Raw genomic sequence first — 57,671 nt, 5'->3', positions numbered from 1 at the left:
CGCAAACGCCGATCCACATTGCGCTGGATATCCTCGACCCAGGCCCGAAAGCAGTGAATTACAGCCTGAGTTTCCACTCGCCCGAGTGAATCCCTGCGGCGGTTTGCAATTGACGGCGGTTTTCTGACTTTGCCACCCACAACCAAACCTGTGGCGATAACGGAATAACTGTTCAGATTTTGTTCAATTCAGCCTTTATCCAGTCATCGAGAGCGGGTATCATGCCAACCCTTTTTCGAACTCTCATGATCCGGCCCCACCTCAGGGAAGTCCTATGTCGGCGGTACGCATCGGCCCATACACATTGCAGAACGGCTTGATTCTCGCCCCGATGGCGGGCGTCACCGACCAGCCCTTTCGTCAGCTGTGCAAGCGTTTGGGCGCAGGGCTTGTAGTCTCGGAAATGGTCACCAGTGACATGAGCCTGTGGAACACCCGCAAGTCGCGCATGCGCATGATCCACGAAGGCGATCCCGAGCCCCGCTCGGTGCAGATTGCCGGTGGCGACGCGCAGATGCTGGCGGATGCGGCCCGGGCCAACGTCGAATTGGGCGCGCAGATTATTGATATCAACATGGGTTGCCCGGCAAAGAAGGTCTGCAACAAGGCCGCCGGTTCCGCGTTGTTGAAGGACGAAGCACTGGTGACCGAGATCCTGCAGGCCGTTGTGGCTGCGGTTGATGTGCCGGTCACCTTGAAGATCCGCACCGGATGGGATCGCGACAACAAGAACGGCCTGACCGTGGCGAAGATCGCCGAGCAGGCCGGGATCACCGCGCTGGCAGTGCATGGCCGCACTCGCGCCGATCTGTACACCGGTGAAGCCGAGTACGACACGATTGCCGCGATCAAGCAGGCGGTGTCGATGCCGGTGTTTGCCAATGGCGATATCGATTCGCCGGAAAAGGCCCGTTACGTGCTCGACGCGACCGGTGCCGATGGCCTGTTGGTAGGCCGCGCCGCCCAAGGGCGGCCATGGATTTTTCGCGAGATCGAACACTTCCTGCGTACCGGCGAGAAATTGCCGGCACCGGAACTGATCGAAGTGGAACACATTCTGCTGGAGCATCTGGCCGCCCTTCACGCTTTCTATGGGGATGTGATGGGCGTGCGCATTGCGCGCAAGCATGTGGGCTGGTATCTCGCAACCTTGCCGGGCGCCAGGGAGTTTCGCGCCCACTTCAATCGTTTGGATGGTACGGAAACACAATGCGCCAACGTTCGGGAGTTTTTCGCCGAGCGTTACAAGAGCCTGACAGGGGACGAAGAAGGGGTGGCCGCATGACGATGATGACCGAGACTTTAGTGAGTGGAACAGCACCCGTGAGCGACAACGTGAATTTGAAACAGCACCTCAATACCCCGAGCGAAGAAGGCCAGACCCTTCGCGGGAGTGTCGAGAAGGCGCTGCACAATTATTTCGCCCACCTTGAGGGCGCGTCCGTCACGGATGTGTACAACCTGGTGCTCTCCGAAGTCGAGGCTCCCCTGCTCGAAAGCGTGATGAACTACGTCAAGGGCAACCAGACCAAGGCCAGTGAGCTGCTCGGACTTAACCGCGGCACGCTGCGCAAGAAACTCAAGCAGTACGATCTGCTGTAAGCATTCAATCAAACCAGAAAGGCGCCCGCGTAAAAAACGGTCGCCTTTTTTGCTGACTTCCTTTGCTTTTGATGGAAATTGAGATGACCGACCAGACTACCCGCCTGCCGATCCGCCGCGCCTTGATCAGCGTTTCCGACAAGACCGGGATCCTCGAATTCGCCAAGGAGCTTGAAGCTCTGGGCGTCGAGATCCTCTCCACCGGCGGAACGTTCAAGCTGCTGCGCGACAACGGTGTTGCCGCAGTGGAAGTCGCGGATTACACCGGTTTCGCCGAAATGATGGACGGTCGGGTGAAAACCCTGCACCCGAAAATCCACGGCGGCATCCTCGGTCGTCGCGGTATCGACGACGCAATCATGAGCGAGCACGGCATCAAGCCGATCGATCTGGTGGCGGTCAACCTGTACCCGTTCGAAGCCACCATCAACAAGCCAGGCTGCGACCTGCCGACCGCCATCGAGAACATCGACATCGGCGGCCCGACCATGGTCCGTTCGGCAGCGAAAAACCATAAAGACGTAGCGATCGTGGTGAATGCCAGCGATTACGCCAGCGTCCTGGAAGGGCTGAAAGCCGGTGGCCTGACGTACGCGCAGCGTTTCGACCTGATGCTCAAGGCCTTCGAACACACGGCCGCCTACGACGGCATGATCGCCAACTACATGGGCACCGTGAATCAAGCGGCTGAAACCCTGAGCACTGAAGGCCGCAGCGAATTCCCGCGCACCTTCAACAGCCAGTTCATCAAGGCCCAGGAAATGCGCTACGGCGAGAACCCGCACCAGAGCGCGGCGTTCTACGTGGAAGCCAAGCCTGCCGAAGTCGGCATCGCTACCGCGACCCAACTGCAAGGCAAAGAACTGTCGTACAACAACGTGGCCGACACCGACGCCGCGCTGGAATGCGTGAAGAGCTTCGTCAAGCCAGCCTGCGTGATCGTCAAGCACGCCAACCCGTGCGGCGTGGCGGTCAGCCCGGACGCTGAAGGCGGCATCCGTCAGGCCTATGAACTGGCTTACGCCACCGATACCGAATCGGCGTTCGGCGGCATCATCGCCTTCAACCGTGAACTGGATGCCGAGACCGCCAAAGCGATCGTCGAGCGTCAGTTCGTTGAAGTGATCATCGCCCCAAGCGTCAGTGCAGAAGCCCGCGCCATCGTTGCGGCCAAAGCCAACGTGCGCCTGCTGGCCTGCGGCGAGTGGTCGGCAGACCGCGCAGCCGCGTGGGACTACAAGCGTGTCAATGGCGGACTGCTGGTACAGAGCCGCGACATCGGCATGATCAGCGCCGATGACCTGAAAGTCGTGACCAAACGCGCGCCGACCGAACAGGAAATCCACGACCTGATCTTCGCCTGGAAAGTGGCCAAGTACGTGAAGTCCAACGCCATCGTCTACGCCAAGAACCGTCAGACCATCGGTGTCGGCGCTGGCCAGATGAGCCGCGTAAACTCGGCACGTATCGCCGCGATCAAGGCTGAGCACGCCGGTCTGCAAGTAGCGGGTTCGGTGATGGCATCGGACGCGTTCTTCCCGTTCCGCGACGGCCTCGACAACGCGGCCAAGGTCGGCATCACTGCAGTGATCCAGCCGGGCGGCTCGATGCGTGATGCTGAAGTGATTGCTGCTGCCGATGAGGCTGGCATCGCCATGGTCTTTACGGGCATGCGTCACTTCCGTCACTGATTATTGCTTGATCGTACCCACGCTCTGCGTGGGCACGCAGCCCGGGACGCTCCGCGTCCCTTGGACGCAGAGCGTCCGTAGAGGCATTCCCACGCAGAGCGTGGGAACGATCAGCCCCCACAGAATTAGCGTCATCCGAGGTTTTTGAAATGAATGTTTTGATCATTGGCAGCGGTGGCCGTGAACACGCCCTGGCCTGGAAAGTGGCTCAGGATCCGCGCGTGCAGAAGGTGTTCGTCGCACCGGGCAACGCTGGCACCGCCATCGAAGCCAAGTGCGAGAACGTCGCCATCGACGTATTGGCTCTTGAGCAACTGGCCGACTTCGCCGAGAAAAACGTTTCCCTGACCATCGTCGGCCCGGAAGTGCCGCTGGTCGCTGGCGTTGTTGATCTGTTCCGCTCCCGTGGCCTGGACTGCTTCGGTCCGACCGCCGGCGCTGCGCAGTTGGAAGGTTCGAAGGCCTTCACCAAGGACTTCCTGGCTCGCCACAAGATCCCGACCGCCGACTACCAGAACTTCACCGAGATCGAGCCGGCCTTGGCTTATCTGCGTGAAAAAGGCGCACCGATCGTGATCAAGGCCGATGGCCTGGCGGCCGGTAAAGGCGTGATCGTCGCCATGACCCTGGCCGAAGCCGAAGACGCCGTGCGCGACATGCTTGCTGGCAATGCGTTCGGCGACGCCGGTTCGCGCGTGGTAATTGAAGAATTCCTCGACGGCGAAGAAGCCTCGTTCATCGTCATGGTCGATGGCAAAAACGTCCTGCCGATGGCCACCAGCCAGGACCACAAACGTGTTGGCGACGGCGACAGCGGCCCGAACACTGGCGGCATGGGTGCCTACTCCCCTGCCCCGGTGGTCACTGCCGACGTGCACCAGCGCGTGATGGATCTGGTGATCTGGCCGACCGTGCGTGGCATGGCTGAAGAAGGCAATGTCTACACCGGTTTCCTCTACGCCGGTCTGATGATCGACAAGGCTGGTAATCCAAAGGTTATCGAGTTCAACTGCCGCTTCGGCGACCCGGAAACCCAACCGGTGATGCTGCGTCTGCAATCGAGCCTGGTGCTGTTGGTTGAAGCCGCTCTGGCGCAAGCGCTGGACAAGGTTGAAGCACAGTGGGATCCACGCCCGAGCGTCGGCATCGTGCTGGCCGCTGGCGGCTACCCGGGCGACTACGCCAAGGGCGCGGCGATCAACGGTCTGGACGCAGCGGCGAGCCTGGAAGGCAAAGTCTTCCACGCGGGTACCGCGCTGAAGGATGGTCAGGTTGTCACTGCCGGTGGTCGCGTACTCTGCGCCACTGCAATGGGCGCCAGCGTCGGTGAAGCTCAGCAGCAAGCCTACAAGCTGGCAGCAGCCATCGACTGGGAAGGCTGCTTCTACCGCAAGGACATTGGCTACCGCGCCATTGCCCGTGAACGTGGCGAAACCCAGGAATAAGCTGTCGATCGAGCCCGGCGAGGGATACCGTTCCTCGCCGGGCTGTTCCGCCGCCGCGCATCGTTATATTCTGGCATCAACCTACGAAGGGATTTCGCCGTGCGCTGGCTCAGGATTGCCATAAGCTTCACCGTCACGTTGCTGACCTTGCTCTGCATGCTCCCGGCCCAGGCCGCGCAAGGCAGTGGCTGGTCGGTATTGCTTGACGATCAGGGCAGTCTGCAACTGAGCGATATCCGCTCCGCTCGCTACACCAATCAATTCAGCCCCATCGACCTCGACCGCCTCACTGCGGCCGAGCCCGATGGCGCCCTGTGGTTGCGCTTCAAACTGGCGCCGGGCAAGCACGAACAAGTGCTACGCATCTTTGCCCCCGACCTGACACAGCTCAATCTCTACGTACTCGACGGTGACAAGCTGATCGAGCAACGCAACACCGGCACCGACCAGCCACAGGCCGAAAGGCCGTTGCCGAGCAGCGACTTCATGCTGCCGTTGCCACAGACCGACAAACCGCTCGATGTCTATCTGCGCCTGGTCTCCGATCACCAGTTGCGCCCGCACGTCACCCTACAATCGGCGGTGATGAGCGCGGCCAACCACAATCAGACGCTGATCTTCGGCTTGCTGTTCGGCTGTCTCGCCATGCTGCTGTTGCACAACCTTGTGCGCTACGCCTACTCCCGCTCGCGCAGCAGCCTGTGGCTGGCGGTCTGCGAGGGCCTGCTGGGCCTCAGTCTGTTGCTGCTGCTCAACCTCGCCGGCCCCTGGCTGCCGAACTGGCACGCGGTGCAGACCCCGGGCGCCTATCTGGCGTTGCTGCTGACCGCTCCCGCAGGATTGATGTTCGCCTATCGCTTCTTCGCTCCGCTCGGCCCGCACCCGCTGAACAAACTGTTGATTGGCGACATCCTGTTTATCGTCACCTGCAGTCTGTTGCTGCTGTTCGTCAACACCCTGCCGCTGAACATCATCACCTATGCCCTGGTGGCCCTGGCCGGCCTGAGCATGTTGTTTGTCGCCTTCTATCACTGGCAGAAGGGTTACCGCCCGGCGCGCCTGTTCGTCGCCGCAATGGTGGTGTTCAACATCGGCACCTTGATCATTCTTCCCGCGTTGCTGGGGCTGACACTGGTGTCGCCGCAGGGTCTGATCATGACCCTGATGGCATTCATCTGTATCAGCGGGCTGCTGATGAGCATCGCCCTCGGCGAGCGTCAGCGCAGCATCACCGAAAGTCGTTTCAGCGTCAGCCGCGACCTCGCCGCGAGCAATGCCGAGATCAACGCCAAAGCCGAGTTCCTCGCCAAGATCAGCCACGAAATCCGCACGCCGATGAACGGCGTGCTGGGCATGACCGAACTGCTGCTGGGCACGCCACTGTCGGTCAAGCAACGCGACTACGTGCAGACCATCCACAGCGCCGGCAACGAATTGCTGACGTTGATCAACGAGATTCTCGACATCTCCAAGCTCGAGTCCGGGCAGATCGAACTGGACGATGTGCAGTTCGACCTCAATGCCTTGATCGACGACTGCCTGAGCATCTACCGGGCCAAGGCCGAACAGCAGAACGTCGAACTGATCAGCTTTATCCAGCCGCAAGTACCGCGGGTGATCAGCGGCGACCCGACCCGCCTGCGCCAGACTCTGCTGAGCCTGCTGGAAAACGCCCTGAAGAAAACCGATGAAGGTGAAGTGCTGATCGTCGTCGCCCTCGACGAGCGCAGCAACAAACCGCGTCTGCGCATCGCCGTGCAGGACAGCGGTGAACCGATGGATCAGGAAGAGCGTGACGCACTGATGCACGCCGAACTGCACAGCAAGCACTTCCTTTCGGCCAATCGTCTGGGTGGCAACCTGGGGCTGGTGATCGCGCGACAACTGATCCGCTTGATGCATGGCGAGTTCGGCATCAAGAGCGGCGCCAATCAAGGCAGCACGTTATGGCTGACTTTGCCGCTGGACCCCGACCGCCTCGAACACCCGACCTCCGATCTCGACAGTCCGCTGCAGGGCGCGCGGGTCCTGGTGGTCGACGACAACGACACCTGCCGCAAAGTGCTGGTCCAGCAATGCAGTGCGTGGGGGCTGAATGTCAGCGCCGTACCTTCAGGCAAGGAAGCGTTGGCTCTCCTGCGGACCAAGGCGCACCTGCGTGATTACTTTGATGTGGTGTTGCTCGATCAGAACATGCCCGGCATGACCGGCATGCAGCTCGCGGCCAAGATCAAGGAAGACCCGAGTCTGAACCACGACATCCTGCTGATCATGCTCACCGGCATCAGCAATGCGCCGAGCAAGATCATCGCGCGCAACTCGGGGATCAAACGCATCCTCGCCAAACCGGTGGCCGGCTACACGCTCAAAACCACCCTGGCCGACGAGCTCAATCAGCGCAACAAAGGCCAGGTGGTGTTCCAGCCGCAAGTGGTCACCCCGGCCACGGCCGCCAAAGTGCCAAGCGACTTCCGCATCCTCGTCGCCGAAGACAACACGATTTCGACCAAAGTGATTCGCGGCATGCTCGGCAAACTCAACCTGCAACCGGACACCGCTGCCAACGGCGAAGAGGCGCTGCAAGCGATGAAGGCCCAGCGTTACGACCTGGTGTTGATGGACTGCGAAATGCCGATCCTCGATGGGTTCTCGGCGACCCAGCAACTGCGCGCGTGGGAAGTCAGCAACCAGCGCATTCGCACGCCGATCGTGGCGCTGACGGCGCACATTCTCGCCGAGCACAAGGAGCGCGCGCGTCAGGCCGGGATGGATGGGCACATGTCCAAGCCGGTCGAGTTGTCACAATTGCGCGAGCTGATCGAGCACTGGGTAGCCGAGCGTGATCAGCAGAACCGTGCCACGACGCCCACCTCCTGAGCCGACAGACCCCGTAGCGCCTGATAGACTCCCCCACGAATTCCCTCGCCAGTGAGCTTGCACCATGCTCCAAGTGTTGTTCAGCGTTTACCTGAAGATGCTGGTGCTCTACAGCCCGTTCTTCGTGCTGTCGTGCTTTATCAGCCTGACCCGCGGTTATTCGCGCAAGGAACAACGGCGGCTGGCCTGGAAAGTCGCCGTGGCCACGCTGGTCTCCAGCGTTTTACTGTATTTGTTCGGGCGGGTAATTTTCGATGTGTTCGGCATCACCGTGGATGCGTTTCGCATCGGCGCCGGCAGTGTGCTGTTCATTTCGGCACTGGGGATGGCGCAGGGCAAACCGGCGGTACAGGCCGACAATGTGCAGCAGGACGTCACCATCGTGCCGCTCACCATCCCGCTGACCGTCGGCCCGGGCACCATCGGTGCCTTGCTGGTGATGGGCGTCAGCCAGCCGCACTGGGACGACAAACTCACCGCGATCATGAGTATTGCCCTGGCCAGTTTTACCGTCGGCGTGGTGCTGTACCTGTCGAATCGTATCGAGCGGATTCTGGGCGATCAGGGCTTACAGATCGTCAGTCGTTTGATGGGATTGTTTGTTTGCGCTTTGGCGGCGCAGATCATTTTTACAGGGGTCAAAGGCTATTTGGTGCCCTGAACAAGCGCATCGAATACGTCCGTACACTTCTTGCAAAGGGCCGTGAATTTATTCTTCACGGCCCTTTTTGCTTCTACATCGGTTTTGAGTTCAAAGCGCTGCCTCAATCAGCACGTTCAGACTGACCACGGCGTTATCGCCCTGCAGCCGTGCAAAACGCTGCAACCAATCGGTAAGGGTAAACGTGCAGTGGAGCCGCTCATTGAGCCGGACTGTTATTTCCATTGGCGTGTTTTCCTCGCCGCCCTGCGGCTCGACATCCCGCACAATCAGCGTGCTTGCACTGTCCGGGTCGGCAATCACCAGATGCCCTTCAACCCGCGACATCAAAAGGCGCGCGCAGTCAGCCATGTCGAGAAACAGCAGGTTCGTGCCCGAACCATCGTCGTCCGCTGCCAGCCGCGTATCGACCACGATGCAGTCCAGACGCTGCCAGGTTTCGTCGGTGATGCGATACCCGGTTTCCCGGGAACCGAAGGCTAGAATCAGTGTGTCGATACCATCGGGCAACAATGCGCAGACATCGGTCACCTCATCGCTCAAGGACAGGGACAACACCTCGCCTTCGCGGTGCGCGTGGCAGCCCGGAATCCAGACAGGATCAGGATCGACCGGGCCTGCGCTGAAGACAAGTCCGTCAACTGCGTCGAACAGCAGCGCTGCGGTGTTTTGGCGCGTGCCAAGAAACGTCGGCCACTGTCGCGCATGGCGGGCGGTGACCTCAAACAAGCGATCCGTTGCAGGCAGGTAATACGTGTAGCGCGTGCCGGTGTGCTCGACCGGCAGAACCTGCGCGTGGAGCTGTCCCGCGAGCAATGCTTTCAAGCGCGTACGCCACTGCTCGGCCGTCTGCCCCTGCACGTGCGACCAGCGATTCTCCACGCTGATGATCCGCGCTGGCTGCTGATCGTGCAGCTCGACATTGACCCCGTCGCGGGTTTGCCCGAGCAGACCTTGTCCATGCCTCAGCACGTGAACAAATGACCATTGCGGCCAGACCTTTTCTGCCATGGGCAACTGCTCGGGACTCACGCGCTGCGGCCCTGCAGCAAACGCGACGCGCAATGCCCCGATGGCAATCGTCGGCTGGCGATAAAGCCGCCCGGTCGAACCCTCCAGCAACCATGCGGCCTGTTTGTCCGGTGTCAGTCCCAACGGCGTCAACTGCACTTCAGGACCGATGTTCGACACGACGAATTGCTCCTCGATGCACCACGCCGGCAGAAATGCATGAGCCGCCCCATTGCCCAATCCGATGAGCGGAAAAGGTTCGGCTTTGTAGACTTTTGCCAGCGCCGGCAAGGCATCCAGCCAGTCGGAGTTGAGCTGTAGCCAGCGCTGGCCGAGGCCGGCAAATTTCAGAATATTCGGTGTGGGAATGCCGCCCATCCACTGCTCATCTTTAAGGTTGGTGTCGACCTCGAAAAGGCGGCCGTCGGCCTTGGTGGCAATGTAGCTTCCGAACGTTTGGGTGACGTCGACAATATCGCGCTCGATGACCCGATTGATGAATTGCCCCACCCTCGGCTCCACCCCTTGACTGATGGTCTGCGCTTGCTTGCCGTAGAACAGCAGCGCACCGCTCTGCGGATCGGCCGGCATCAACATGACCATGTCCGCCTCACTGCCCAACCCCGCCGAAAAATAGTGGCCCGTGCGTTTGTTGACCCAGGCACGCCGGCGCAATCCTTCGAAGTAGTAGGTGCGCGCGTAAACGAACGATGCATATACCCAGGTGCTGATGGCATTGGCCATGCCCGGGGTTTCATCGTTATACGCGCCGAAGGTCGTGAAGTGATGCAAGTCGCCCTGCCCGGGGCGCGCGGTGGGTTCCTCGATAAACGACGACTTGATGCCCGTCAGGACCACGGCCGCATCGCTGAGGCGATACTCCAGTGTGGTTTCGGTTTCAGTTATCCGGGCGTCGATCAGCAAGCGTTGCAACACTCGCAAACTGCCATCGGCGTCCTGGACACAACCCATGATGTGCGACCCGCTCGCGGGGTTCATCAAGCGGTAGCGATGCACAACCGTGCCGGTGATCGTGTCGACACGCCAGACCGTCGCCCGTTGCGGATGGTAGAACCAGGCATGGCGGGCACCGGCGCCGCCCAACAGCAGCCCCTCGTTCACCGCGCTCGGCAGATTGCGTGCGTACAACAAACGATCACTGGTCGCGTCATACCAAGCGGTGGTCACCACCATGGTGGCGGCGGGCACGCGAAATTTGTACAGCGCCACAGCATTTGCGACCAATCGGCCTTCGCGGGCGTGCTGGCGCAGCATCGCCAGTATTTGCGGCAGGCGGCTTTGCTCATCAAGGGTGACCGACTGCAAGCGAAGGCAGCGCTCCCACCCATCGACCCGGAACAGGCCCTCGGCCAGTTCGATCAAGCCATCGAAAACCGACAGCACCGTGCCATCAACCATCAGTTGGACTTCATCATCATTTTCCCGATCCGCGGCGGCAAATCTGACCTGCTCCAGGCAAGCCCAGGTCGCCTGCACGATCCACTTGGCAGGGCCATTAAATCTGACCGAGACGATGCCGGGTGCAAGCCTGATCCGGTATTGCCCCTCGGGTGCGCTGATTGCGTAGGAAATCCTGTTGTGCACCAGCGCTTCCAGGGTCGGCACCACCAACTGGCGTACCTGACTGTCCAGCACCACGCTGATGTCTGTCGGTTGATAGACCGGATGCAGCTTGTACAGAATGTGCGGCAGCGACGGGTTGCTGGTGAGATAAAAGCGCCGGTTTCCGTGTTGGTCATACTCCAGCGTGTCCGCCATGCGATCCGTCACTTGCGGGTAGCGGGTTTCAGCAGGGATGTCGCCAGCGTCCCCGACCTCGCCGGGAAGGGGGTCGTAGGTGTACCCGCCCAGCCCCTTCAACTGATACTCGTAACCGTAATGGCAGATCGGCGTGCACGGCAGCACCAGCGTCTCAAGCCTATCGGTTTCGTCACGGTAAAGATGAACGACCTCGGGCAGCCCCAGTGCCTGGCGGATATCGAGGGACAGGTGAATAGCCTGCGGGTCATCGTTGTACTGCGGCAGTTCCAGTGGCCCGCCCGTCCAGGGGTAAAACTTCTGGCTGTCGAAGCGCACGTCATTGGTTTGCAGGTTCAGCCTGACGATGACCGCCTCTGCGGGAAATTGCAGCACGCCATCCTTCAAGGTGTAGGCACCGCGCCGGTAAGCATGACCGATCGCACGCAGATGATTGCCCACCGCCGTCGCCTTGTCCCTGATCTGTCCCAGGTTGCTGGCAATCGCCGTCACCCCAATGCCGACACCCAGCAGCGGCACCGAGAGAACGGCCGCTGCCGTGCCCACCGCCCCGCCAGCCGCCAAAGCAACAACATCCACCCCCAATGCTGCAACGTTGAACACCAGTGATGTGGAGAACCGCGAGCGTTGCTCGTGGTTCTCGGCCACCGACAGGTTGTGGAGATCGAAGCCGATGTTGGCGAGCGAAAATACCAATCCGCCTGCCGTGGTGGCACGCCCCAGCACACGCCCGGACAACGACGACTGACCAAGCGTCAATGCCCGTTCGCTGGCCGCCACCTGACGCACCAGATTGATCGTCTGGGCCGTGTCGCTCAATACGCCGAAACCCAACTGCGCATAGTTGAAATAGACCTGCACTTGCAGGGCTATCGACAAAACCGGCGCCCGCTCGCCATCAGCCTGATAGTCACGATGGCGCATTTCAGTGACCAACGCCTGGATCGCGAAGGCGAAACTCAGACGACTGCCGCCGTCGGCTTCGACCGCGGTACTCGGCTTGCCCGTCAATGTGACAACCAAACGTTGAAGGTGTTTTTTAAGCCTGTCGAACCGCGCATCGGCGGTGCCGACTGTCAGTGATCTGGCCGGGTTCTGCACATCCACCAGCGTCAGCGAATAACCCGCGTCCGGGTTTGCCTTGAGCGTTTCCAGCAGCGGCAGATAGTCGCGACCCAATGTGTGTTCAGCGCGCAATTGCCGGGTCGCCTGATCAAATTCCTGCGCCCAGTAACGCGCGTCCAACTGCGCGAGGCTAGCCCCCAGCCGCGCGTTTTCACTGAGTGAGCGCGTGCGTGCGACAGCTTGCCTGGCCCAGACCGAAGCCGCCTGAGGGTCGGCGATAGCTGCGGTTTGCAAAAAACTCTCGACGCGCAACCCGGACGACAATGTCCGCTCGGCGAGCGCTACGGTGTCCAGTTCGATTACATCGAACTGCGCAGTGCCGATGTCAGTCAGGCCGTACAACTTCGCCAAAGTGTTGCCGTCGTCACTTAAATAGCGTGCCAAGCCCTGCTTCATTTCTGCGCTTGCGGCAAATCCATAAATCGCAAAATTGGGATCATAAAAGCGATAGAACGTTTGCTCATCCACTTGCACTTTAGCCACCAGCAAAGCGTGATTGCCTGTGTCGAGCAGCAGGGCGCCGGGGGCGGTTTTCGCTTCCAGTGTCTGCATCACGCTGTCGAGATTTTGCCGGCCACGAGCCTGTCCGATCGCACGCCCGGAGACCTCGCCCAACTCATCCAGCGCACTGAGCAACGCCCGCGAATCAACGTCTTCCGGCCTCAGGCTGGCATTCGCCACACGTCCGATCAGTGCACGCTCGGCCAACCCGCCAGCCGCCACGGCGGCGCCCATCAACAACGCCAGCGGATAGCAACGGCGTCCCGGGTCGCCCGTGCTGCGCCTCAACAAATCCTGCGGCAGTTGCCTGACGGACACGGCGCCGGACTGGAACAACGCCTCCCGCACCTGGCCACCCCGCTTGAAAATATGCCTGTGGTATTCACGCTGTGCCGTGCGATTGATCTGTCCGATGTGCTCGCCCCACTGTTTCAGCGTCAGCGGTTCGCTCATCGCCAACGCCTTGAGTTCGCGCGCAGTGTGCGTGCCGTGGATGCTCGCGCCGGCAAGCCCCGCCTCGAAGTTCGGCGCCGCCTGCTGAATCAGGGCCTTTTCGATCGCGTGGTAACGGGCGAACAAACCACCCTCAGCGGTTCCCCGAGCGATGTCCATAACGCTCTGCCAGACCGGGGCAAAACCGGCGGCATCCAGACTGTTTGCCCCCAACATCCCGCCGAGGATGACGCGTTGCAACGGACTGAGTTGCTCAACCGCCAGCGAGCCATGGGCAACGAGGGTGAACAACTCATTGAGATTGCGGGTAGGCTCCGCGCCATGGGAAAGCGGAATCGCACGGACTGTTTGCGCGCGAATCTGCTCACGGCTGTCGAAACCGATGGAGATCGCTGAATTGAACGTCATGTCGCCGCTCAACTTCTCCTGCATCGCGCGCAGGAACGGCTCGCCCAGATCGTCCATCAGTGGCTGCAATACCGAGGTCAACATCACCGGTTGGCCTTCGATGACCGGCCAGCCCTGCTTGAAGGTTAGCGTGTGCGCTTTCAGCAGATCCGCCAGTTGGCCGACGTAGCGCGATTTCAGTTTGCCGTTCTGCCACTTCTCCCGCTCTTTGAGCAACCATTGCTCGGCCTTACCGTCGACGGTCCAGCCGGAGATCATCTCCTCCTCGGTGTGGGTGTTGTAGCCTTCGAGCAACTTCAGGCGCTCACGGATCTGCACATGTCGATCGGGTTGCAGGTGCTGCTCTATGTATTTGAGCAGCGCGGCCGCGGCGGCCCCTGGGCCCGTCAGGGTGATGGTGCCGCGGGCTTCAAGGCGAATGCCATCGCGGTAATAGGTAAAAATCGCGTCGATCAGTCTGGAGCGGAACACCTCGCCTTGCGCTTCAGGCAGTTTGCCCTGCGCCTGAGCTTCGTTGACCACATTCTCGACCACATCAAACATCCGTGCCTGATCCGTCGCGTCGATGCCGGCGAGCGCCGCACGCCGCTCCACTTCCAGCAGGCAGTCATAATTGAGGCGGATCATCTGCATGTACGCCAGGGTCATGGCACTGCCGGGATGGGCCAGCATGTGCGCATTCATTTCCGCCCAGTCCGGCAAGCCACAGGCCGTGCCCAAACGCATCGCGTCCTGCGGCACCGCGTGATCTTGCGGTGCGACAAAGATCTCGCTTAGCCGGTGTTGCTCACGGGCAAACGCCGTCAATGCCTCGAGGTGTTCGGGCGGGATTTTGTCAGTGCGGTCGAGATAACGCTGGCGGTCGCGTCCCGGCATCAAGGCTTCATTGTGGTTCAACAGCAACTGCAAAACGCCGATTCGGCCTTCTTCGCCGACGCTGAGAATATCGACACCGGCCAGCGTGTCCGCCAGTGGCGGCAAGTAATCCATGTCACTGTAACGGCCACCTTCGAGGTATTCGGCCTGCAGGCGCACGACATCGCTCGCCGCGGCAAAATTGCCGCGCATGGCCACCTCGCGCTGATAGACATCCTGCAAAAAGTGCCCGGCAAATTCGTCGCCGACATCGCGCAATTGCAGGTCCGCTCCGAGCATCGCCTGATGCGTCTGCAGGCAGCGCTGGCGAAAGGCTTCAAGCGTCGCCCGATCCTTGCCGTAGGCACGCACCATCAAGTCGATCCGCGCTTCGTCGGCTCGCCCCCGCCACTGTGCTTGCTGAAGGTGGGCGAACATCTGCTGCTTCAACACCCGCGCACGGTCCTCGATCATCTGCGACAACTGAAAAGCCTTGCTGACCTTGTCACCGCCCGACTCCAGCGCATCCACTCTGGCGCTGTCGAGGATCACCCGGTTCATTTCAAAGGCCAGCAACGCATCACTGTCGTACCAGAGGTTGAAGCGGTAACCCTGCGGCTCCAGCACCTGGCGCCAGATGTTCATGTAGTCGCGCTGATTGGCCCCGACTTCACTGCCGCCCACCCAGACAAAGTGCATGATTTTCGCCACGGGCCTGGCCACGCCATGGAGCATGGCGTGTGTGTCCTCCAGCCTGGCGACAGACTTGACCAGATCCGATCTGATCTGGCTGATGGCTTCGGAAACGGGCTGAGTCCTGCGTTGGAGCAACGACTCCAGGGCCTCCTGAAACAGCTTGATCAACAGCAGTCGCTGCGGGTCATCAGCGGCTTGTCTGGCCAGTTCATAGTGCGACAGCAACGCCTTGTATTCAGCGCTGCCGGCAAACTCGCTCAGCGCCCGCTGCAGTTGCGAGAAGTCTTTGACGGAAAGGATTTCGTACGGCTTGTTGGTTTTCATCGTGGCACTTCTTCCATAACGGCTTCGTTCGCCACGAAACTATTGAACTGGAGTACCACGCTCAAACCCGAACAAACTCAAACGATGTCCAGTGAAACAGCCAATAACACTCGGGGTTTGTGCTTGAACAATGTGGCAATGAATTGCCTGTTTTCTTACCTGCGCACAAACGCACAAGGCCGCCAATCCAGAAGATTGGCGGCCTTGTGTTCGAGCGGAATGATTCAATCCGAAGCGTTAACCGGATATCACGTCTCACGCAGTTGCTTACAACTGCGCTTGACGCTCAACACGACTTTCTCACGCCCCGGGTTTTTCACCGTACCAGCGCGGGGTGTAAACCCAGACGCCGCCGTCACCGCGCGGGAAGGTGCAGGTAGTCGAAGAACCAATCAACACCATGGTGCGCATATCCACTTGCTCGGGGGTTAAGGCGCCGAGTGTCGTGGTGCGCAGGGTCTGGCCCGGACGGCCGATGTCGCGACCCAACACCACGGGGGTTTCAGGTGCGCGATGCTGCGCGACAATCTCCAGCGCCCGGCCCAGTTGCCACGGACGCGCCCGGGAGATCGGGTTGTAGAACGCCAACGCCAGATCCGCTTCAGCGGCCAGATCCAGACGTTTTTCGATGATCGACCAAGGCTTGAGATTGTCCGACAGCGACATCACGCAGAAGTCATGGCCCAGTGGCGCCCCGGCCTGTGCGGCGGTGGCCAGCGAAGCGGAAACACCCGGGAGAATTTCCAGGTCGATGCTGTGCCACGCCGGGTCCGTCGACTCGTGCAAGGCTTCGAGCACCGCCGCCGCCATGGCGAACACGCCGGGATCACCCGAGGACACGACAATCACCGAGCGCCCTTCGGCAGCCAGCCGGAAGGCGTGACGGGCGCGCTGCATCTCTTCGCGGTTGTCGGTGCAGTGCTGCACTTGATCGTCGCGAAACGGCCCGGCCATGCGTACGTAGGTTTCGTAGCCGAGCACATCGGTGGCGCGGGCCAGTTCGGCCTTCACCGCTGGCACCATCAGTTCGGCAGCGCCGGGGCCGAGGCCGATCACGGCGAGACGGCCGCGTGGCCGGCCAATGCTGGAAACATCCAACGGCTGTTCGGCGACCGCGATTGCCATGCCGTGGCTGACCACAACTTTAGCCTCAGGCACTGCGGCACGTGCCAGAGTTTCGATGTCGCTTTGCGCCGCAACGAAGCGCAGCGGCACACCCAGCTCAAGCGCCGCTTCACGCAAAAGTGGCGAAGCCATTTGCGTCTCGCTGGCCAACAGACAGGCCAGCGACTGCACGGCGATTTTCGCCTGCTGCAACGCGCGGCGAACGGCATTCGCCAGGTCAGCTGTTTCGGCACTCACCGCCACCGCGACGCTGCGTGGATAGATCAGCAACTCACTGGCACTCGCCTCACGCGCGGCACTGCCGACATGAATCGAGCGCTGCGCCTGCGGATCTTCCGGCAATTGCGCCTGATCCAGCCACGGCGCCGCGCCTTCGATGCGCACGCTGTGACCGGCCAACAGGTCGGAGACAAAACACTTGCCCAGTTCCAGATCGCCCAGGGCATAACCGCTCGGAGGGTTGAGCAGGCACGTGCCAAAACGCAACTCGCCGCTGGTGGTGATCGCGGCTGCGACTTGCAGCCCGGCAGCGATGTCGCGCGCCATGACATTCACCCCGCCAAGGCCACCCAACAGCGGCACCACGGCGCTGCCGTCTTCGGCCACGGCGAGTACCGCAGGCTCGGCGCCCTTTTCCAGCAACAGCGGCGCCAGCGTACGGATGACGATGCCGGCCGCGCACAGGGCAATGATCGGCGTGTCCTGCTGATACAGCGCACGCAGGGTCGCGCCGAACTCCTGATAGGTGCAATCGGCGCCTTCGACGCGCCCGGTGAGGCCGTGGATCTGCGCCGCCGGATAGACCTGCTGAATGCGCCGTGCGGTGGCCAGGCTACCCTGGCCGAGAATGACGATGGCTGGCGTAGATTGAGTCATCAGCCTTGCCACCGTTCGCCCGGCACAATGATCAGCGAGAAGTACGGCGACGACATCGGCTCGACCTGATCCATCGGCACGATCTTCTGATTGGCCATGGTCGCACGCTCGACATACAGCGCGCGTTCGGCCAGACCGAGTTCTTCGAGGACCTGACGCACTTTGGGGAAATTGCGCCCCAACTTCATTATCACCGCCGCGTCGGCATCGGCCAGACGCCGCTTCAACTCTTCATGGGGCAACACGCCCGAGAGCACCGACAGGCTCTGATTGCGATACACCAGCGGCGCGCCGAGCACCGAAGCGCCACCCAGCATCGAGCACACGCCCGGCACCACTTGGGCTTCATAACGAGTGGCGAGGCGATCGTGCAGGTACATGTAGGAGCCGTAGAAGAACGGATCACCTTCACAAATCACCGCCACATCGCGACCGGCATCCAGGTGTGCGGCGAGCGTCTCGGCGGCTTCGTCGTAGAAATCGCTGATGACCTGCTCATAGGACAGCGGCGCCGGCAGCGCTTCTGTGGTCACCGGATAGACCAACGGCAACAGGTTCTGCGCCTGTTGCAGATGCGCTTCGATGATGCCGAACGCGTTGCCCTTTTTGCCCTTGGCGACGAAGTACGCCACCACCGGCGATTCGCGCAGCAGGCGCAGGGCTTTGACGGTAATCAGCTCCGGATCCCCCGGGCCGACGCCCAGGCCAAGCAAACGTCCTTTGGCCTGCATCATTCGATCTCCGTGGCGAGGGCGTTAACGGCGGCGGCGGCCATGGCGCTGCCACCGAGGCGGCCTTGCATGATCACGAACGGCACGCCACGGCTGTCGGCGGCCAGGGCGGCTTTCGACTCGGCGGCACCGACGAAGCCGACCGGGAAGCCGAGGATCAGCGCCGGTTTCGGTGCGCCGGCGTCAAGCATTTCCAGCAGATAAAACAGTGCGGTCGGCGCGTTGCCGATTACCACGACGCTGCCTTCCAGATGCGGACGCCACAGCTCCAGTGCGGCGGCGGAACGGGTGTTGCCCAGCTCGCGCGCCAGCTCCGGCACGCTCTCGTCACGCAAGGTGCAGATCACTTCGTTGTTGGCCGGCAGGCGCGCACGTGTCACACCTTCGGAGACCATCCGCGCATCGCAGAGGATCGGCGCACCGGCGGCGAGCGCATCGCGCCCGGCCTTGCCCGCACCTTCGGAGAACTGCAGACCGTCAATAGCCTCGACCATGCCGCAGGCGTGAATCACCCGCACCGCGAGTTTTTCCAGATCGGCCGGGATGCGCGCCAGATTGGCCTCGCGGCGAATGATCGCGAAGGAGTTGCGATAAATCTCCTGACCATCGCGGATGTAATCAAGCATCAAAGGGACTCCGAGAGCGGGCGGCGAGCAGGGTCGCGGCCGCTTCAATAGTAAGGTTGCGTGCGTGCAGCGCGCCGAAACCCGGCAGCGTCGCATCGCGAAAATAGAGGTCGTAATGACCGGCACTGACGGCCAGCAACGTCGCCGGGGCACAGTGGGCGGCAGCGCAAGAGCGCGTGCAGCCACTGAGGTGGACGTTGAGGGCCGAGGGCAGCAACGTCGCCAGATGGCGGGCGTCCTGCTTGGTGTCGGCCAGGCCTTTGCCGCAGCCACTGGCACCGGTGCAAGCGATCAGGCGTGAGAGGGGCTCGGTAGCGCGGGTCAACAGGTTCAGTTGCTCAAGACCTTCCAGCACCTGAGCCGCATCACTTGCTTTGACGTCCGGCACCAGCAGGCTTTGCCAAGGCGTAAAACGCAGGCTGCCATTGCCGAACTGGCGGGCCAGTTGCGCAGCCCCGCGCAGCATCGCCGGATCGAGACGGCCCAGCGCCGGCACCGCACCGATATACACCTGACCCGCAGTGTTTTGCGGATGAACACCGATGTGCAGATTGTCCGCCACGGCGGTGCGCTGCCAATCGCTGATCGGCTTGATCGGCAAACGTGCGCTCAGTTGTTGCAGAAACGCCGGCATCGGCAATTCATCGAGCAAATGACGCATGCGCGTCTGCTCGGGACGTGCCAACGCCAGGAACAACTCCAGCACCGCCACCACCAACGCATGGCCGTGCTCCAGCGCCACCGCGCCGACCGCGCGATCCGTCGGGCACCCGGCCAGGCCGAACGCCAGCCAGGTTTTACCGTCACGCGCGAACGCCGACAACCACAGGTCGTGGGGATGTTCGAGCATCGCCAGCGCTTCACCGCCATCCAGTTGCACGGCGAATTTGGCGCTCAGCTCGTGGAACCGTGGATGGCTTTGCAAAGTATCGAGGATCTGCCCGGCGAGGCCGCGCGTGTCGATCTGCATCTGCCGATCAATGCCGGCAGCGGGGCTGAGCATCAGGTTGCGCACATCGTCACCGGCCGCCGTGCGCGGGCCGAGACCGGCGGCGAGCAAGCGTTCGATCAGTGCCGCAGATTGCTCACCGATCCCGCGAATCTGCAGATTGGCACGGTTGGTCGCCTCGATCGCCGCGCCGAACTGTTCGGCGGCATCGGCCACCGCGTCGGCCTGATCGACGCTGATCGAACCGCCATTGAGCTTGATCCGGCAGATGCCGCCGTCCAGTGCCTGGACGATACGCAGTAACCCCGGGCAGGCCGAGGGGCGTAAGGCGGTGGACATCGGGCGTTCGTTCAAGGGGCTGACCGGCTGCGTGGGAAAGGCGCTTCGCGGGCGAAGGCGCGGTATTATGCCTGCTTTGTCCGCTGGCATGAAAAGACTGCCCGTCGGAACGGCGTGTTTAGAGGAATATAGATGTCACCCTGGCTGACGGTAGTGGGAATCGGTGAAGACGGCTTCAAGGGCCTGGGCAAAAACGCCCGGCGTGCCCTGCTGGGCGCCTCGCGGATCGTCGGTGGCCAGCGTCAACTGGATTTGCTGCCGGTGTGTATTCGCGGCGAACGCCAGTTGTGGCCCAGCCCGTTCTCCCTCGCACCGGTGCTGGAACAGCGTGGCGAAGCAGTTTGCGTATTGGCCAGCGGTGACCCGATGTTCTACGGCGTCGGTGCCAGCCTCGCCCGCCAGGTGCCAAGCGAAGAGATGCTGATCCTGCCCGCCCCGTCGTCCTGCGCGCTGGCCGCCGCCCGTCTCGGCTGGCCATTGCAGGAGGTGGTGACGCTGTCGCTGGTGGCCCGACCGCTGGCGGCGCTCAATGCGCAATTGTTCAGCGGCGTGCGCCTGTTGTTGCTGAGCAACGATGGCCAGAGCCCGGCAGCGGTGGCGCAATTGCTCGGCGAGCGCGGCTTCGGTTCGAGTCGCATGAGCGTGCTTGAGCATCTTGGCGGTGACGCCGAACGGCGCATCGACAGCACCGCCAATGCCTGGAATGCCGCGTCCGTGGCCGACCTCAATGTCATCGCCATCGAATGTCTGGCCGACGCACAGGCCCTGCGCCTTTCGCGTCTCGCCGGACTGCCGGATTCGGCCTTCCAGCATGACGGCCAGTTGACCAAACGCGACGTGCGCGCCATCACCCTCGCCCGCCTCGCCCCGACCCCCGGCGAATTGCTTTGGGATGTCGGCGCCGGCAGCGGTTCGATCGGTATCGAGTGGATGCGTACGCATCCGAGCTGCCGCGCCTTGGCCATCGAAGCCGATGATGGTCGCCAGCAATTGATCGAGCACAACCGCGATGCACTGGGCGTGCCCGGTTTGCAACTGATTCGTGGCAAGGCACCGCAGGCACTCGCGGGGCTGGAACGCCCGGACGCCATCTTCATCGGCGGCGGCGTCACCCGTGTAGGGGTGTTCGAAACCTGCTGGGAACACCTCAAACCCGGTGGCCGTCTGGTCGCCAACGCAGTGACGCTGCAAAGCGAAATGGCCCTGATGAACTGGCGCGAACGCTTCGGCGGCGAGCTGACGCGTATCCATGTCGCCCAGGCGCAGCCGCTCGGCGAGTTCGACACCTGGCGCCAGGCACTGCCGATCACCCTGCTCGATCTGGTCAAACCCCTCGATGCGTGACGAAACCGCGGAACAACCCGCGCCCCTGCGCAGCGGCCTGACCACCGGTAGCTGTGCCACCGCGACCAGCCTGGCCGCCGCGCGCCTGTTGCTCAGCGGACTGGCGGCCGATGCGGTGCAGATTGTTTTGCCCAAAGGCAAACAGGTGCAGATGCGTCTGGAGTTCTGCCGCTTGACCGATGATGGCGCCGAGGCCGGGACGATCAAGGATGCTGGCGACGACCCCGACGTGACTCACGGCGCGTTGCTCTATTCGCGTGTTCGGCTGCTGAGTGAACCGGGGATTCGTTTCAATGCCGGCGCCGGCGTGGGCACCGTAACGCGGCCGGGACTGGTGCTGGGTGTCGGCGAGCCGGCAATCAACCCGGTGCCACGCAAGATGATCAGTGATCACCTGACACTGCTTGCCACCGAAACCGGTTATGCCGGCGGCTTCGACGTCACGGTCAACGTCGAGGGCGGCGAAGCGCTGGCGCTGAAAACCATGAATCCACGGCTGGGCATTCTTGGCGGTTTGTCGATCCTCGGCACCAGCGGCATCGTCCGGCCATTTTCCTGCGCGGCTTACATCGCCTCGATCCATCAAGGCATCGATGTGGCGAAAACCAATGGTTATCTGCACATCGCCGCGTGCACCGGCAATGCCAGCGAAGACACCATGCGCCGGGTCTACAACCTGCCGGAAATCGCCCTGATCGAAATGGGCGACTTCGTCGGCGCGGTGCTCAAGCATCTGCGCAAAGTGCCTGTGGATAAACTCAGCCTGTGCGGCGGCTTCGGCAAGATCAGCAAACTGGCCGCCGGGCACATGGACCTGCACTCGCGGCATTCGAGCATCGACCTGCCGCAACTGGCTGACTGGGCCGCGGCGATTGGCGCCGACGAGGCATTGCAGCAAGGCATTCGTGAGGCCAATACTAGTCAGCAGGCGCTGGCCATGGCCAGTGCGGCGGGGGTTGGCCTCGGTGATGAGGTCTGCCGCCATGCCTTGAATTTCGCTCGCAGCGTGGTGCCCGCGCAGGTGCAGGTCGAGGTGTTTGCAATTGATCGTCAGGGCGGGATTGTCGGGCATGCCGGAGGTTTTGCATGAAGCGGATTTTGCTGCTCGGCGGCGTCACTGAGGCACTGGCGATTGCCCGCACGCTTGGGCCAGAACATATCTACAGCCTCGCCGGTGTTGGTCGGGTGCCGACGGATCTGACCTGTCAGGTCCGCGTCGGTGGTTACGGTGGCGCTGAGGGTCTGGCGCAATTCATTCGTGACGCAGGCATCGAGCTGTTGCTCGACGCCACGCATCCCTATGCCGCACAGATCAGCCAGAACGCCGCGACCGCCGCGCGACTGACCGACATCCCCTGCTGGGCGCTGCGCCGTCCGGCCTGGCAGCCGCAGCCCGGTGATGACTGGCGCGAAGTCAGCGACTGGGCCGAGCTGATCACTGCGCTCAAGCCGTTTCGCCGACCGCTGTTCACCCTCGGCCGCGAACCGCTGCAGCACCTCAATGAAATCCCTCAGGACCAGTTCTGGACTCTGCGCGCCCTCGACGTCTACCCGGGCAATGAACGCTGCGAAGTGATCGGCGCGCGGGGGCCGTTTCTGCTGGAGGATGAGCGCGCACTGTTCGAACGGCGGCAGATCGATGTGTTGATCAGCAAGAACAGCGGCAGCACCGCCACCGAGCCGAAGCTGGAAGTGGCGCGCGAACGTGGGGTGCCGGTGATTGTGTTGAAGCGTCCGGGGTTGCCGGGGGTTGATCGGGAGTTTCTGTTGCTTCAAGAAACACTTGCTGCGTTGGCGGAGTTCATTTCATAGGGCAAGATCCACAGCTTGCATGATAAGTAACCTATTTGTTACCTTCAGGGCTAGCCGTGATCACACTCGAAGAATATCTACAAGAAGACGAATCAAGCCCATTTGGTCGGTGGATCTCCACTTTAAGCGTGCAGGCGGCACTGAAGGTCTCAAATGCCATGGTCAGGTTGGAATTGGGCAATACTTCCAATATCAAATGGTTCGATGGCTTGGGTGAATACAAAATCAATTGGGGGCCTGGGTACCGGATCTACCTCATACAAGAGGGAAAACGTCTGATCATTTTGTTTGGTGGCGGCGACAAATCGACTCAAAAGAAAGACATCAAACAGGCGAAAGCCTTGATAGCCGAATTCCGAATTCGAAAAAAAGCTGAACAGAACCGGAGGTAATTGATGGTTCTCACTCGAAGCTACAAACATTCAATCGCAGAACGCGCCCAGCGTGATCCGGAGTTTGCTCAAGCATTACTGGATGAGGCCGCGACTCTGTTCCTGAATGGCGAGCCAGAAATGGCCAGAATAATTCTGCGCGATCTCGTCAATGCGACGGTCGGCTTCGAAGAGCTCGCAAGGGAGACCGAAAAGCCGAGTAAAAGCTTGCATCGAATGCTTTCAGCCAAAGGCAATCCGAGCATGGATAACCTGGCCAAAATATTTTCGGTAATCCGCGCTACGCTTGGTGTAGATATGCAAGTTCACGCCGTACCCGTGAATTGAGTGAGTAATTGTAGAGTTCGCTGCGACACCAAACCGCACGACGCTTTTTTACTTATCGGCCCTGATCAGGCTAAATAGCCGCGCCTGATCGCCCACCCAATGGATCTGTCCCATGAACCGACACCGGCTAGCAATTGCCTGGATCGCCTGCTTTGCAGTGCTGTTCAACATGCTCGCCATGCCGATGACCGGGGCGATGGCGCAGGCGGCCAATTCACCGGCCGAGCAATTGCTCTGGAGCAGTTTCTGCACCGGCAGCGGGACCAAGATGGTGGCGATCAACATCGGCACCACCGAGCAAAAAGCCCCGACCAACGATACACATTCGAACATGCAGCATTGCTGGTGCTGCTCAGGCTCGGCGCCATTGGTCGCGTTGCCGGGACATTCGCCGCAGTTGTATTTCGCTCGCTATGAAAGCAATCGCAGTGTGGCGCCGGCCTCCCTGCAAACACCTACTCCGCGCCAGCAATGGCCAAGTCTCAATCCCCGTGCATCCCCTCTGGTTTGATTTGTTCGCGCAATTGACCTGCGTTTCAAATCGTTCTGGAGAACTGCCATGTTGAACAAACTCATCATCGTCGCTGCGCTGCTGTTGCCGGCGTGCTTTGCCCATGCTCACGAATACAAAGCTGGGGAACTTGAGATCGCCCATCCGTGGTCGCAAGAGTTGCCGCCGAATGCACCGACGGTCGCCGCCTATTTCATCATTCACAACGCCGGCAAGACGGACGACCGCCTGCTCAGCGTCGACTCGCCCATTGCCCCCGAAGCGCAACTGCACGAACACGTGATGCAGGGCGATCTGATGAAGATGCAGCAGGTGCCGAGCGTGGAAATTCCCGCTGGCGGCAACGTGACGTTTGCGCCGATGGCCTATCACGTGATGCTGCTTAACCCGACCGATCGCAGCCTGCTCAGCGACGGCAAGCGCTTCGCGCTGACACTGCATTTCGAGAAGGCTGGTGACGTCACCGTCGAAGTCTCGGTGCAGAAGAAGCCGCCGGAAACCACGCAGGCCCACGCGCACGCCCAGTAAGCCTTCCGGCAGACTCCGCCCATGCGCCCGCTGAGCGTCAGGCCGCCAATGCAACGCCGTCAGACTCAACACCTGACTCGCGGCAGCTGGATCGCCCTGTTCGCCATGTTGATGATCTTCATCGGCCCACTGATTTCTCAGTCGATGCCGATGGATCAACACGCCTCGACATCGATGCCGATGAGCATGGACATGTCGATGGACATGCCGGGCATGGATCACGCGGGCCATGATGCAAAACCGAGCGCCGAACACTGCCCACCGCAATCCTCGCACCACGTGCTGTGGGAAAAATGTGGCTATTGCAGCCTGCTGTTCAACTGCCCGGCGCTGACTGGGGGCGGTGATTTCGTCGCCTTCAACATCCCGCCGCTGAACACCTTCACCCCGCCCTCCCCGCGCCTGGGCCACGCCCGGCAGACCTTCTTCCCCGGCGCCCGCACCCGCGCCCCGCCCATCGCAGCGTAAACACGCACCTTTGATTGCACACGGTTGAGAAGACAGCTTCAGGCTGCCGGCCGTGTCGTTTACGACTGCTTGATGGAAATTGTCATGTCCAGGTTTACTGCTGTTCCACGCTCGGGCGTTGCCCCGGCGTCCTTCGCTCTGAACGAATCGCGGGTTCGTTTCAGGCACGCTACCGCCGTCCTTTGCGGCGTCCTGCTGTCCCCGCTGGTGCTGGCCGATGATCACGCCGGTCACAACGAAGAACTCAGCCCGACAGTGATCACCGCGATCGCCCCGAGCTCACCGCTGACCATCGTCACCAACCCCAAAGACCCGCGCCAACCGGTGCCGGCCAGTGATGGCGGCGATTATCTGAAGACCATTCCGGGCTTTGCGCTGGTGCGCAATGGCGGCACCAACGGCGATCCGGTACTGCGCGGCATGTTCGGTTCGCGCCTGAACATCCTCACCAACGGCAGCATGATGCTCGGCGCCTGCCCCGGCCGAATGGACGCGCCGACTTCGTATATCTCGCCGGAAACCTACGACAAACTCACCGTGATCAAAGGCCCGCAAACGGTGCTTTACGGCCCCGGCGCGTCGGCGGGTACGGTGCTGTTCGATCGTGAGCCAGAGAGCTTCGGCGAACTCGGCACCCGCGTGAACGCAAGCATTCTGGCCGGCTCCCACGGACGTTTTGACAAGGTTGTCGACGCCGCTGCCGGCGGCCCGTTGGGCTACGTGCGCGTGATCGGCAACACCGCGCATTCCGACGATTACCGCGATGGCAACAACGACATCGTCGCCTCACGCTACGACAAGTGGAACGGCGACATCGCAGTGGGCTGGACCCCGGACGCCGATACCCTGATCGAACTCACCGCCGGCAAGGGCGACGGCGAAGCGCGCTATGCCGGACGCGGCATGGACGGCTCGCAATTCCTGCGCGAAAGCCTCGGCCTGCGTTTCGAAAAATCCAACATCACTGACGTGCTGGAGAAACTCGAAGCGCAGGTCTACTACAACTACGCCGACCACGTGATGGACAACTACACCCTGCGCACGCCGTCCGGCACCGGCATGATGTCGGGGCCAATGGCGTCCAACGTCGACCGACGCACCCTCGGCGCACGGATCAAGGCCACCTGGCGCTGGGCTGATTTTCAGCTGATCACCGGCCTCGACGCGCAGACCAACGAACACCGCCAGCGCAGCGGCATGGGCATCGATACCTACAAGGATCAGCCGTACAGCAAGGACGCCGATTTCCATAACTACGGCGTGTTCAGCGAAATGACCTGGTACGCCGCCGACCGTGATCGGCTGATCAGCGGCGCCCGCATCGACCGCGCCTCGGCCAAGGATTATCGACAGGCCACTGGCTCGGGAATGATGACTCGCCCCAACCCGACCGCCGACGATACCCGCGCCGACACCCTACCCAGCGGGTTCATCCGCTACGAGCATGACCTCGCCGCCAGTCCGACCACGCTCTATGCGGGCCTCGGTCACGCGCAACGCTTCCCGGATTACTGGGAGCTGTTTTCGCCCAAATCCGGCCCGGCAGGATCGGTCAACGCGTTCGATTCGATCAAACCGGAAAAGACCACTCAGTTCGACTTTGGCGTGAACTACAAGAGCGCCGAACTTGAAGCCTGGGCTTCGGGTTATATCGGCGTGGTGCGCGATTACATCCTCTTTGATTACACCCCGGGAATGATGGGCATGAGCACCTCGCGCGCCGAGAACATTGACGCGCGAATCATGGGCGGTGAACTCGGTGCCGCGTACAGACTCACCGACCACTGGAAAGCCGATGCGACCCTGGCCTACGCCTGGGGCAAGAACAGCAGTGACGGCAAGGCTCTGCCGCAGATGCCGCCGCTGGATGCGCGTTTCGGCCTGACCTATACCGAAGACAACTGGAGCGCCGGTGCACTGTGGAGGGTGGTTGCCGCGCAAAATCGTATCGATCAGAACAAGGGCAACGTGGTCGGCAAGGATTACGACAAGAGTTCCGGCTTCGGCGTGTTCTCACTCAACGGTGCCTACCGGATCAACAAGAACTGGAAGGTCAGCAGCGGCGTCGACAACCTGTTCGGCAAGGCTTACGCCGAACACCTGAACCTGGCGGGCAACGCCGGATTCGGCTACCCGGCCAATGACCCGCAAGCGATCAATGAACCGGGGCGCACGCTCTGGACCAAGGTCGACATGAGTTTCTAACAAGAAAAGTCAAAAGATCGCAGGCTTCGCCAGCTCCTACATGGGAGCGCATACCCCCTATCGGAGTTGCCGAAGGCTGCGATCTCTTGATCTAAAAAATTCGCCAAGCGGAGCACACGTGATGAAACAGCCCAAACCGAATTTCTACAACCTGGCCTGGCGTTGGCATTTTTACGCCGGTCTCTTCGTCGCCCCGTTCATGGTGATGCTGGCCCTGACCGGCATCATTTATCTGTTCAAACCGCAGCTCGATTCGCTGATGTACAGCAGCTTGCTCAATGTCCCCGCCGGCCATCACACCGTCCCGGCCGAGGACTTGCTGCAACGGGTGAAAAGCGCTTATCCACAAGGCCAGATCACCCAGTATCTGCCGCCGGTGAACGCCGAGCGCAGCGCACAGTTTGTGGTGAAGAACGCCGGCCACGAACTCAACGTATTCGTCGATCCATACCACGGCGATATCCTCGGCGAACAGGATGCCAAACAGAACCTGCAAGCCATCGCCCGCGCCATCCACGGTGAATTGATGATTGGCACCGTCGGTGATCGGCTCATCGAAATGGCCGCCGGGTGGGGCGTGGTGCTGGTGGTGTCGGGACTTTTTCTGTGGTGGCCACGCGGTCAGGCCGCGGGGATTTTGTGGCCACGGCTGAACAGTCGCGGCCGCGTATTGTGGCGTGATCTGCACGCGGTCACCGGGTTCTGGGGTGCAACACTGTTGCTGGTGATGTTGCTCAGTGGCATGACCTGGACCGGTTTCTGGGGCAAGCAATACGCCCAGGTGTGGAACGTCTTTCCAGCGGCGATGTGGGACAACGTGCCGACCTCCGATGTCGAGGCGCGCAGCCTTAACAGCGCCACCCGCCAGACCGTGCCATGGGCGATGGAAAACACGCCGATGCCAATGTCCGGCGACCACGCCGAACACATGAACCACGGCGCCAGCAACGCCGGCCCCGCAGCACCCGCCATCCGCCTGCAAGACGTGCAAAACATTGCTACCCAACGCAAGGTCGAGCCGGGCTACAGCATCACCCTGCCGACCACCGCCACCGGTGTGTTCACCATCGCTGTGTTCGCCGATGACCCGCGCAACGATGCGACCCTGCATGTCGATCAGTACACCGGCAAGGTCCTCGCCGATGTGCGTTTCGAACATTACGGCACTGTGGCGCGGGCCACGGAAATCGGCGTGATGCTCCACGAAGGCAAGATGTTCGGCACCTTCAACCAGATCGTCGTGCTGCTGATCTGCCTGATGATTCTGCTCAGTGCCGTCAGCGGGGTGGTGATCTGGTGGAAGCGCCGGCCACAGGGCAAATTCGGCGTACCGCCGCTGCGTCATGACTTGCCGAAATGGAAAACCGGCGTGGTAATCATGTTGGCGCTGGCGGTGGTGTTCCCGTTGGTGGGGGCTTCGCTGGTGGTCGTCTGGTTGCTGGATCGATTGCTGCTATCGCGCTTTGACCGGCAACCTGAGTCTGCCTCGACGTAAATCCGACTCAATGTGGAGTGGCCGCCGACGGCGGCACACTCCTGCCGTGTTGCCGCTGGTTCGAGCGTTACAACTCGTCCCTGACTCGCGCACCACCCTCCGTTACAGGCTGCTGGCGACGCACTCTCCAGCCGGCGCCCATTCGTCCGGTCTGACGCCAGTAATGCCCGGCGAGCAGCACCCTGAATTCACCCAGTTCCATGAGTTGTGAAACAAACTCGCCCGGACTCAGCCGGCTGACCCAGCGCCCCGCTTCGAAATCCACAGGCCGGGCCAGCAGCAAATCCCTCTCGGCCTGCGAGTAAACGGGTGTGTACCTGATCAACACGTGGTTCGGCGTTGAGTAGTAATAATCCTGAATGTCGAAACCCTGGTTCTTCAGTTCATGCGTGTGCGCATGCACCCGCGCAGGCGAAGCGAAATTTGCTCTGACATCATCAGTGTCCGGTGCGAGCGTGGTATTGCCCGACAGATGGAACTGGTGGCTGGCCACGAGTGTGTAGCCATTGGGGTAACGCGCCGCCGGATTGCGCCAACTGATCGTCGGATCACTCGACGAGCGAAATATCCGCAGGACAGGGTCCTCGGCATGGGCAGACCAGACTATTGGCTCGAGCGGGACAAATCGACTGCTGGTCGACCGCGCCAGGATCGCGCCTTCGTAGCCGGTTTCACTGTGACCGGAATCGTCCGTGCGTTGTTGCGCATAGCGGGCGGCATCGTCAGGGTGATGAAAAATCGGTCCCAGCGCCGGCACCGGGCTATCTCGCCATCGCTGCTCGTTGGAAGTATCGGCCATACGCGGTTGCCAATGCTCATCCACTTGACCCTGCCGCGACCAGTAATCGCTGGTTTCAATCACGTCGAGCCGGCCGGCCTTGGCCATCCGGTGCACGTAGTCTTTAAATCTGAATCGGCCACTGGCAATGTCACGTTCATCGATCGCTGCCTGTTCACGCGATACAAACGCATTGGGGCGCAACTCAACCTGCCCGAAAGCGTCGTAGAACACGCCGGGTTCAAACGCATGCAATTGCAGCTTCAACAATGCGTCATCGGCACAGGAGATATAGATCGGTCTGTACCCCCGCGGCGTACTGGCCTGTCGGCAGGCTTGCTGAACATCGTTGGGAAGTACAAAGACATTTCGCATATCGTCAGGCCGTGCGCCGAGCGGAGGCAGCGCTGCGCGCAGATAAATCGAATCCTGTTCAAACCCTGAAGGCAGTCTTGCCTGTTCGAATACTCGATCCACAGCCAGGCCAGAGCGTTGCACATCAACGGGCAGGCTGGCGAGGAACAAGCCATCCCGAGAGCGCAGTATGAATCCGAACGTCTGGGTGTCCCTGCTCACCGAGATTTCATGAACATACCGGGCAACAGCATCTGCTTGAACGAACACTGGGCTGCAAAGTGGTGCGCTCGCGGCTCTGGTGTAATCCATTAGAGGCTGCAGATCAGCAAAGAAAGGAACCCAGCGACTGATCTGGCGGGGCAAACCCCAGATTTCACTGCCGATGACAATTTGCAAGTAACCGGCCTTTGCCAAGGCGTCGACCCATTCACTCGGTTTCAGCTTGGCGCTACGTATGTTCTGTTTTATCGCATCGCCATCAAGGGACGCAGGAAGCGTTTTGTAATCCGTCAGAGCTGCCAAGAGATCTGCGCGCAGACGATCCCATATTCCTGGCTGATAGCGGATCAACGAACCGTCGGGTCCGAACAGGTATTCATCCCATGCCAGTCTTGGTAGCCGCTTGAAGGATGAGTACACGGTGTCGACAGACAGCATGTTCAGATAGATCTGCTTCTCAATACGAGAAAAAATGACCGACAGCTCCCTGGCCACTCTGGATCGATAACGCGCCGTGATACTGCAGCCAGCAGGAAATACCCCGGCGCCATTGCTTTCATCCGGAAAAATCTCGGTGATGTCGAAATCCTCCCGCGACACCTTGATGGGCGCAGAGGCTACGTAAAGGCCGTCGGGGCGTTTCAGAATGACGCCGCCAAAAGGTTTGTCCGTGACCAGCGGCAAGCTCGATCTGGCAAACGCTGCGGCATCGTCAGCACTCTGAAAAACCGGGCCGAGCCAGCGCCGCTGCAGATTCGCGTAGGGCTGCCACGTTGGCCTGACCATTCCTGACCGATCCCAGCACGCGCTTGTTCGCAACACCGAGAGTTCGCCGCTTTCAGCGACCGTATGGACGAAATCCGTCGGCAGCCACTCGCCGGACGCGAGCCCTCGCTTGATCGAGTCGAGTGTTGTCTGAGACGTGTCGTCATGGAACAACTTGCTTGCCTGACTCCTCGCATACTTGAGCAGAGCACCGTCCCGAGTGGCAAGATAAAACGCGGCGGGGCTTGAAGCGATTACAGGCCGACGGCGACCGTAGTACATGGCTGTTGTCAGGATGTCTGGCGAAACAAAATACTGCGCCAGCCAGTCTTCAGGGCTGCTCGAAGATGCTTCTACTTTCTGATGCGCATAAAAGCTCCCATACATGTCGAAGCCTTCCGGGTATTGATGCCACGGCGCCGACCGTCGAGAGGCGAACACCAACGCCTGCCGAAAAAGATTGCTGTCTTGACCGCTGACTGGAAACAGTTCCGTGCCGATGTATTCCTCCCGATCCTTGTGCTTGAGGATGAATCCGAACCAGGCACGGTTCTCATCGTGCAAACGCCTGTCGCCAGCAAACAGATACTGTGCCGCATCGTCCGCCGAAGAACAGACAGGACCGTACATGACGAACTCAGGCCGCTTCCATGGCAAAGGCCGAGGAGAAGATGGCCGGGGCGAAGACGACGAAGGATACGGGGGCAGCGACGGCTGAGGCTGGGACGGCGTAGGGAGTGCAGGTATGGGTGACGTCGGTTCTGCGGAGGTTGACCCGGCGGATTCTGACATGCTCCAGCCCGGTAATATTTGGCCGCGATGGCCCCACAACTCGTTGTCCGTCAGGTTGAACAGCCAGCCGGCGGCGGCCTGCTCCCTGATGAAGTCTTGCGGTCGCTTGCTGCCCTTGTCCAGACCTAGAGCCAATGGACCGGGATGCACGCGTGTTCCCAGGCGTCGCGCCAGATCCTTCGAAGCCGGGGTTGCGTAAGGTGCAAACCTGACCAGACTGTTCATGGCAGCAGAGCAATACAGAACGGTGTTATCGAGCAATACCTGCCGGACCTCTTCTACACTCAACATTTGCAGGCTTAGTAACGCCTCCTGGAGCGTCCACTGCCGGGAACTGATATTGACCGGCTCAAGCTGCGTGAGCGCGACGTGGGAGACATATCGGGCATGCACCACGTGGTCGTCTGGGAAAACCGGACGCCCTCGATTATCCCGAGGATAAAGTCGCCCCTGGTCCAGCACATCGATATCCCCTTCCAACGGCTCGGTGACCACAAAGCGTGTGTCGCTGCGCTGAAATACAAAGCCTGCGTACTGGCGGTCACGGCGAATGCCGACTTGTTCGTGGGCATACCGAACGGCGTCATCGGCGGATAAAAACGCCTGACTCAAGGGCGGCCAAGGGAAGTTCGCGAAGGGTATCCATTCCAGGCCCACCCTCCCCAAACGTGCCCAGAGCGCGCTGCCCCGCAACACCTCAAGCCGGCCCGCCAGTATCAGCATCGAGACAAATTCCCGTGGCGACAATGCTCCAGTCAGCAACCTGGATTGCACCCCGGCGTCGGTGATCGACCCGTCGGAATGCTCGACGCTCAGTGCCGCTTCTATCTCGCTGCCGCTGAAGCTGTACTTCAACATGGACGCATCGCTGGCCTGCATGTACAGCGACAAAGGTCGACCGGCCACAGCCAATTGCTGACTCCTCTTGTGACACGAAATGGCCAGAGCAATGTCCTGTGGCGTGAAGAAATTCTCGTAGAGCCACGGCTGAGCAGGAGTGAGCCGCGAAGGGTCAGGACGGGAGGCGTAGTAAAAACCTTCCAGCCTATAGCCTTCAGGCAATCGTAATTGACCGTCATCACCCGCTGCAAAGTTCTTCGCTGGATCCCATGACGCGAGCCCGAACGGGCGTGCATGGGTCGCGACATACTCATTGCCAGCAGTCTTCTTCAGCAGTAACCCCGAGTCCTGTGCACCTCTTGATTTCAGTGCAGCGAGTACCGCCCGCTCGACAGTGGAGCAAATGCGGGTCATCAAAGGTAATTCGGTCACCCTGCCCGTTGAAAAACCCTGGCCTGGTTGCCAGTCCGGCGGTACGACACCCACCGAATGCCCCCAGTCTGCACTTGAAACGAGGACTTTCAGTTCACCGACAGATGCAAGCTTATTGATGATGCTCATCACGTCACGAGTCCACGGCTCACGCCCTGGTCGTGCACCTGCCTCGTGCCAACGGTAGTAATCGAGTTCCGCTTTCGAACCACTGGGCGAATACTTGAGCAATGTTCCATCGGGGCCGGAGAGGTATGAACTACGAAAATAGGCGCGCCCATCCACATCCCCCATGAAATCGCTACTGGAGAAGAAGTTGATGAAGAGTCGCAGGTTCATTTCATCCAGTTCTGGATAGGCCTCACCTACGACATCGTGAAGAGCGGCATGGCTGTGAATGTTTGCAGCAAACCGATACCCCTTGGGCGGCTCCAACTCTCCCAGCGCATCAAAGTCGATGATGGTGCTCAAATCAAAGGTGGCGGCCTCTCCGGGTATCGGTGAAGTGGCCACGAATTTCCCATCCGGCCGCAGCAAAATCACGCTGCCATATTCCATTTCCGGCTTGGGCGGTATGCGCGTATGAACCCAATACGCAGCATCCTCCTCTGACAGAAACGGCGGACTCAGGGGAGGTAGCCTGGATTTTCGGGACTCGGTTGCGGCACGTCTGGATCGGACTGAACTATTACTCATGATAGAAACCTGCGAAGAACAATCGGGATAACGATCAAATGAGTGTGTTGCTGCACGCGCCGTGAGCCGAGATACATGTTTATCGTTTATGTATCTTCATCTTCCCGCTCAGTAGTGCGCCCCAATCTGGCGCGCCCGGACGCACCAGCGCCCGTCAGATGTCCTCTACTGGTGCGCGCCCCCACCTTACAACCGCTCTAACACGACATTTTCATGCCCGATCCCGACCGGGCACAGCCCTTGCAAAACACACCTTCAGTCGTCCGCATCTGCCAACCAGAAAAATTAAATGTTCATGGAGATCGCACAATGAAGCGTCGCAGTTTGATCAAGGCTTTCACACTAACGGCATCCATTGCCGCGATGGGCATGACCTGGACTGTCCAGGCTGCCGAGACCATCAAGGTCGGGATTCTGCATTCGTTGTCCGGCACCATGGCGATCTCCGAAACGTCGCTCAAAGACATGGCGCTGATGACCATCGACGAAATCAACGCCAAGGGCGGTGTGAACGGCAAGATGCTTGAGCCAGTGGTGGTTGACCCTGCATCCAACTGGCCGCTGTTCGCCGAAAAGGGCCGACAGTTGCTGACCCAGGACAAGGTCGCCGTGGTGTTCGGCTGCTGGACTTCGGTGTCGCGTAAATCGGTGTTGCCGGTGTTCGAAGAGCTCAACGGTCTGCTGTTCTACCCGGTGCAATACGAAGGCGAAGAAATGTCACCGAACGTCTTCTACACCGGCGCTGCGCCGAACCAGCAAGCGATCCCGGCGGTTGAATATCTGATGAGTGAAGAAGGCGGCAGCGCCAAACGCTACTTCCTGCTCGGCACCGACTATGTCTACCCGCGCACCACCAACAAGATCCTGCGTTCGTTCCTGCACTCCAAAGGCGTGGCCGACAAGGACATCGAAGAGGTCTACACGCCGTTCGGTCACAGCGACTATCAAACCATCGTCGCCAACATCAAAAAATTCTCCGCCGGTGGCAAGACTGCGGTCATCTCGACGGTCAACGGCGACTCCAACGTGCCGTTCTATAAAGAGCTGGCCAACCAGGGTCTGAAAGCCACCGACGTGCCGGTGGTAGCGTTCTCGGTCGGTGAAGAAGAACTGCGCGGCATCGATACCAAACCACTGGTGGGCAACCTCGCGGCCTGGAACTACTTCGAGTCCGTGGAGAATCCGGTGAACAAGAAGTTCGTCGATGACTGGAAGGCTTACGCGAAGAAACACAACTTGCCGGGTGCCGACAAAGCCGTGACCAACGACCCGATGGAAGCCACTTACGTCGGTATCCACATGTGGGCGCAGGCGGTCGAGAAAGCCAAATCCACTGACGTCGACAAAGTCCGCGAAGCCCTCGCCGGCCAGACCTTTGCCGCGCCGTCGGGTTACACGCTGACCATGGACAAGACCAACCACCACCTGCACAAGCCGGTGATGATCGGCGAGATCCAGAGCGACGGTCAGTTCAACGTCGTGTGGCAGACCGAAGGGCCGATTCGCGCACAACCGTGGAGCCCGTTCATTCAGGGCAACGACAAGAAGCCGGATTATGCGGTGAAGAGCAACTGAGTTATCCCGCTCAACCTGATCGTTCCCACGCTCTGCGTGGGAATGCCTCAACGGACGCTCTGCGTCCGCTTTGGGGACGCGGAGCGTCCCGGGCTGCATTCCCACGCGGAGCGTGGGAACGATCACTACGCAAGGCCACGCATATGCGCACTGCCCTCTACCGCTTGCTTCTAGCCATCGCACTATTGCTGCCGATGGTGGCCCATGCCGGCGATGCCGAAGACTTCGTCGCGGCCAATCCCGTGCAACAAGCCAAACTGCTGGAAACCTGGGCCGCGCAGCCCGATCCGGCGCGTATCGAACTGATCAACGCCCTGCAACAAGGCGAGTTGACCATCGACGGCCAACCCAAAACTCTGCGCCTGAACAATCGCCTGCGGGGTCTGATCGATACCGCCATGGCCAGCCACCAATTGCTCGCCGCCGACGCCAAAATCCGTCTGACTGCCGCGCAGCAATTGCAGAAAAGCGCGAAACCCGCGCAGCTGAAATTCCTCGACCAGCAACTCGCTGGCGAAAAAGACGAAAGCGTCCATGCCGCTCTGAGCCTGGCGCTGGCCAATCTGCAACTGGTCGATAGCGACCCGGCGGTGCGCCTCGCCGCCGTACGCCTGCTCGGCGAAACCGGCGACCCACTGGCGCGTACGCGTCTTGAAGGCTTGCTTGAACCCGGCGTCGAGAGCGATGCCGGCGTACGCACCGCCGCCGAAACCAGCCTCGCGCAAGTCAAACGCAAACTGCTGATCGGCGAGATCCTCGGCCAGGCGTTCAGCGGCATGTCGCTCGGCTCGATCCTGCTGTTGGCCGCGCTCGGTCTGGCGATCACGTTCGGCCTGCTCGGCGTGATCAACATGGCCCACGGCGAAATGCTGATGCTCGGCGCCTACTCGACGTACGTAGTGCAGTTGATGTTCCAGCGCTACGCACCGCAAGCCATCGAGTTCTACCCGCTGATCGCCCTGCCGGTGGCGTTTTTTGTCACGGCGGCAATCGGCATGGCCCTGGAGCGCACGGTAATTCGCCACCTCTACGGCCGGCCACTGGAAACCCTGCTCGCCACCTGGGGCATCAGCCTGATGCTGATTCAGCTTGTGCGTTTGTTGTTCGGCGCGCAGAACGTTGAAGTCGCCAACCCGGCATGGCTGTCGGGCGGGATTCAGGTTTTGCCGAATCTGGTTCTGCCATACAACCGCATCGTCATCATCGCCTTCGCCTTGTTCGTCGTCGTGCTGACTTGGCTGCTGCTGAACAAGACCCGCCTCGGCCTCAACGTTCGCGCCGTCACTCAGAACCGCAACATGGCCGCCTGCTGCGGCGTGCCGACCGGGCGCGTCGATATGCTCGCCTTCGGCCTCGGCTCGGGCATCGCCGGCCTCGGCGGCGTGGCGCTGAGCCAGATCGGCAACGTCGGCCCGGACCTCGGCCAGAGCTACATCATCGACTCGTTCCTGGTGGTGGTGCTCGGCGGCGTCGGCCAGTTGGCCGGTAGCTTGTTCGCGGCGTTCGGCCTGGGCATCGCCAACAAGATTCTTGAACCGCAGATCGGTGCGGTGCTTGGCAAGATCCTGATCCTCGCGCTGATCATTCTGTTTATCCAGAAACGTCCGCAAGGCCTCTTCGCACTGAAAGGACGGGTGATCGACTGATGAACCAGCCTCTGTTAGTCACGGCCACACAAAAGGCCGGACCGAAAATCACGATCGCGGTCGGCGCGGTGATCCTCGCGCTGCTGATTGCCTTGCCGCTGCTGTCGTTGTTGCCGGCGGAAAATGCCCTGTCGGTCTCGGCATACACGCTGACGCTGGTCGGCAAAATTCTCTGCTACGCCATCGTCGCGTTAGCGCTGGATCTGGTCTGGGGCTATGCCGGATTGCTGTCACTGGGCCACGGTCTGTTCTTCGCCCTCGGCGGTTATGCGATGGGCATGTACCTGATGCGTCAGGCCGCCGGTGATGGCTTGCCGGCGTTCATGACCTTCCTGTCGTGGAGCGAATTACCGTGGTACTGGACCGGAACCAGCAGTTTCCTCTGGGCGATGTGTCTGGTGGTGCTGGCGCCGGGATTGCTGGCGCTGGTGTTCGGTTTCTTCGCCTTCCGTTCGCGAATCAAAGGCGTGTATTTCTCGATCATGACCCAGGCCCTGACGTTCGCCGGCATGCTCCTGTTTTTCCGCAACGAGACCGGGTTTGGCGGCAACAACGGCTTCACCAATTTCCGCACGATTCTCGGTTTCGGCATCACCGAACCGGGCACCCGCGCGGTGCTGTTTCTGGCCACGGTGTTGCTGCTGGTGGCAAGTCTGTTCATCGGCTGGCGCCTGGCGCAGAGCAAGTTCGGCCGGGTGTTGACAGCGTTGCGCGATGCAGAAAACCGCTTGATGTTCTGCGGCTACGACCCACGCGGTTTCAAGTTGTTCGTGTGGGTGTTGAGTGCGGTGTTGTGTGGCCTGGCCGGGGCGTTGTATGTGCCGCAAGTCGGGATCATCAATCCGAGCGAAATGTCGCCGACCAACTCCATTGAGGCGGCGGTATGGGTCGCCCTTGGTGGTCGCGGCACGCTGATCGGGCCGCTGATCGGCGCCGGTGTGGTCAATGGCATGAAGAGTTGGTTCACCGTGGCGTTCCCGGAATACTGGCTGTTCTTCCTCGGCGCGCTGTTCATCGTCGTGACGCTGTACTTGCCCAAAGGCGTGATCGGTCTGCTGAAGAAACGAGGTGAACAATGAGAGTCACGGCGAGCGCTGAATTCATGTTGGAACCGGCCTTTTTCCCCGTCGAACCGAACAAGGACGAGGGCACCAGTCGCGACTCGATCGGCCTCGGCCAGCGCGTCGGCCCGGGTCTGGATACCCGCCACGGCACGATCCTCACTCTGGAAGACATCAGCGTCAGCTTCGATGGCTTTCGCGCACTGAACAATCTCAACTTGTACATCGGCGTCGGTGAGTTGCGCTGCATCATCGGCCCCAACGGCGCGGGCAAGACCACGCTGATGGACGTGATCACCGGCAAGACTCGCCCCAGTCACGGCAAGGCCTGGTTCGGTGAAACCCTCGACCTGACGCAGATGAGCGAAGTGCAAATCGCTCAGGCCGGCATCGGTCGCAAGTTTCAGAAGCCGACCGTTTTCGAAGCGCTGAGCGTGTTTGAAAACCTGGAACTGGCGCAGAAAACCGACAAGTCGGTGTGGGCCAGTCTGCGTGCGCGCCTCAGTGGCGAGCAGAAGGACCGGATCAGCGAAGTGCTGGAGACGATTCGCCTGACCACCTCGGTCAATCGTCAGGCCGGGTTGCTCTCTCATGGTCAGAAGCAGTTTCTCGAGATCGGCATGTTGCTGATGCAGGACCCGCAATTGCTCCTGCTCGATGAGCCGGTGGCGGGCATGACCGATGCAGAAACCGAGTTCACCGCTGAACTGTTCAAGTCGCTGGCGGGAAAGCATTCGCTGATGGTGGTGGAGCATGACATGGGCTTTGTCGGCTCGATTGCCGACCACGTCACCGTGTTGCATCAGGGCAGCGTGCTGGCCGAAGGGTCACTGGAGCAGGTGCAGGAAAACGAGCGCGTCATCGAGGTCTACCTCGGCCGCTGAACATTGCGAATACAAAACCTGTGGGAGCGAGCCTGCTCGCGAAAGCGGCGCATCAGGCGATGAACATGCTGAATGTCACACCGCATTCGCGAGCAGGCTCGCTCCCACAGGGTTCTGTGTGCAACAGGGAGATTTTGAACATGCTGCAAGTCGACAAGCTGCACCAGTACTACGGCGGTAGCCACATCCTCCGGGGCCTGTCTTTCGACGTGAAGGTCGGCGAAGTCACCTGCCTGCTTGGCCGTAACGGCGTGGGCAAGACCACCCTGCTCAAATGCCTGATGGGCTTGCTGCCGGCCAAGGAAGGTGCGGTGAACTGGGAAGGCAAACCGATCACCGCGTTCAAGCCGCACCAGCGTGTCCACGCCGGCATCGCCTACGTACCACAGGGCCGCGAGATCTTCGGACGCCTGACCGTGGAAGAGAATCTGTTGATGGGCCTGTCGCGGTTTCCCGGCAGTGAAGCCAAAGAAGTCCCAGGTTTCATCTACGAATTGTTCCCGGTGCTGCTACAAATGAAGCAGCGTCGCGGCGGTGACCTCTCTGGCGGTCAGCAACAGCAGTTGGCGATCGGGCGAGCATTGGCCAGCCGCCCACGTTTACTGATCCTCGACGAACCCACCGAAGGCATTCAACCCTCGGTGATCAAAGAGATCGGCGCGGTCATCAAGAAACTTGCGGCGCGCGGTGACATGGCGATTTTGCTGGTGGAGCAGTTCTACGATTTCGCCGCAGAACTGGCCGATCAGTACCTGGTGATGTCCCGGGGCGAGATCGTCCAGCAAGGTCGCGGCGAAAATATGGAGGCCGAAGGTGTACGCGGGCTGGTAACGATCTAGTACAACGAACTAATCTGTAGCTTCCTAACGATAATTACAAACCATGAATTCGACTGTTTCACCTGCCCTGTTTACCCCGAGCTGGCACGCCGAGCTGGAACTCGCTTACGCCCGTTTCGGTGACTGCACGCGTCCGGTCATGCGCCGGCACCTCGGCCCGCTGCGTGTGCAAAAGCACCTTTACGCAGAAGGCCCCGAGGTCTGCCAGCACATCATCGTCCATCCTCCGGGCGGGATTGCCGGCGGCGACCGACTGGACATCAGCGCGCGCGTCGAACAACACGCCTGGGCGCAGATCACCAGCCCAGGCGCGGCGAAGTGGTATCGCGCGGGTGGGCCGGCGTATCAAAAACTGGATTTGAAAGTGGCAGCCGGCGGGACGCTGGAATGGCTGCCGCAGGAAACCATCGTCTACAGCGCCGCGCAGGCTGAGCTGAGCACTTCGATTGATCTTGAAGGCGATGCGCGGCTGTTCTACTGGGACGTGGTCGCACTGGGTCGCCCCGCCAGTGGCGAGCGTTTTGACCGTGGGCATTTTCAGGCGCATCTGGATATTCGCCGTGATGGTCGATTGCTCTGGCACGAGCGCCAGCGCGTTGTCGGCGGTGATGGTTTGCTTGATTCGCCGATCGGGCTGGATGGCAATCCGGTGTTTGCGACGTTGTTGGTCACTGGCGAGATTGAGGCTGAATTGCTTGAGCGCTGCCGCTCGCTGGGCCACGAAGTGCGTGGGGATCTGACGCAGTTGCCGGGGCTTTTGGTGGCTCGTTGTCTGGCCAGTGAAGCGTTGCTCGCCCGCGCCTGGCTCATCGATTTATGGCGTTTGCTCAGACCCGCCCTGCTGGGTCGCGACGCGGTATCCCCCAGAATATGGAGCACCTGAAAAGCGACCCTCACCCCCCGCCCTCTCCCGGAGGGAGAGGGAGCCTGACCGAGTCGTTTGAAATGAATGTAACTGCCTGAACGAATACTGCTGACTGAACCGGCCATTGAAAACAACCGAGATCAGTCCCCTCTCCCTCGGGAGAGGGCTAGGGTGAGGGGTTGCTCCAACGGGCACCCCGCGCCCGCAAGAACCTCACAAATCTGCCCTGATGGAACCCCACAATGGACCTGACCCCACGCGAAAAAGACAAGCTGCTGATCTTCACCGCCGGCCTCGTCGCCGAGCGGCGTCTGGCCCGCGGCGTGAAACTCAATTACCCGGAAGCCATGGCCTACATCTCCGCCGCGCTGCTCGAAGGCGCGCGTGACGGCCAGACCGTGGCCGAGCTGATGCACTTCGGCACCACCCTGCTCAGCCGCGAACAAGTGATGGAAGGCATCCCGGAAATGATCCCGGAGATCCAGGTTGAAGCGACGTTTCCCGACGGCACCAAACTGGTCACCGTCCACCAGCCGATCGTCTGAGGCCGCGCCATGACTTACACCATTCGCGATGCGCTGCACGCCGACCTGCCGGCGATCCGTGACATCTACAACGACGCCGTGCTCAACACCACGGCGATCTGGAATGAACAAGCCGTCGATCTCGGCAACCGCCAGGCATGGTTCAGCGCGCGCCAGGCCCAGGCTTATCCGATTCTGCTGATCGTCGACGCCGACAACAGCGTGCTCGGCTACGCTTCCTTCGGTGACTGGCGACCGTTCGACGGCTTTCGCCACACCGTCGAGCACTCGGTTTATGTGCGCAGCGACCAGCGCGGCAATGGCCTCGGCCCACAATTGATGGCAGCGCTGATCGAGCGCGCCAGAACCTGCGGCAAACACGTCATGGTCGCCGCCATAGAAAGCGGCAACGCTGCCTCGATTCGTTTGCATGAGCGCGCCGGTTTCAAAATTACCGGGCAGATGCCGCAAGTCGGCACCAAATTCGGCCGCTGGCTCGACCTGACCTTCATGCAGCTGACCCTCAACCCTGGCGCGGAGCCGCCTGACGCCAACAAGGAGTGACACCGATGAACGCCGCCCAACTGCGCCGCGTCAATGCTGAAAGTTTTGCGCATTACCGTCAGGGTCTGATTGATCTACTGCTCGATGCCGTGGGTTACGGCGCCAGCGTCGGTTTCATGGCCGACCTCGATGCGGCTCAGGCGCGCGCGTATTTCGATGAGGTGCAGGACAACGTCAACAAGGGCAGCGTGCTGCTCTGGGTGGTGGTCAAGGACGAGCAGGTACTGGCCAGTGTGCAACTGGGCCTGTGCCAGAAGGCCAACGGCCTCAATCGTGCCGAGGTGCAGAAACTGCTGGTGCGCGAACACGCACGACGTCGCGGCCTCGGCCAGCAACTGATGAGTGCGCTGGAACTCGAAGCGCCCAAGCACAAGCGCGGCATGCTTTACCTCGACACCGAGGCCGGCTCGCCCGCCGAAGATTTTTACAAGGCGTTGGGCTACAGCCGCGCAGGCGAAATCCCTGATTACGCTTGCGATCCGAACGGCACCTATCGGCCGACCGCCCTCTATTACAAGATTCTGCAAGGAGCCCAGTGATGATTCCTGGCGAGTACCAGATCCAGCCCGGCGACATCGAACTCAACGTCGGCCGCCGCACTATCAGCCTGAAAGTCGCCAACAGCGGCGACCGGCCAATTCAGGTCGGTTCGCACTATCACTTTTTTGAAACCAACGACGCGCTGACCTTCGATCGCGCCGCCAGCCGTGGCATGCGCCTGAATATTCCGGCGGGCACGGCGGTGCGCTTTGAGCCGGGGCAGAGCCGTGAGGTTGAGCTGGTCGATTACGCCGGGCATCGGCGGGTGTTCGGATTTGCCGGACGGATCATGGGCAACCTCGACTGACTGATCGTTCCCACGCTCTGCGTGGGAATGCATCCCGTGACGCTCCGCGTCACATAACGGCGGACGCAGAGCGTCCATGGCGGCATTCCCACGCAGAGCGTGGGAACGATCAACTAAGGCAGACACATGAAAATCTCCAGACAAGCCTACGCCGACATGTTCGGCCCCACCGTCGGCGACAAGGTGCGCCTGGCCGACACCGAGCTGTGGATCGAAGTCGAACACGACTTCACCACCTACGGCGAAGAAGTGAAATTCGGTGGCGGCAAAGTCATCCGCGACGGCCAGGGCCAAAGCCAGTTGCTGGCTGCCGAAGTGGTCGACACGCTGATCACCAACGCGCTGATCATCGACCACTGGGGCATCGTCAAAGCCGACGTCGGCCTCAAGGACGGGCGCATCGCCGCAATCGGCAAGGCCGGCAACCCCGACGTGCAGCCCAACGTGACCATCGCCATTGGCGCAGGCACCGAAGTAATCGCCGGCGAAGGCATGATCCTCACCGCTGGTGGCATCGACACACACATCCATTTCATCTGCCCGCAGCAGATCGAAGAAGCGCTGATGAGCGGCGTCACCACCATGATCGGCGGCGGCACCGGCCCAGCCACTGGCACCAACGCCACCACTTGCACCTCCGGCCCGTGGCACTTGGCGCGCATGCTTCAGGCCGCTGACGCGTTCCCGATGAACATCGGCCTCACCGGCAAAGGCAACGCCAGCCTGCCGGAGCCGCTGATCGAGCAGGTCAAGGCCGGCGCCATCGGGCTCAAGCTGCACGAAGACTGGGGCACCACGCCGGCGAGCATCGACAACTGCCTGAGCGTCGCCGATCAATTCGACGTGCAGGTGGCGATCCACACCGACACCCTCAACGAGTCCGGTTTCGTCGAAACCACCCTCGGCGCGTTCAAGGGCCGCACCATTCACACCTATCACACCGAAGGTGCCGGTGGCGGTCACGCACCGGACATCATCAAAGCTTGCGGCTTCCCTAACGTGCTGCCGAGCTCGACCAACCCGACCCGGCCGTTCACCCGCAACACCATCGATGAACATCTCGACATGCTGATGGTCTGCCACCACCTCGACCCGAGCATTGCCGAAGACGTTGCCTTCGCCGAAAGCCGGATCCGCCGCGAAACGATTGCCGCCGAAGACATCCTTCACGATCTCGGCGCGTTCTCGATGATCAGCTCCGACAGCCAGGCCATGGGCCGTGTCGGCGAAGTCATCACGCGCACCTGGCAGACCGCCGACAAGATGAAAAAGCAGCGCGGCCCGCTGCCGCAGGATGGCGCAGGCAACGACAACTTCCGCGCCAAACGCTACATCGCCAAGTACACGATCAACCCGGCGATCACTCATGGCATCAGCCATGAAGTCGGCTCGATCGAAGTCGGCAAGTGGGCGGATCTGGTGCTGTGGCGTCCTGCATTCTTCGGCGTAAAACCGACGTTGATCCTCAAGGGCGGCGCGATTGCCGCGAGCCTGATGGGCGATGCCAACGCCTCGATCCCGACGCCGCAACCGGTGCACTACCGCCCGATGTTCGCCAGCTACGGCGGCTCGCTGCATGCCACCAGCCTGACCTTTATCAGTCAGGCGGCGCAGGAAGCCGGGCTGCCTGAAGCACTGGGTTTGAAGAAGAAAATCGGCGTAGTCAAAGGCTGCCGTGATGTGCAGAAAACCGACCTGATCCACAACGACTATCTGCCGAATATCGATGTCGATCCGCAGACCTATCAGGTCAAGGCGGATGGCGTTCTGCTGTGGTGTGAACCGGCAGAAACCCTGCCAATGGCCCAGCGGTATTTCCTGTTCTGACGCAGCCGCCACGCTGTAGAAAGGCCTCGGGACCGCGCCTTGCGCACAGTCTCGGGGCCTTTTTCGTGCTGGTATGAAACCACCACGCAAACAGTCGTGTAATTCTCGCCAAAGGAACTACTATTCGATTCGCTCCACCTCTTTTCAGGAACTGCCCATGCGTCTATCCGAGTTCATCCAGGCGAATATCGAGCCTATCGTCGATGAGTGGGAACAGTTCGCCGCAACTATCACGCCGGCCGCCGACTACCTTGATTCCACGGCTCTGCGCGATCACGCCAGCGCCATTCTGCGGGCCGCGGCCCGCGACATGAGCAAGCCGCAGAGCCCTGCCGAACAGGCCGCCAAAGCCAAGGGCGAAGGCCCGGAAAAGACCCCGAGTCTGGACGAGGCCGGCGCCAGTCATGGCGAGTTGCGCCACACCGTGGGTTTTGACCTGGTGCAGATGACCTCCGAGTTCCGTCATCTGCGCGCTTGCGTGATCCGCCTGTGGGTCGACAGCCTCAAAGCCCCGGACATGGCCTATTTTCAGGACATGATCCGCTTCAACGAAGCCATCGACGAAGCACTGGCCGAATCGACTGCGGCCTACGCCGAACAGGTCAATCGCTCGCGGGACATCTTCCTCGCCATTCTCGGCCATGACCTGCGTGCGCCGCTGCAAGCGGTGAGCATGTCCATCGAGTTGCTGCTGCGCAAATCCAGCCTCGAGGGCGATGCGCTGGCCTGCGCCCTGCACATCAAGCGTGGCGCGCGGCACATGGCGGCGATGGTCAGCGACTTGCTGGAACTGGTGCGCAGTCGACTGGGCAGAAGCCTGCCGATCGAACCGACGCCGATGGACCTGGCCGATGCCGCACGGGCGGCGATTGCCGAGGCGTGCGCCGGCAATCCGGAGTGCGATCCGAAGCTCAATGTTAACGGCGACCCGCGCGGTACCTGGGATGCCGGACGAATCGATCAGTTACTGCAGAACCTGATTGGCAATGCCTTGCAGCACGGAGCCAAAAAGCGCGATGTCACTCTCGATATCGATGGCGTGGGCGAAAACGTCTGCCTATCGGTGCACAACTACGGCACGCCGATTCCCGAAGAGGCGCTCGGCACGATTTTCGACCCGCTGGTGCGCAGCGCCGACGAAGAACTCGGACAGCCGTCAACCAGCCTCGGGTTGGGCCTGTTTATCGTCAAGGAAGTGGTGAGTGCCCATGGCGGCACCATCGAAGTCAGCTCGAACGAGACTGACGGGACGCGGTTCAACGTGGTGCTGCCCAGAACGGTTTAAGCAGGATCACCGCGTTATCGTTCTTCGCGAGCAAGCTCGCTCCCACAGGAGACCGTGCTCACATGTGGGAGCGGGCTTGCTCGCGAAGAGGCGCGATCAAGCAACTGATAAACATCAGGCAGACTACTCGACCACCAGCCGCGCCAAACGCTGGCGCAACATGCGGTTCTCGGCCCGCAGTTCCTGCACTTCTTCAAGCAGATCGAGTGCCAGCGCGACGCCCTCCCACTCCAGCTCCAGCTCGCGCCGCAATTTGGCGGCGCGCTTGGCTAGACTCAGTTCGTAGTCGGTGAAACGCCATTCCCGGGGCTGCGCGCCCTGAGGTTCGAGGATGCCGTGTTCGACGATTTCGAACACGTAGACGTCCGACAGATCGGCCGCCTCACAGAATTCTGCCAGGTCCAGTTGAACGATCAGGGGGCTGCTCATGATGGGCTACTCCGTCGTCGGGTTCAGAAGTTCTCTCGCGGATTGAAGGCGGTTTTCTTCGCCAGTTCCTGCCACAGCGCCTTGACCTCGTCGTCAGCAGCTTTCGGCATCACGGCCTTGAGCTGGACGAACAGGTAACCACGTTCGCCTGCCTTGTTTTTCAGGCCATGACCTTTGGCGCGCATGCGTTGGCCGTTCTGGCTGCCGGCCGGCACCTTCAAGTTGATCTTGCCGGTCAGCGTCGGCACCGCCACTTCGGCACCCAGCGCCAATTCCCACGGTGCCAGCGGCAAGGTGATGATGAGGTTTTCGCCTTCAACATCGAATTTCGGGTGCGGCGCAAAACGAATGGTCAGGTACAGGTCGCCATTCGCCCCGCCACCGACGCCCGGTGCGCCCTGCCCCTTGAGGCGGATGCGCTCGCCGTCGGTCACGCCTGCCGGGATCTTCACGTTCAGGCTCTTGCTGGTGTTGCTGACGTGCTGGCCGTTGGCGTTGTATTGCGGCACCTGGAAGGTGACCTTCTTCGATTCGTTCGAAAGCGTTTCTTCGAGGAAGATTGGCAGTTCCATTTCCACGTCTTGTCCCCGGCGCCCTGCACTGCGTTGTTGCCGACCTTCGCCGCCACCGAAACCGGGGCCGCGATTGCCGAAAATCGAACTGAAGAAGTCCGAGAAGTCACCGGTGTCACCACCGCCACCGCCAAAGCCGCCGCGGCTCTGCCAGCCCGGTGGGCCCTGGAACGGTTGACCGTGCTGACCATAACGGCGCAGCTCGTCGTATTCAGCGCGTTTGTCGGCGCTTTTCAGCGCTTCATAGGCTTCCGAGGCGTCTTTGAATTTGGCCTCGGCGTCTTTTTCCTTGCTGACATCGGGGTGGTATTTGCGCGCCAGCTTGCGATAGGCAGCCTTGATTGCCTTGTCGTCTGCTGTCGGCTCCACGCCGAGTATCTTGTAATAGTCTTTGAAGTCCATCGAAGGAGTCACCGTCCGTTATCGATTTCGCGCCGATGCCAGCATGCGCCGATTCGCGCGTGCCGGGTTGACCGATCTCAAGGTTGTGACCGGGTGGCGCAGCAGAAGTTTATCGGCAGTGGACGGCGGTTCTTGCGACCGCCGGTGGTTCTGCCGGCCCATGCCAGCAAGTTTGGGGCAAAGCTTGAGGTTTCAAGGCAGTTTAGTCGTGAAATAGCAGATGACCGGCCTTCGAATCTGGCGCGCACTGACATACACTGCGCGGCCGTTTTTTGACCGGAACCGAAAGACATGAAAGACGCCTCTCCAGCCCGTGCCTGCGGCATCGACTTCGGCACGTCCAACTCCACCGTCGGCTGGCTGCGCCCCGGCATGGAAACGATGATCGCGCTGGAAGACGACAAGATCACCCTGCCGTCGGTGGTCTTCTTCAACATCGAGGAACGCCGCCCGGTTTACGGTCGTCTGGCCCTGCACGAGTACCTGGAAGGCTACGAAGGCCGCCTGATGCGCTCGCTGAAAAGCCTGCTCGGTTCCAAGCTGATCAAGCACGACACCAGCGTGCTCGGCACGGCGATGCCGTTCAAGGACTTGCTCGGCCTGTTCATCGGCCAGTTGAAGAGCCGTGCGGAAACCGCCGCTGGTCGGGAATTCGAGCAAGTGGTACTTGGCCGTCCGGTGTTCTTCGTCGATGACGATCCGCTGGCTGACCAGGAAGCCGAAGACACCCTGGTCGAAGTGGCGCGCAAGATCGGCTTCAAAGAGGTCTCGTTCCAGTACGAACCGATTGCGGCGGCCTTCGACTACGAGTCGACCATCGAGAAAGAAGAGCTGGTACTGATCGTCGACATCGGCGGTGGTACCTCCGACTTCTCGCTGGTGCGCCTGTCGCCCGAGCGTCGTGGCCTGGATAACCGCCACGATGACATCCTTGCCACCGGCGGCGTGCACATCGGCGGGACCGACTTCGACAAACAGCTGAGCCTGCAAGGCCTGATGCCGTTGTTCGGCTACGGCAGCCGCATGAAGAGCGGCGCCTACATGCCGACCAGCCACCACATGAACCTGGCGACCTGGCACACCATCAACTCGGTGTACTCGCAGAAATCCAGCCTGGCGCTGGGCAGCATGCGTTACGACATCGAAGACACTGGCGGCATTGATCGCCTGTTCAAGCTGATCGAACAGCGCGCCGGGCACTGGCTGGCGATGGAAGTCGAAGAAACCAAGATTCAGCTGACTCATACCGACAGCCGCCATGTGCCGCTGGACCGCATCGAGGCCGGGCTGAGCGTGGAACTGACGCGCGCGCTGTTCGAGTCGGCGATCGACGCCTTGCTGGAGCGGGTACGCGGCAGCGTTACGCAACTGTTGAACGATGCCGGTGTGGCAGTGGAACAGGTCGACACGGTGTTCTTCACCGGTGGTTCGAGCGGCATTCCGGCACTGCGCAATAGCGTCTCGGCGATGCTGCCGAATGCGCGGCATGTCGAAGGGAATATCTTTGGCAGCATTGGTAGCGGTTTGGCGATTGACGCGATGAAACGCTACGGTTCGATGGCCTGATGATCGTTCCCACGCTCCGCGTGGGAATGCCGCCATGGACGCTCTGCGTCCGCTGTTGAGGCTGTGACGCGGAGCGTCACGGGATGCTTTCCCACGCAGAGCGTGGGAACGATCACGGGGTGGTTACACCATCCCGCCCAGCTTCAACTCACTCTTCAGGTACGCATAATAAATCGGCCCCGCCACCACCCCCGGCAGGCCGAACGCGGCCTCGAACACCAGCATCGCCAGCAGCAACTCCCACGACTTGGCACTGATCTGCCCGCCGACAATCCGCGCGTTGAGGAAGTACTCGAGCTTGTGGATAAAAATCAGATAGCCCAGCGCGGCAATCGCCACCCAGATCGATAGCGACAGGCCGACGATGGTGATCAGGGTGTTCGACATCAGGTTGCCGATCACCGGCAGCAGGCCGAGCAGGAAGGTCAGCACGATCAGGGTTTTGGTCAGCGGCAACTTGATGCCGAACATCGGCAGGATCACCGCGAGGAAGATCCCGGTGAAGAAAGTGTTGAGCAGGGAAATCTTGATTTGCGCGAAGACGATGTTGCGGAAGGCCTGCACCAGCAAGTGCAAGCGATCAAACAGGGCCGCCGCCAGCGGTTTGCGTTTGGTCACGTCGGGGATGCGCTGCAAGGCGATGATCGCACCGAGCACCATGCCGATCAGCAGCGTCACGAACATGTGCGCGGCGTCTTTGCCGACCAGTTGCAGGTCGGACAGGTGCTTGCCCATCCACTCGCCAATCGCTACGCGAAATTCCGCAGCACTGGCCGGCAGATAGGCGTCGATGAACGGCGGCAATTGCCCCCGCGCGCGGTCGACCACGCCCATGAACTTGTCCAGTGAGGCGCCGGGATTTTCCGCTTCATGCAATAAGAAGCTGATGGCGCCGGCGAAGATCAACGCCAGCACACTCACCACCAACGTGCCCAGCAACGCCACCGCCAGCCAACGCGCGCGGCGACCTTCGATCAGCCGTTGCAGTTGCGGGGTGAGCATGTTGACCAGTTCAAATACCAGCAGCCCGGCCAGCAGGCTCGGCAACAAGCGCAGCGGCAGCACCAGCAGCAAACCGCCGAAAATGATGATGCAACTGACCCAGAACACTACATGACGCTCAGAAAACGTTGGCATACAGCCTCAAAACGAACGGCGTAAAAGGATTGGCAGTCTGCCAGCGTTCCGGGGTGAGCACTAGAAATATGCGGAGCTTCAGCTTTTGGTGCCCGGCTTCAGATCCAGCCCTCACCCTAGCCCTCTCCCAGAAGGAGAGGGAACCGATTGGGGGATGCTCTGGATATCCAGTGACCTGAGACAGCGCCATGGAATCCATAATCGCCCGTTTTTTTCAGGTCGACGAATGTCTTGAAACACCGCGGTCAGTCCCCTCGCCCTCCGGGAGAGGGAAGGGATCGAGGAATGGCGAAGAAATCCGGCGACCTGCCAGTCCTGTATTGAATCCAGAATCGGCCAGATAGTTCAGGTCGATGGATATCTGAAAACAACACGGTCAGCCCCCTCTCCCTCTGGGAGAGGGTCAGGGTGAGGGCGCCCCCCCACAGAACCGGGTTATTTTTTCTTCAGGCAATCACTCATGAACGTCTTGCGCGCATCGCCGGTCAGGGCTTTGGTGGCGGCATCGGCGTTGCAGGTTTTCATTTTCTGCTGCTGCGGCGTCAGGGCCTTGGCATCGTTGGCCGCTGGCGCTGCCTTGAGGCAAGTGCTCATGAATGTTTTGCGCTCATCGCCTTTCAGACTCTTGGCGGTCGCATCGGCATTGCAGGTGGTCATCTTGTTCTGTTGCGCCGTGGCGGCAAAACCTTGGGAACACAGGAGCAAACCAATCATCAACAAAGGGACACGCAACATCTTCATGGAGTTTTCTCCTTGTCGCCGCACCGATGGGAACGGCCTCTGCTGGAGTGTAGCCAAATCTTGTTACACCTTCCTGCCTTCCAGATGGCTACGGCGATACTGCTCTGGCGTACACCCGGCCTGCCGCGCGAACATGGCGATGAACGCCGAGCCACTGCTATAACCGAGATCGAAGGCGATTTCCTGCACGCTGCGGTTAGTTTCCAGCGCCTCGATCGCGGCGAGATAGCGCAAGCGCTGACGCCACTCGCCAAAACTCATCCCCAGCTCCCGAACGAATTGCCGGGCCAGCGTGCGTTCGCTGACATGCACCTGCAGCGCCCAATGCGCCAGCGGCTGATTGTTGCCCGGCTCGGCCTGCAAGGTTTCGAGAATCGCCAGCAGCCCCGGACTGCTCGCGTACGGCAGATAGCATTCATGCACTGGCGCCTGTTGCAGTTGATCGACGAGAACCTGAGCCAGACGCTGATCGGCATCGAGTTCAGGAATCTTCACGTCACGGGCGGCGAAGTCTTTGAGAATCGCCTTGAGAATGTCGCTGATCGCCAGGGTACAGGCGCGCTTGGGCAGTTCGGCGCAGACCTTGGGGTCGAGGCACACCGCGCGATAGTTGACCGGTTGATGGCTGTAGAAACTGTGCTCGACCTGCGGCGGCACCCACACCGCGTACTGCGGCGGCGACATGAAACGGCTGCCGTCGACGTCCATGTGCAGCACGCCATGAGCGGCGTACTCCAGCGTGCCCCACGGATGCCGATGCGGCGCGGCGAATTCATGGGCATTGAAGTCGGCGTAGCGGAAGTACACCGCTGACGGCAGTTCGCTGAAATCCAGCAGATCGATGTGTTTGCTGTTCATGCTGTCCGGTTTCAGAGGCAGGTTGTCCGGTTCGCAGTATAGGCCTGCATCCAGACAAGGGATAATCGCCCTTCATCAACGTACTGGTTTCGACTCATGCAATACGCGTTTCCGCTGCTGGCGATTTTTATCTGGGCCGGCAATACCGTGATCAACAAACTGGCGGTCGGGGCGATTTTCCCCGCCGAGATCGGTTTCTACCGCTGGCTGCTCGCCGGTTTGCTGTTCACCCCGTTCATGCTCAAAGCCGTAATCGCGCACTGGCCGCAGATCCGTCCGAATCTGAGCAGGATTTTCGTTCTTGGCGTACTCGGCATGGCGGTCTATCAGAGCCTCGCCTACTTCGCCGCAACCCTGACCACGGCGACCAACATGGGTATCATCCTCTCGCTGATGCCGTTGATGTCGCTGGCCATGGCGATCATCAGTCTCGGCCAACGCCTGACCGCCGGTGCGCTGGTCGGTGCGGTTCTGTCGTTTGCCGGCGTATTGGTCGTGGTCTCGTCCGGCAGCCTCGGCGCGTTGCTGCAGCACGGCGTGAACATGGGTGATGCGATGATGCTGATCGCCACACTGGCCTATGCGATCTACAGCACTTTGCTGAAAAAATGGCAGCTGCGCCTGCCGCCGCTGGTGTTGCTGTATTTGCAGGTGCTGGTGGCGATTGTCGTGTTGTTTCCGCTGTATGCCGCTTCGCCGAAGACTGGTTTGACCCTGCAGAACATACCGCTGGTGCTATATGCGTGCCTGCTCGCGTCAATGCTCGCGCCACTGGCGTGGATGCAGGCGGTGCAGCGCCTGGGGCCGAGTCGCACGACGTTGTTTTTTAACTTGCTGCCGTTGATTACCGCGCTGATTGCAGCAGGGGTGTTGAAGGAGCAGTTGGCGATGTATCACCTGGTGGGTGGCTTGTTGACCTTGGGCGGGGTGATTCTGTCCGAGCGTTGGACCACCGTGTTGGGCCGCCGGGCCAGCGTTGCCTGATGGAAAAGATCGCAGCCTGTGGCAGCTTCTACATGAGCTCGAGGCGTTCACAAAATTTGTGTGCGACACCGAACCTGTAGGAGCTGCCGCAGGCTGCGATCTTTTGATCCTAAAGGCCGGCAGCCTTTAGCCGCGCCGCATGCTCGACAAACAGCCGCACCGGATCCGCGCCCTTGCCGACCAGCCCCAGCGACTGATTGACGATGTCGAAGTGATCCAGCGGATAGTCATCGCCAATCACCGTGCCCAGATGCGAGCTGTAGCGCCCGACCATCCCGTCACACTGCCCCGGCTCACGCACGAAGGTTTTCGCAAACAAGCGACAGCTGCGATTGGTGCCGTCGAACAGATTACCGCCACGATCAGTCTTGCCCGGTTGCAACGTCCCTGACCATGAGTAATAACGCACACCATTGACCTCCTCCGGCCCGTGCCCACCCCAAGTTTCAGGCAAGCCCTGTGGATAACGCTGATTGAACAGCGCAACACCCTCAGTCGTCAGCGATTGGTGCGAGGCATGAATATCCACCGGCAGTTTCGGCCCGTGGTAACCGGTCTCCAGCAGCGCCATCAGCCAGCCGACAAAACGCAGCAATGCTTCAAGCAGACGGCCCTTGGCGCTGTCCGCCGGGTAGTGTTTTTGCAGATAGTCGGCCAGTTCCGAGCCATGATTCGGCCCGGCCACCGACGTCACCGAGGCCACCAGATCCGGCCGTTTCGCCGCCGCATAGCGCGCCGTCAGCGAACCCTGACTGTGGCCGAACAGGTTGACCTTGTGCGCCCCGGTCTCGCGCAAGATCTCGTCAATCCGCGCCAGCAACTGCTCGCCGCGCACCTCCGTCGAATGCAGCGGCGACACCTGTACAGCAATCACCGTCGCCCCACCACGGCGCAGCGCCTTGATGATGCCGTACCAGTACGGATAGAGAACCAGCCGGATAAACCCGAGCATGCCGGGCACCAGCACCAGTGGATAACGCGTCGACATGGGCAAACATCCTTGTGGTCGGTGAGTGGATGCCAAGCGTGCAAAACGCCCGCCAAGCATCCTCCTTGATGATGACAACTCGACGACCAGCCTACTTCAGGCCCACCACCCCCGCCACAATCAGCCCGACTGACAGCAGTTTGACCAGCGTCAGGCTCTCGCCCAACAGGGCGAAACCGAGGAACACCGTGCCGAGTGAGCCAATCGCGGTCCAGATCGGGTAGGCGATGCTCACCGGCAACTCGCGCATTGCCAGTGTCAGGAAGTAGATCCCGCCGACCGCCGCAATCACCGTGATCAACGACGGCCAGAGCCGGGTGAAGCCTTCGGCGTATTTCATGCCCATGGCGAACGTCACTTCAAATCCGGCGGCGATCAGCAGGAACAGCCAGGCCATTTAGAACTCCCGGGCAAGGCTGAGCAAACGCTGCTCGGCCTCGGCCAACGACACCGCGAAGGTGCGTTCGGCGGACTCTTCGCCCTCGGCCGCGACAACGCTGACGTCGTTGATGCCGATGAAACCCAGCGCCGTGCGCAACCATGGATCAGCGTGGTTCAAGGCTTCCAGTTCACCACCCGGGCCGAAACCGAAACCGCCGCGACTGGTGACGATCAGCGCCTTCTTGCCCTGCAACAGCGGGGTGTATTGGGCTACACCGTTGTCCAGTGTGTGGTCGAAGGTCAGGCCCAGGCGCACGATCTGATCGACCCAGGCCTTAAGGCCGCTGGGTACGCTGAAGTTGTACATCGGCGTAGAAATCAACAGCAGGTCGTGATCGAACAACTCGTCGACCAATTGATCACTCAGGGCCAGATCGGCCTGCATCGACAGTGGGCGTGCTTCAGGCTGTGGATAAAACGCGGCGGCGACAAAGGCTTCGTTAACCGCCGGAATCAACGCCCGACCGACCTCCCGGCGAGTCACTTGCGCCTGCGGATGACGCACCTGCCAGGCACTGAGAAAACTTTCCGCCAGACGCCGCGAGTGGGAACGGTCGCCGCGTGGGCTGGCATGAATCGCAAGAATTCTACTCATCTGTAATTCCTCCGGACTAGAATCAAACTGCTTATGGCTTGCAGCTTGAAGCTCGCCACTGCTTCTTCTCAAATGAGCAAAAATCACTCGGGATGAATTGATTTCATCCGTGGAGCTTTCAATGTTTGCCTCGTTGCCTCTCACCGCTCTGCGCGCCTTTGAATCGGCATCACGCCTGCTGAGCTTCAAGGCTGCCGCCGAAGAGCTGTCAGTCACACCCACGGCGATTTCCCACCAGATTCGCTCGCTGGAAGACTGGCTCGGCGTCGCGTTGTTCGAGCGTCTGCCGCGCCAGGTACGTCTGACCGAGGGCGGTGAACGCCTGTTTCGCAGCCTGCACGGCGCATTGCTGGAGGTGGCGCAAAGCGTCGACACCCTGCGCCCGCAACGCAACGCCAGCACGCTGACGCTGTCGACCACCGCCGCGTTTGCTGCGCTGTGGCTGGTGCCGCGCCTCGGGCGCTTTTATGCCCAGCATCCGAACATCAACGTGCGCCTCGATACTCACTGTGAAGTCATCGATCTGCATCAGGACGCCAGCGTCGATCTGGTGTTGCGCTACAGCCTCGACGACTACCCGAACCTTTATGGCCTGTGCCTGTTCGATGAATCATTCGGTGTTTACGGCTCGCCCGAGCAAGTGGCGCTGGCCGCGCGGCGCACACCGACGTTGATCAGCGTGCGCTGGCACAACTCCAAGCTTTACGCCCATGGCTGGGAAGCGTGGTGTGCGAAGGCCGGCGAAAACTGGTTGAACCCGCAGCCGGCCATCCGCGAATACGATGAAGAGCATTACGCCCTGCAAGCGGCGATTGCCGGGCAAGGACTGGTGCTGGCGAGCAATATTCTGGTGTCGGAGAGTGTCGCCAGCGGTTTGCTGGTGCCGTTCATGGGCCAGGTTCAGGTCGATGGCGCCGGGTACAGTGCGTTGTGTGTGCCAGGGCGCGAGCGGCATCCGCCGGTGCGGGCGTTTTTTGCCTGGTTGCGCGAGGAGGCAGTTTTGTCCGGGCTGGCGCCAAGATCGCAGCCTTCGGCAGCTCCTACTGGGGTTGCGTAAACCGATAAAACTTTTTGCAACGCTCACGACTCACAGCTTAGGTAGCGACCGCGTCCGCAGAACGTGGCGACAATCGGATTAGCCTCCAGGAGATCGAAATGAGCGACGACCTGCATCTGTCAGATGTTCAAACCTTGCGCGAACGTGCGCGCCAACACGTCGAGAACGGCGCCGTCACCGAGGGCTACAGCGCCGACCGTGAAGAGGTGCTGCGCTTGCTCAATGAATCGCTGGCCACCGAACTGGTCTGCGTGTTGCGCTACAAGCGCCACTACTTCATGGCCAATGGTGTGAAAGCCCATGTGGCCGCCGAAGAGTTTCTCGAACACGCCACCCAGGAAGCCCAGCACGCTGACCGTCTGGCCGAGCGCATTGTGCAATTGGGTGGCGAGCCCGAGTTCAACCCCGACATGCTGTCGAAGATGTCCCACGCGCAATACGTGGCCGGCAACACCCTCAAAGAGATGGTCTACGAAGACCTCGTTGCCGAGCGGATCGCCATCGACAGCTATCGCGAAATCATCCAGTACATCGGCGAAAAAGACCCGACTACGCGGCGTATCTTCGAAGATATCCTGGCGCAGGAAGAAGAGCATGCCGATGACATGGCTGACATCCTGAACGACCTGTAACCCTTCAAAACCTCCTTCGCGAGCAGGCTCGCTCCCACATTGGAATGCATTTCAAATGTGGGAGCGAGCCTGCTCGCGAAGGGGCCCTTTTGGGCACCGACTATTTAGTGGGTTTGACGGTAACCGGCGCCTTGCCCGCCTTCATCTGCTCCAACAACGGCGCACACTGATTCGGCTCACCGCCACTCGGTGCCACCAGCGCCAACAGCCCCGCCGCCGGCGCAGCTATCACACCCAGCGCAACCATCCCCGCCCCGCGCAACATCAGCGGCACGGCCTTCACGCCGGCATCCGGCTTGATGAATTTGCCGCGTACATACAGCGGCGAACGCAAGGAAATCAACCGCCAGCCCTTGGATTCCGGGGTCACCGTCAGGTCGAGTTGCTCGGTGGCCATGTTCGCCGTGCCGTCGATATAGATGATCGCGTTCTCGGTATCGAAGACAAACAGCTGCGTGGTCGCCAGACCGGTCTTGATGTCGAAGTCTGCCGCTGCGCAGTTGATCTTCACTTCCTTGTCGCCAAAGATCTTGCCGACCACATAGTTGCCGACGTTGAGCCCGGCCAGTTCCATCAGCTCACGGCTGATCGCGCCGTCGTTGATCACCATCTTCAATTTGCCGTTGGCGCCGCCCAGTAGCTTGGCCACCGAGTTGCCGCGACCAGTGATATCGGCGTCGCCGTTGAGTTCACCGAAACTGGTCTTCATTGGCTCGAACGTCGGGAACAGTTCCTTGAGCTTGAACCGGCGCGCGGTCAGTTTGGCCCGGCCTTCCAGCGGTTCGGTGCGACCGTTGAGGCGGATCTGTGCATCGAGATTACCGCCAGCGACGCCGAAGCGCAGTGGCTCCAGGCTGAGTTCACCGTCATTGAGTTTCAGGTGGGTATAGAGGTCGTTGAACGGCAGTTTCTCGCTGTGGACGATGCGCTTGCCGGTGAACTCGACGTCGGCATCCATCGCGCGCCAGCGATCAGTCTTGAACTCTTCCACCGGCAGCACTTTATCGGCTGGCTGTTTGCTTTCGCCGCCGCGCGCCTTCTGCTTGTCATTGGAGTCAGCGCCGATCAGCGGTGCGAGGTCAGCGAACAACAGTTGATTGGAAAGCAATGAGCCGCTGAGTTTCGGCCGTGGCTGGCTGGCGACGTAGGTAAGGTCGCCATGGATGTCGCTGCTGCCGATCTTGCCGTTGAACTGCTCGTAGGTAAATTTCGCCCCGGCCTCATCGTGCAGTTTGGCGATCAAGTGACCGTCAGTGGAATACGGTGGGGTGTCCGGCAGGGTCACGCCAGTCAGCGGATAAAGATTGCCGAGGCTCG

48 protein-coding genes (2 of these 48 running past the window's edge) are annotated in these 57,671 nt (G+C 60.8%); 33 read left to right on the top strand and 15 right to left on the bottom strand.

Annotated features, from left to right (window positions below):
* The 7 genes from CKW26_RS02475 to CKW26_RS02445 all read left to right on the top strand — a co-directional run.
* On the top strand, window positions 1-89 hold the 3' end of the coding sequence (locus CKW26_RS02475) for a DUF3426 domain-containing protein (RefSeq protein ID WP_095047356.1). The gene continues 1,189 nt to the left of window position 1, outside the view; only the last 89 of its 1,278 coding nucleotides appear in the window; its start codon lies beyond the left edge, outside the window; its stop codon occupies window positions 87-89.
* 185 nt (window positions 90-274) lie between these two features.
* Window positions 275-1,285, top strand: a complete 1,011-nt coding sequence (dusB, locus tag CKW26_RS02470) for a tRNA dihydrouridine synthase DusB (RefSeq protein ID WP_093430243.1) — start codon at window positions 275-277, stop codon at window positions 1,283-1,285.
* Window positions 1,282-1,602 (top strand): DNA-binding transcriptional regulator Fis, encoded by a 321-nt coding sequence (gene fis, locus CKW26_RS02465; RefSeq protein WP_003221275.1) that lies wholly within the window; start codon window positions 1,282-1,284, stop codon window positions 1,600-1,602. The genes dusB and fis overlap by 4 nt, the downstream gene beginning before the upstream one ends.
* Window positions 1,603-1,685: 83 nt before the next feature.
* Window positions 1,686-3,293, top strand: coding sequence for a bifunctional phosphoribosylaminoimidazolecarboxamide formyltransferase/IMP cyclohydrolase (purH, locus tag CKW26_RS02460; RefSeq protein ID WP_095047355.1), 1,608 nt, complete (start codon window positions 1,686-1,688; stop codon window positions 3,291-3,293).
* 149 nt (window positions 3,294-3,442) lie between these two features.
* A complete protein-coding gene (purD, locus tag CKW26_RS02455) occupies window positions 3,443-4,738 on the top strand; it encodes a phosphoribosylamine--glycine ligase (protein WP_095047354.1) in 1,296 nt (431 codons plus the stop codon).
* A gap of 99 nt (window positions 4,739-4,837) precedes the next feature.
* Window positions 4,838-7,615 (top strand): hybrid sensor histidine kinase/response regulator, encoded by a 2,778-nt coding sequence (locus CKW26_RS02450; RefSeq protein ID WP_095047353.1) that lies wholly within the window; start codon window positions 4,838-4,840, stop codon window positions 7,613-7,615.
* A gap of 64 nt (window positions 7,616-7,679) precedes the next feature.
* Window positions 7,680-8,276, top strand: coding sequence for a MarC family protein (locus tag CKW26_RS02445; protein ID WP_095047352.1), 597 nt, complete (start codon window positions 7,680-7,682; stop codon window positions 8,274-8,276).
* 90 nt (window positions 8,277-8,366) lie between these two features.
* Here CKW26_RS02445 and CKW26_RS02440 read toward each other — a convergent pair whose 3' ends face one another.
* From CKW26_RS02440 to cobG, 5 genes are all read right to left on the bottom strand, one after another.
* Window positions 8,367-15,428 (bottom strand): TcdA/TcdB catalytic glycosyltransferase domain-containing protein, encoded by a 7,062-nt coding sequence (locus CKW26_RS02440; protein ID WP_095047351.1) that lies wholly within the window; start codon window positions 15,426-15,428, stop codon window positions 8,367-8,369.
* 300 nt (window positions 15,429-15,728) lie between these two features.
* Window positions 15,729-17,429 (bottom strand): precorrin-3B C(17)-methyltransferase, encoded by a 1,701-nt coding sequence (gene cobJ / locus CKW26_RS02435; RefSeq protein ID WP_095047350.1) that lies wholly within the window; start codon window positions 17,427-17,429, stop codon window positions 15,729-15,731.
* On the bottom strand, window positions 17,429-18,163 hold the full coding sequence (locus CKW26_RS02430; protein ID WP_371857758.1) for a precorrin-2 C(20)-methyltransferase: 735 nt from the start codon (window positions 18,161-18,163) through the stop codon (window positions 17,429-17,431). The genes cobJ and CKW26_RS02430 overlap by 1 nt, the downstream gene beginning before the upstream one ends.
* Complete coding sequence (locus CKW26_RS02425) at window positions 18,160-18,786, bottom strand: precorrin-8X methylmutase (protein ID WP_093430238.1); 627 nt, start codon at window positions 18,784-18,786, stop codon at window positions 18,160-18,162. Before CKW26_RS02425 ends, CKW26_RS02430 begins: the two co-directional genes overlap by 4 nt.
* On the bottom strand, window positions 18,779-20,074 hold the full coding sequence (gene cobG, locus CKW26_RS02420; RefSeq protein WP_305883303.1) for a precorrin-3B synthase: 1,296 nt from the start codon (window positions 20,072-20,074) through the stop codon (window positions 18,779-18,781). Before cobG ends, CKW26_RS02425 begins: the two co-directional genes overlap by 8 nt.
* A 132-nt stretch (window positions 20,075-20,206) precedes the next feature.
* Here cobG and cbiE point away from each other — a divergent pair, with 132 nt between their 5' ends.
* The 10 genes from cbiE to CKW26_RS02370 all read left to right on the top strand — a co-directional run bounded on the left by cbiE (window position 20,207) and on the right by CKW26_RS02370 (window position 29,156).
* The gene (gene cbiE / locus CKW26_RS02415) at window positions 20,207-21,418 is read left to right on the top strand and encodes a precorrin-6y C5,15-methyltransferase (decarboxylating) subunit CbiE (RefSeq protein WP_095047348.1); all 1,212 of its coding nucleotides are present in this window, start codon (window positions 20,207-20,209) and stop codon (window positions 21,416-21,418) included.
* Complete coding sequence (locus tag CKW26_RS02410) at window positions 21,411-22,508, top strand: cobalt-precorrin-5B (C(1))-methyltransferase (RefSeq protein WP_095047347.1); 1,098 nt, start codon at window positions 21,411-21,413, stop codon at window positions 22,506-22,508. The genes cbiE and CKW26_RS02410 overlap by 8 nt, the downstream gene beginning before the upstream one ends.
* A complete protein-coding gene (locus CKW26_RS02405; RefSeq protein WP_095047346.1) occupies window positions 22,505-23,230 on the top strand; it encodes a cobalt-precorrin-6A reductase in 726 nt (241 codons plus the stop codon). The genes CKW26_RS02410 and CKW26_RS02405 overlap by 4 nt, the downstream gene beginning before the upstream one ends.
* Window positions 23,231-23,286: 56 nt before the next feature.
* Window positions 23,287-23,622, top strand: a complete 336-nt coding sequence (locus tag CKW26_RS02400) for a type II toxin-antitoxin system RelE/ParE family toxin (protein ID WP_008078140.1) — start codon at window positions 23,287-23,289, stop codon at window positions 23,620-23,622.
* A gap of 3 nt (window positions 23,623-23,625) precedes the next feature.
* On the top strand, window positions 23,626-23,949 hold the full coding sequence (locus CKW26_RS02395; RefSeq protein WP_025111781.1) for a DNA-binding protein: 324 nt from the start codon (window positions 23,626-23,628) through the stop codon (window positions 23,947-23,949).
* A 112-nt stretch (window positions 23,950-24,061) separates the two neighbouring features.
* Window positions 24,062-24,460 carry a DUF2946 domain-containing protein gene (locus tag CKW26_RS02390; protein ID WP_095047345.1) on the top strand — a complete coding sequence of 133 codons (399 nt, stop codon included), beginning with the start codon at window positions 24,062-24,064 and terminating at the stop codon, window positions 24,458-24,460.
* Between the two features lie 48 nt (window positions 24,461-24,508).
* A complete protein-coding gene (locus tag CKW26_RS02385; protein WP_095047344.1) occupies window positions 24,509-24,988 on the top strand; it encodes a copper chaperone PCu(A)C in 480 nt (159 codons plus the stop codon).
* Between the two features lie 21 nt (window positions 24,989-25,009).
* Window positions 25,010-25,456: a DUF2946 domain-containing protein gene (locus CKW26_RS02380; RefSeq protein ID WP_095047343.1), complete on the top strand. Its 447-nt coding sequence runs from the start codon at window positions 25,010-25,012 to the stop codon at window positions 25,454-25,456.
* An 84-nt stretch (window positions 25,457-25,540) separates the two neighbouring features.
* Window positions 25,541-27,661 (top strand): TonB-dependent copper receptor, encoded by a 2,121-nt coding sequence (locus tag CKW26_RS02375; protein ID WP_095047342.1) that lies wholly within the window; start codon window positions 25,541-25,543, stop codon window positions 27,659-27,661.
* 121 nt (window positions 27,662-27,782) lie between these two features.
* Window positions 27,783-29,156 carry a PepSY domain-containing protein gene (locus CKW26_RS02370; protein WP_095047341.1) on the top strand — a complete coding sequence of 458 codons (1,374 nt, stop codon included), beginning with the start codon at window positions 27,783-27,785 and terminating at the stop codon, window positions 29,154-29,156.
* 67 nt (window positions 29,157-29,223) lie between these two features.
* On the opposite strand, the gene CKW26_RS02365 is transcribed toward CKW26_RS02370, so the two are convergent.
* The gene (locus CKW26_RS02365; RefSeq protein ID WP_177409218.1) at window positions 29,224-33,897 is read right to left on the bottom strand and encodes a DUF4329 domain-containing protein; all 4,674 of its coding nucleotides are present in this window, start codon (window positions 33,895-33,897) and stop codon (window positions 29,224-29,226) included.
* Between the two features lie 447 nt (window positions 33,898-34,344).
* On the opposite strand from CKW26_RS02365, the gene urtA reads away from it, so the two are divergent.
* From urtA to CKW26_RS02305, 12 genes are all read left to right on the top strand, one after another.
* Complete coding sequence (gene urtA, locus CKW26_RS02360; RefSeq protein WP_095047339.1) at window positions 34,345-35,610, top strand: urea ABC transporter substrate-binding protein; 1,266 nt, start codon at window positions 34,345-34,347, stop codon at window positions 35,608-35,610.
* Window positions 35,611-35,753: 143 nt separating this feature from the next.
* Window positions 35,754-37,256: an urea ABC transporter permease subunit UrtB gene (urtB, locus tag CKW26_RS02355; RefSeq protein WP_095047338.1), complete on the top strand. Its 1,503-nt coding sequence runs from the start codon at window positions 35,754-35,756 to the stop codon at window positions 37,254-37,256.
* Complete coding sequence (urtC, locus tag CKW26_RS02350; protein ID WP_095047337.1) at window positions 37,256-38,335, top strand: urea ABC transporter permease subunit UrtC; 1,080 nt, start codon at window positions 37,256-37,258, stop codon at window positions 38,333-38,335. Before urtB ends, urtC begins: the two co-directional genes overlap by 1 nt.
* Window positions 38,332-39,201 carry an urea ABC transporter ATP-binding protein UrtD gene (gene urtD, locus CKW26_RS02345; RefSeq protein WP_095047336.1) on the top strand — a complete coding sequence of 290 codons (870 nt, stop codon included), beginning with the start codon at window positions 38,332-38,334 and terminating at the stop codon, window positions 39,199-39,201. The genes urtC and urtD overlap by 4 nt, the downstream gene beginning before the upstream one ends.
* Before the next feature lie 140 nt (window positions 39,202-39,341).
* Window positions 39,342-40,040 carry an urea ABC transporter ATP-binding subunit UrtE gene (urtE, locus tag CKW26_RS02340; RefSeq protein WP_095047335.1) on the top strand — a complete coding sequence of 233 codons (699 nt, stop codon included), beginning with the start codon at window positions 39,342-39,344 and terminating at the stop codon, window positions 40,038-40,040.
* Between the two features lie 43 nt (window positions 40,041-40,083).
* Window positions 40,084-40,923 (top strand): urease accessory protein UreD, encoded by an 840-nt coding sequence (locus CKW26_RS02335; protein ID WP_095047334.1) that lies wholly within the window; start codon window positions 40,084-40,086, stop codon window positions 40,921-40,923.
* Window positions 40,924-41,147: 224 nt separating this feature from the next.
* Window positions 41,148-41,450 (top strand): urease subunit gamma, encoded by a 303-nt coding sequence (gene ureA / locus CKW26_RS02330; RefSeq protein ID WP_007915951.1) that lies wholly within the window; start codon window positions 41,148-41,150, stop codon window positions 41,448-41,450.
* A gap of 9 nt (window positions 41,451-41,459) precedes the next feature.
* Window positions 41,460-41,993, top strand: coding sequence for a GNAT family N-acetyltransferase (locus CKW26_RS02325; protein WP_095047333.1), 534 nt, complete (start codon window positions 41,460-41,462; stop codon window positions 41,991-41,993).
* A gap of 5 nt (window positions 41,994-41,998) precedes the next feature.
* Complete coding sequence (locus tag CKW26_RS02320) at window positions 41,999-42,532, top strand: GNAT family N-acetyltransferase (RefSeq protein ID WP_093430218.1); 534 nt, start codon at window positions 41,999-42,001, stop codon at window positions 42,530-42,532.
* Window positions 42,532-42,840 carry an urease subunit beta gene (locus tag CKW26_RS02315; protein WP_095047332.1) on the top strand — a complete coding sequence of 103 codons (309 nt, stop codon included), beginning with the start codon at window positions 42,532-42,534 and terminating at the stop codon, window positions 42,838-42,840. Before CKW26_RS02320 ends, CKW26_RS02315 begins: the two co-directional genes overlap by 1 nt.
* A 126-nt stretch (window positions 42,841-42,966) precedes the next feature.
* Window positions 42,967-44,667 carry an urease subunit alpha gene (ureC, locus tag CKW26_RS02310; protein WP_095047331.1) on the top strand — a complete coding sequence of 567 codons (1,701 nt, stop codon included), beginning with the start codon at window positions 42,967-42,969 and terminating at the stop codon, window positions 44,665-44,667.
* A gap of 157 nt (window positions 44,668-44,824) precedes the next feature.
* Window positions 44,825-45,952 (top strand): sensor histidine kinase KdpD, encoded by a 1,128-nt coding sequence (locus CKW26_RS02305; protein ID WP_095047330.1) that lies wholly within the window; start codon window positions 44,825-44,827, stop codon window positions 45,950-45,952.
* A gap of 123 nt (window positions 45,953-46,075) precedes the next feature.
* On the opposite strand, the gene CKW26_RS02300 is transcribed toward CKW26_RS02305, so the two are convergent.
* Both CKW26_RS02300 and CKW26_RS02295 read right to left on the bottom strand, forming a co-directional pair.
* Window positions 46,076-46,381 (bottom strand): chaperone modulator CbpM, encoded by a 306-nt coding sequence (locus tag CKW26_RS02300; RefSeq protein WP_095047329.1) that lies wholly within the window; start codon window positions 46,379-46,381, stop codon window positions 46,076-46,078.
* Between the two features lie 23 nt (window positions 46,382-46,404).
* Entirely contained in the window at window positions 46,405-47,355 is a 951-nt protein-coding gene (locus tag CKW26_RS02295) for a DnaJ C-terminal domain-containing protein (RefSeq protein ID WP_095047328.1), read from the bottom strand.
* Between the two features lie 291 nt (window positions 47,356-47,646).
* Between CKW26_RS02295 and CKW26_RS02290 the strand changes: the two genes are divergently transcribed.
* Window positions 47,647-48,921 carry an Hsp70 family protein gene (locus tag CKW26_RS02290; RefSeq protein WP_095047327.1) on the top strand — a complete coding sequence of 425 codons (1,275 nt, stop codon included), beginning with the start codon at window positions 47,647-47,649 and terminating at the stop codon, window positions 48,919-48,921.
* A 123-nt stretch (window positions 48,922-49,044) separates the two neighbouring features.
* Here the strand turns inward: CKW26_RS02290 and CKW26_RS02285 are convergent, their stop codons facing one another.
* The 3 genes from CKW26_RS02285 to CKW26_RS02275 all read right to left on the bottom strand — a co-directional run bounded on the left by CKW26_RS02285 (window position 49,045) and on the right by CKW26_RS02275 (window position 51,657).
* Window positions 49,045-50,058 (bottom strand): AI-2E family transporter, encoded by a 1,014-nt coding sequence (locus tag CKW26_RS02285; RefSeq protein WP_093430211.1) that lies wholly within the window; start codon window positions 50,056-50,058, stop codon window positions 49,045-49,047.
* Window positions 50,059-50,493: 435 nt separating this feature from the next.
* On the bottom strand, window positions 50,494-50,799 hold the full coding sequence (locus CKW26_RS02280; protein ID WP_077570711.1) for a PsiF family protein: 306 nt from the start codon (window positions 50,797-50,799) through the stop codon (window positions 50,494-50,496).
* Window positions 50,800-50,862: 63 nt separating this feature from the next.
* The gene (locus CKW26_RS02275) at window positions 50,863-51,657 is read right to left on the bottom strand and encodes a helix-turn-helix transcriptional regulator (protein ID WP_095047326.1); all 795 of its coding nucleotides are present in this window, start codon (window positions 51,655-51,657) and stop codon (window positions 50,863-50,865) included.
* Between the two features lie 96 nt (window positions 51,658-51,753).
* On the opposite strand from CKW26_RS02275, the gene CKW26_RS02270 reads away from it, so the two are divergent.
* Window positions 51,754-52,641 (top strand): DMT family transporter, encoded by an 888-nt coding sequence (locus CKW26_RS02270; protein ID WP_095047325.1) that lies wholly within the window; start codon window positions 51,754-51,756, stop codon window positions 52,639-52,641.
* A gap of 109 nt (window positions 52,642-52,750) precedes the next feature.
* On the opposite strand, the gene CKW26_RS02265 is transcribed toward CKW26_RS02270, so the two are convergent.
* From CKW26_RS02265 to CKW26_RS02255, 3 genes are all read right to left on the bottom strand, one after another.
* Window positions 52,751-53,629 (bottom strand): triacylglycerol lipase, encoded by an 879-nt coding sequence (locus tag CKW26_RS02265; protein WP_095047324.1) that lies wholly within the window; start codon window positions 53,627-53,629, stop codon window positions 52,751-52,753.
* Between the two features lie 91 nt (window positions 53,630-53,720).
* On the bottom strand, window positions 53,721-54,026 hold the full coding sequence (locus tag CKW26_RS02260) for a multidrug efflux SMR transporter (RefSeq protein ID WP_016985399.1): 306 nt from the start codon (window positions 54,024-54,026) through the stop codon (window positions 53,721-53,723).
* Window positions 54,027-54,665 (bottom strand): FMN-dependent NADH-azoreductase, encoded by a 639-nt coding sequence (locus tag CKW26_RS02255; RefSeq protein WP_095047323.1) that lies wholly within the window; start codon window positions 54,663-54,665, stop codon window positions 54,027-54,029.
* Between the two features lie 109 nt (window positions 54,666-54,774).
* On the opposite strand from CKW26_RS02255, the gene CKW26_RS02250 reads away from it, so the two are divergent.
* Window positions 54,775-55,722, top strand: coding sequence for a LysR substrate-binding domain-containing protein (locus tag CKW26_RS02250; RefSeq protein WP_176471321.1), 948 nt, complete (start codon window positions 54,775-54,777; stop codon window positions 55,720-55,722).
* Between the two features lie 98 nt (window positions 55,723-55,820).
* Window positions 55,821-56,354, top strand: a complete 534-nt coding sequence (locus CKW26_RS02245; protein ID WP_093430205.1) for a bacterioferritin — start codon at window positions 55,821-55,823, stop codon at window positions 56,352-56,354.
* A 100-nt stretch (window positions 56,355-56,454) separates the two neighbouring features.
* Here the strand turns inward: CKW26_RS02245 and CKW26_RS02240 are convergent, their stop codons facing one another.
* Window positions 56,455-57,671, bottom strand: partial view of an AsmA family protein gene (locus CKW26_RS02240; RefSeq protein ID WP_095047321.1) — the 3' portion only. Its footprint extends 859 nt past the window's final position; only the last 1,217 of its 2,076 coding nucleotides appear in the window; its start codon lies off the right edge, out of view — the gene reads right to left on this strand; the stop codon is at window positions 56,455-56,457.

It is taken from the genome of Pseudomonas sp. Irchel s3h9 (genome assembly GCF_900187475.1).
In the GTDB taxonomy this organism is placed as follows: Bacteria; Pseudomonadota; Gammaproteobacteria; order Pseudomonadales; family Pseudomonadaceae; genus Aquipseudomonas; species Aquipseudomonas neuropathica.
This window is presented reverse-complemented; position numbering and strand designations above follow the sequence as displayed.

Excerpts from the sequence above, each read along its gene's own strand:
- CKW26_RS02320 (WP_093430218.1), top strand. The coding sequence starts at position 41,999 with ATGAACGCCGCCCAACTGCGCCGCGTCAATGCTGAAAGTTTTGCGCAT.
- CKW26_RS02390 (WP_095047345.1), top strand. The coding sequence starts at position 24,062 with ATGAACCGACACCGGCTAGCAATTGCCTGGATCGCCTGCTTTGCAGTG.
- CKW26_RS02295 (WP_095047328.1), bottom strand. The coding sequence starts at position 47,355 with ATGGACTTCAAAGACTATTACAAGATACTCGGCGTGGAGCCGACAGCA.
- CKW26_RS02325 (WP_095047333.1), top strand. The coding sequence starts at position 41,460 with ATGACTTACACCATTCGCGATGCGCTGCACGCCGACCTGCCGGCGATC.
- CKW26_RS02370 (WP_095047341.1), top strand. The coding sequence starts at position 27,783 with ATGAAACAGCCCAAACCGAATTTCTACAACCTGGCCTGGCGTTGGCAT.
- CKW26_RS02335 (WP_095047334.1), top strand. The coding sequence starts at position 40,084 with ATGAATTCGACTGTTTCACCTGCCCTGTTTACCCCGAGCTGGCACGCC.
- CKW26_RS02410 (WP_095047347.1), top strand. The coding sequence starts at position 21,411 with ATGCGTGACGAAACCGCGGAACAACCCGCGCCCCTGCGCAGCGGCCTG.
- CKW26_RS02275 (WP_095047326.1), bottom strand. The coding sequence starts at position 51,657 with ATGAACAGCAAACACATCGATCTGCTGGATTTCAGCGAACTGCCGTCA.
- CKW26_RS02315 (WP_095047332.1), top strand. The coding sequence starts at position 42,532 with ATGATTCCTGGCGAGTACCAGATCCAGCCCGGCGACATCGAACTCAAC.
- CKW26_RS02440 (WP_095047351.1), bottom strand. The coding sequence starts at position 15,428 with ATGAAAACCAACAAGCCGTACGAAATCCTTTCCGTCAAAGACTTCTCG.
- purD (WP_095047354.1), top strand. The coding sequence starts at position 3,443 with ATGAATGTTTTGATCATTGGCAGCGGTGGCCGTGAACACGCCCTGGCC.
- CKW26_RS02305 (WP_095047330.1), top strand. The coding sequence starts at position 44,825 with ATGCGTCTATCCGAGTTCATCCAGGCGAATATCGAGCCTATCGTCGAT.
- CKW26_RS02290 (WP_095047327.1), top strand. The coding sequence starts at position 47,647 with ATGAAAGACGCCTCTCCAGCCCGTGCCTGCGGCATCGACTTCGGCACG.
- CKW26_RS02365 (WP_177409218.1), bottom strand. The coding sequence starts at position 33,897 with ATGGAATATGGCAGCGTGATTTTGCTGCGGCCGGATGGGAAATTCGTG.
- CKW26_RS02425 (WP_093430238.1), bottom strand. The coding sequence starts at position 18,786 with ATGCTTGATTACATCCGCGATGGTCAGGAGATTTATCGCAACTCCTTC.
- CKW26_RS02260 (WP_016985399.1), bottom strand. The coding sequence starts at position 54,026 with ATGGCCTGGCTGTTCCTGCTGATCGCCGCCGGATTTGAAGTGACGTTC.
- cobJ (WP_095047350.1), bottom strand. The coding sequence starts at position 17,429 with ATGACTCAATCTACGCCAGCCATCGTCATTCTCGGCCAGGGTAGCCTG.
- CKW26_RS02375 (WP_095047342.1), top strand. The coding sequence starts at position 25,541 with ATGTCCAGGTTTACTGCTGTTCCACGCTCGGGCGTTGCCCCGGCGTCC.
- ureC (WP_095047331.1), top strand. The coding sequence starts at position 42,967 with ATGAAAATCTCCAGACAAGCCTACGCCGACATGTTCGGCCCCACCGTC.
- CKW26_RS02445 (WP_095047352.1), top strand. The coding sequence starts at position 7,680 with ATGCTCCAAGTGTTGTTCAGCGTTTACCTGAAGATGCTGGTGCTCTAC.
- ureA (WP_007915951.1), top strand. The coding sequence starts at position 41,148 with ATGGACCTGACCCCACGCGAAAAAGACAAGCTGCTGATCTTCACCGCC.
- urtC (WP_095047337.1), top strand. The coding sequence starts at position 37,256 with ATGAACCAGCCTCTGTTAGTCACGGCCACACAAAAGGCCGGACCGAAA.
- dusB (WP_093430243.1), top strand. The coding sequence starts at position 275 with ATGTCGGCGGTACGCATCGGCCCATACACATTGCAGAACGGCTTGATT.
- purH (WP_095047355.1), top strand. The coding sequence starts at position 1,686 with ATGACCGACCAGACTACCCGCCTGCCGATCCGCCGCGCCTTGATCAGC.
- urtE (WP_095047335.1), top strand. The coding sequence starts at position 39,342 with ATGCTGCAAGTCGACAAGCTGCACCAGTACTACGGCGGTAGCCACATC.
- CKW26_RS02255 (WP_095047323.1), bottom strand. The coding sequence starts at position 54,665 with ATGAGTAGAATTCTTGCGATTCATGCCAGCCCACGCGGCGACCGTTCC.
- CKW26_RS02300 (WP_095047329.1), bottom strand. The coding sequence starts at position 46,381 with ATGAGCAGCCCCCTGATCGTTCAACTGGACCTGGCAGAATTCTGTGAG.
- CKW26_RS02395 (WP_025111781.1), top strand. The coding sequence starts at position 23,626 with ATGGTTCTCACTCGAAGCTACAAACATTCAATCGCAGAACGCGCCCAG.
- fis (WP_003221275.1), top strand. The coding sequence starts at position 1,282 with ATGACGATGATGACCGAGACTTTAGTGAGTGGAACAGCACCCGTGAGC.
- CKW26_RS02380 (WP_095047343.1), top strand. The coding sequence starts at position 25,010 with ATGCGCCCGCTGAGCGTCAGGCCGCCAATGCAACGCCGTCAGACTCAA.
- CKW26_RS02280 (WP_077570711.1), bottom strand. The coding sequence starts at position 50,799 with ATGAAGATGTTGCGTGTCCCTTTGTTGATGATTGGTTTGCTCCTGTGT.
- urtA (WP_095047339.1), top strand. The coding sequence starts at position 34,345 with ATGAAGCGTCGCAGTTTGATCAAGGCTTTCACACTAACGGCATCCATT.
- urtD (WP_095047336.1), top strand. The coding sequence starts at position 38,332 with ATGAGAGTCACGGCGAGCGCTGAATTCATGTTGGAACCGGCCTTTTTC.
- CKW26_RS02285 (WP_093430211.1), bottom strand. The coding sequence starts at position 50,058 with ATGCCAACGTTTTCTGAGCGTCATGTAGTGTTCTGGGTCAGTTGCATC.
- CKW26_RS02270 (WP_095047325.1), top strand. The coding sequence starts at position 51,754 with ATGCAATACGCGTTTCCGCTGCTGGCGATTTTTATCTGGGCCGGCAAT.
- CKW26_RS02245 (WP_093430205.1), top strand. The coding sequence starts at position 55,821 with ATGAGCGACGACCTGCATCTGTCAGATGTTCAAACCTTGCGCGAACGT.
- CKW26_RS02405 (WP_095047346.1), top strand. The coding sequence starts at position 22,505 with ATGAAGCGGATTTTGCTGCTCGGCGGCGTCACTGAGGCACTGGCGATT.
- urtB (WP_095047338.1), top strand. The coding sequence starts at position 35,754 with ATGCGCACTGCCCTCTACCGCTTGCTTCTAGCCATCGCACTATTGCTG.
- cbiE (WP_095047348.1), top strand. The coding sequence starts at position 20,207 with ATGTCACCCTGGCTGACGGTAGTGGGAATCGGTGAAGACGGCTTCAAG.
- CKW26_RS02385 (WP_095047344.1), top strand. The coding sequence starts at position 24,509 with ATGTTGAACAAACTCATCATCGTCGCTGCGCTGCTGTTGCCGGCGTGC.
- cobG (WP_305883303.1), bottom strand. The coding sequence starts at position 20,074 with ATGTCCACCGCCTTACGCCCCTCGGCCTGCCCGGGGTTACTGCGTATC.
- CKW26_RS02265 (WP_095047324.1), bottom strand. The coding sequence starts at position 53,629 with ATGTCGACGCGTTATCCACTGGTGCTGGTGCCCGGCATGCTCGGGTTT.
- CKW26_RS02430 (WP_371857758.1), bottom strand. The coding sequence starts at position 18,163 with ATGATGCAGGCCAAAGGACGTTTGCTTGGCCTGGGCGTCGGCCCGGGG.